At 72.4% G+C, this 55,536-nt stretch carries 56 protein-coding genes (2 of these 56 only partly in view); 19 read left to right on the forward strand and 37 right to left on the reverse strand.

What is annotated here, in order from left to right:
* Positions 1–281, reverse strand: the beginning of a protein-coding gene (locus OG753_RS10900; RefSeq protein ID WP_327261616.1) for a glycerophosphodiester phosphodiesterase. 895 nt of this gene lie to the left of the window's left edge; the window shows 281 of its 1,176 coding nt (coding positions 1–281); its start codon is at positions 279–281; its stop codon lies off the left edge, out of view.
* 234 nt (positions 282–515) lie between these two features.
* Here OG753_RS10900 and OG753_RS10905 point away from each other — a divergent pair, with 234 nt between their 5' ends.
* Positions 516–1,205, forward strand: a complete 690-nt coding sequence (locus OG753_RS10905; protein ID WP_405788259.1) for a lysophospholipid acyltransferase family protein — start codon at positions 516–518, stop codon at positions 1,203–1,205.
* Positions 1,206–1,215: 10 nt separating this feature from the next.
* Here the strand turns inward: OG753_RS10905 and OG753_RS10910 are convergent, their stop codons facing one another.
* The 3 genes from OG753_RS10910 to OG753_RS10920 form a co-directional block, all read right to left on the reverse strand.
* Entirely contained in the window at positions 1,216–2,691 is a 1,476-nt protein-coding gene (locus OG753_RS10910) for a membrane-associated oxidoreductase (protein WP_405788261.1), read from the reverse strand.
* A 70-nt stretch (positions 2,692–2,761) separates the two neighbouring features.
* Positions 2,762–4,306, reverse strand: coding sequence for an MFS transporter (locus OG753_RS10915; RefSeq protein WP_405788263.1), 1,545 nt, complete (start codon positions 4,304–4,306; stop codon positions 2,762–2,764).
* Positions 4,303–4,854, reverse strand: coding sequence for a helix-turn-helix domain-containing protein (locus tag OG753_RS10920; protein ID WP_327261620.1), 552 nt, complete (start codon positions 4,852–4,854; stop codon positions 4,303–4,305). Before OG753_RS10920 ends, OG753_RS10915 begins: the two co-directional genes overlap by 4 nt.
* A gap of 89 nt (positions 4,855–4,943) precedes the next feature.
* On the opposite strand from OG753_RS10920, the gene OG753_RS10925 reads away from it, so the two are divergent.
* Both OG753_RS10925 and OG753_RS10930 read left to right on the forward strand, forming a co-directional pair.
* Positions 4,944–5,477: an HAD domain-containing protein gene (locus OG753_RS10925; protein ID WP_405788265.1), complete on the forward strand. Its 534-nt coding sequence runs from the start codon at positions 4,944–4,946 to the stop codon at positions 5,475–5,477.
* A gap of 173 nt (positions 5,478–5,650) precedes the next feature.
* Positions 5,651–6,070, forward strand: a complete 420-nt coding sequence (locus OG753_RS10930) for a hypothetical protein (RefSeq protein ID WP_405788266.1) — start codon at positions 5,651–5,653, stop codon at positions 6,068–6,070.
* 65 nt (positions 6,071–6,135) lie between these two features.
* Here the strand turns inward: OG753_RS10930 and argH are convergent, their stop codons facing one another.
* Both argH and OG753_RS10940 read right to left on the reverse strand, forming a co-directional pair.
* A complete protein-coding gene (argH, locus tag OG753_RS10935) occupies positions 6,136–7,563 on the reverse strand; it encodes an argininosuccinate lyase (protein WP_327261623.1) in 1,428 nt (475 codons plus the stop codon).
* Between the two features lie 109 nt (positions 7,564–7,672).
* Complete coding sequence (locus tag OG753_RS10940; protein ID WP_030723509.1) at positions 7,673–8,866, reverse strand: argininosuccinate synthase; 1,194 nt, start codon at positions 8,864–8,866, stop codon at positions 7,673–7,675.
* A 185-nt stretch (positions 8,867–9,051) separates the two neighbouring features.
* Between OG753_RS10940 and OG753_RS10945 the strand changes: the two genes are divergently transcribed.
* From OG753_RS10945 to OG753_RS10955, 3 genes are read left to right on the forward strand one after another with little or no spacing between them, the layout of a single operon-like run.
* Positions 9,052–10,410 (forward strand): HEAT repeat domain-containing protein, encoded by a 1,359-nt coding sequence (locus tag OG753_RS10945; protein WP_405788267.1) that lies wholly within the window; start codon positions 9,052–9,054, stop codon positions 10,408–10,410.
* Positions 10,411–10,414: 4 nt separating this feature from the next.
* Positions 10,415–10,996 (forward strand): pyridoxamine 5'-phosphate oxidase family protein, encoded by a 582-nt coding sequence (locus OG753_RS10950; RefSeq protein ID WP_327261625.1) that lies wholly within the window; start codon positions 10,415–10,417, stop codon positions 10,994–10,996.
* Positions 10,997–11,002: 6 nt separating this feature from the next.
* The gene (locus OG753_RS10955; protein ID WP_405792600.1) at positions 11,003–11,689 is read left to right on the forward strand and encodes a L,D-transpeptidase; all 687 of its coding nucleotides are present in this window, start codon (positions 11,003–11,005) and stop codon (positions 11,687–11,689) included.
* Here the strand turns inward: OG753_RS10955 and OG753_RS10960 are convergent.
* The 8 genes from OG753_RS10960 to OG753_RS10995 all read right to left on the reverse strand — a co-directional run bounded on the left by OG753_RS10960 (position 11,676) and on the right by OG753_RS10995 (position 19,964).
* Positions 11,676–12,590: a hypothetical protein gene (locus OG753_RS10960; protein ID WP_405788269.1), complete on the reverse strand. Its 915-nt coding sequence runs from the start codon at positions 12,588–12,590 to the stop codon at positions 11,676–11,678. The genes OG753_RS10955 and OG753_RS10960 overlap by 14 nt on opposite strands.
* A 78-nt stretch (positions 12,591–12,668) precedes the next feature.
* Positions 12,669–13,205, reverse strand: coding sequence for an arginine repressor (locus tag OG753_RS10965; RefSeq protein WP_030010023.1), 537 nt, complete (start codon positions 13,203–13,205; stop codon positions 12,669–12,671).
* 7 nt (positions 13,206–13,212) lie between these two features.
* On the reverse strand, positions 13,213–14,418 hold the full coding sequence (locus OG753_RS10970) for an acetylornithine transaminase (RefSeq protein ID WP_405788271.1): 1,206 nt from the start codon (positions 14,416–14,418) through the stop codon (positions 13,213–13,215).
* Positions 14,415–15,362 carry an acetylglutamate kinase gene (gene argB / locus OG753_RS10975; RefSeq protein ID WP_327261628.1) on the reverse strand — a complete coding sequence of 316 codons (948 nt, stop codon included), beginning with the start codon at positions 15,360–15,362 and terminating at the stop codon, positions 14,415–14,417. The genes OG753_RS10970 and argB overlap by 4 nt, the downstream gene beginning before the upstream one ends.
* Positions 15,359–16,531 carry a bifunctional glutamate N-acetyltransferase/amino-acid acetyltransferase ArgJ gene (argJ, locus tag OG753_RS10980; protein WP_405788273.1) on the reverse strand — a complete coding sequence of 391 codons (1,173 nt, stop codon included), beginning with the start codon at positions 16,529–16,531 and terminating at the stop codon, positions 15,359–15,361. Before argJ ends, argB begins: the two co-directional genes overlap by 4 nt.
* Positions 16,528–17,556 (reverse strand): N-acetyl-gamma-glutamyl-phosphate reductase, encoded by a 1,029-nt coding sequence (argC, locus tag OG753_RS10985; protein ID WP_383200402.1) that lies wholly within the window; start codon positions 17,554–17,556, stop codon positions 16,528–16,530. The genes argJ and argC overlap by 4 nt, the downstream gene beginning before the upstream one ends.
* A 355-nt stretch (positions 17,557–17,911) precedes the next feature.
* Positions 17,912–18,487: a histidine phosphatase family protein gene (locus OG753_RS10990; protein ID WP_327261631.1), complete on the reverse strand. Its 576-nt coding sequence runs from the start codon at positions 18,485–18,487 to the stop codon at positions 17,912–17,914.
* Positions 18,488–18,518: 31 nt separating this feature from the next.
* On the reverse strand, positions 18,519–19,964 hold the full coding sequence (locus OG753_RS10995) for a PLP-dependent aminotransferase family protein (RefSeq protein ID WP_405788275.1): 1,446 nt from the start codon (positions 19,962–19,964) through the stop codon (positions 18,519–18,521).
* Here OG753_RS10995 and OG753_RS11000 point away from each other — a divergent pair.
* On the forward strand, positions 19,963–20,868 hold the full coding sequence (locus tag OG753_RS11000) for a DMT family transporter (protein ID WP_383200395.1): 906 nt from the start codon (positions 19,963–19,965) through the stop codon (positions 20,866–20,868). The two genes, OG753_RS10995 and OG753_RS11000, sit on opposite strands and share 2 nt — an antisense overlap.
* 57 nt (positions 20,869–20,925) lie before the next feature.
* Positions 20,926–21,123: a DUF1918 domain-containing protein gene (locus OG753_RS11005; RefSeq protein ID WP_266598499.1), complete on the forward strand. Its 198-nt coding sequence runs from the start codon at positions 20,926–20,928 to the stop codon at positions 21,121–21,123.
* 1 nt (position 21,124) lies between these two features.
* Here OG753_RS11005 and OG753_RS11010 read toward each other — a convergent pair whose 3' ends face one another.
* A complete protein-coding gene (locus OG753_RS11010) occupies positions 21,125–22,372 on the reverse strand; it encodes a glycoside hydrolase family 10 protein (protein WP_405788278.1) in 1,248 nt (415 codons plus the stop codon).
* 139 nt (positions 22,373–22,511) lie between these two features.
* Between OG753_RS11010 and OG753_RS11015 the strand changes: the two genes are divergently transcribed.
* The gene (locus OG753_RS11015; RefSeq protein ID WP_051782388.1) at positions 22,512–23,405 is read left to right on the forward strand and encodes a 3-hydroxybutyryl-CoA dehydrogenase; all 894 of its coding nucleotides are present in this window, start codon (positions 22,512–22,514) and stop codon (positions 23,403–23,405) included.
* Positions 23,406–23,434: 29 nt separating this feature from the next.
* Here the strand turns inward: OG753_RS11015 and OG753_RS11020 are convergent, their stop codons facing one another.
* From OG753_RS11020 to infC, 9 genes are all read right to left on the reverse strand, one after another.
* Positions 23,435–23,962 carry an NUDIX hydrolase gene (locus OG753_RS11020; protein WP_401284415.1) on the reverse strand — a complete coding sequence of 176 codons (528 nt, stop codon included), beginning with the start codon at positions 23,960–23,962 and terminating at the stop codon, positions 23,435–23,437.
* A 62-nt stretch (positions 23,963–24,024) separates the two neighbouring features.
* Complete coding sequence (locus OG753_RS11025; RefSeq protein ID WP_327261636.1) at positions 24,025–25,365, reverse strand: transcriptional regulator; 1,341 nt, start codon at positions 25,363–25,365, stop codon at positions 24,025–24,027.
* Positions 25,366–26,075: 710 nt separating this feature from the next.
* Positions 26,076–28,619, reverse strand: a complete 2,544-nt coding sequence (pheT, locus tag OG753_RS11030; RefSeq protein ID WP_327261637.1) for a phenylalanine--tRNA ligase subunit beta — start codon at positions 28,617–28,619, stop codon at positions 26,076–26,078.
* Positions 28,619–29,746 carry a phenylalanine--tRNA ligase subunit alpha gene (pheS, locus tag OG753_RS11035; protein WP_383204770.1) on the reverse strand — a complete coding sequence of 376 codons (1,128 nt, stop codon included), beginning with the start codon at positions 29,744–29,746 and terminating at the stop codon, positions 28,619–28,621. Before pheS ends, pheT begins: the two co-directional genes overlap by 1 nt.
* Positions 29,747–29,899: 153 nt before the next feature.
* A complete protein-coding gene (locus OG753_RS11040) occupies positions 29,900–31,183 on the reverse strand; it encodes a PAS domain-containing sensor histidine kinase (RefSeq protein WP_327261639.1) in 1,284 nt (427 codons plus the stop codon).
* Positions 31,184–31,238: 55 nt separating this feature from the next.
* On the reverse strand, positions 31,239–32,099 hold the full coding sequence (locus tag OG753_RS11045; protein ID WP_327261640.1) for an RNA methyltransferase: 861 nt from the start codon (positions 32,097–32,099) through the stop codon (positions 31,239–31,241).
* 153 nt (positions 32,100–32,252) lie between these two features.
* Positions 32,253–32,639, reverse strand: coding sequence for a 50S ribosomal protein L20 (gene rplT / locus OG753_RS11050; protein WP_007263143.1), 387 nt, complete (start codon positions 32,637–32,639; stop codon positions 32,253–32,255).
* 101 nt (positions 32,640–32,740) lie between these two features.
* Positions 32,741–32,935, reverse strand: a complete 195-nt coding sequence (gene rpmI / locus OG753_RS11055) for a 50S ribosomal protein L35 (RefSeq protein ID WP_030387121.1) — start codon at positions 32,933–32,935, stop codon at positions 32,741–32,743.
* 103 nt (positions 32,936–33,038) lie between these two features.
* Complete coding sequence (gene infC, locus OG753_RS11060) at positions 33,039–33,773, reverse strand: translation initiation factor IF-3 (protein WP_327261641.1); 735 nt, start codon at positions 33,771–33,773, stop codon at positions 33,039–33,041.
* A gap of 324 nt (positions 33,774–34,097) precedes the next feature.
* On the opposite strand from infC, the gene OG753_RS11065 reads away from it, so the two are divergent.
* Positions 34,098–34,475, forward strand: coding sequence for a DUF1844 domain-containing protein (locus tag OG753_RS11065; RefSeq protein WP_030387119.1), 378 nt, complete (start codon positions 34,098–34,100; stop codon positions 34,473–34,475).
* An 84-nt stretch (positions 34,476–34,559) separates the two neighbouring features.
* Here OG753_RS11065 and OG753_RS11070 read toward each other — a convergent pair whose 3' ends face one another.
* From OG753_RS11070 to OG753_RS11085, 4 genes are read right to left on the reverse strand one after another with little or no spacing between them, the layout of a single operon-like run.
* Entirely contained in the window at positions 34,560–34,907 is a 348-nt protein-coding gene (locus OG753_RS11070) for a hypothetical protein (RefSeq protein WP_405788282.1), read from the reverse strand.
* A 29-nt stretch (positions 34,908–34,936) separates the two neighbouring features.
* Positions 34,937–35,677 carry an SseB family protein gene (locus OG753_RS11075; protein ID WP_327261643.1) on the reverse strand — a complete coding sequence of 247 codons (741 nt, stop codon included), beginning with the start codon at positions 35,675–35,677 and terminating at the stop codon, positions 34,937–34,939.
* Positions 35,678–35,698: 21 nt separating this feature from the next.
* Entirely contained in the window at positions 35,699–36,904 is a 1,206-nt protein-coding gene (gene mycP, locus OG753_RS11080) for a type VII secretion-associated serine protease mycosin (protein WP_405788284.1), read from the reverse strand.
* Entirely contained in the window at positions 36,901–37,719 is an 819-nt protein-coding gene (locus OG753_RS11085) for a hypothetical protein (RefSeq protein ID WP_405788286.1), read from the reverse strand. Before OG753_RS11085 ends, mycP begins: the two co-directional genes overlap by 4 nt.
* A 249-nt stretch (positions 37,720–37,968) precedes the next feature.
* Between OG753_RS11085 and OG753_RS11090 the strand changes: the two genes are divergently transcribed.
* Positions 37,969–39,171, forward strand: coding sequence for an amino acid deaminase/aldolase (locus OG753_RS11090; protein WP_327261646.1), 1,203 nt, complete (start codon positions 37,969–37,971; stop codon positions 39,169–39,171).
* Here OG753_RS11090 and OG753_RS11095 read toward each other — a convergent pair.
* From OG753_RS11095 to OG753_RS11110, 4 genes are all read right to left on the reverse strand, one after another.
* On the reverse strand, positions 39,168–40,442 hold the full coding sequence (locus tag OG753_RS11095; protein ID WP_405788287.1) for a haloacid dehalogenase-like hydrolase: 1,275 nt from the start codon (positions 40,440–40,442) through the stop codon (positions 39,168–39,170). The genes OG753_RS11090 and OG753_RS11095 overlap by 4 nt on opposite strands.
* Before the next feature lie 92 nt (positions 40,443–40,534).
* On the reverse strand, positions 40,535–41,320 hold the full coding sequence (locus OG753_RS11100) for a 3-oxoacyl-ACP reductase (RefSeq protein WP_405788288.1): 786 nt from the start codon (positions 41,318–41,320) through the stop codon (positions 40,535–40,537).
* 5 nt (positions 41,321–41,325) lie between these two features.
* The gene (locus tag OG753_RS11105; RefSeq protein WP_405788290.1) at positions 41,326–42,705 is read right to left on the reverse strand and encodes an aldehyde dehydrogenase family protein; all 1,380 of its coding nucleotides are present in this window, start codon (positions 42,703–42,705) and stop codon (positions 41,326–41,328) included.
* Positions 42,706–42,742: 37 nt separating this feature from the next.
* A complete protein-coding gene (locus OG753_RS11110; RefSeq protein WP_405788291.1) occupies positions 42,743–44,107 on the reverse strand; it encodes a glutamine synthetase family protein in 1,365 nt (454 codons plus the stop codon).
* A 77-nt stretch (positions 44,108–44,184) separates the two neighbouring features.
* Here OG753_RS11110 and OG753_RS11115 point away from each other — a divergent pair, with 77 nt between their 5' ends.
* The 4 genes from OG753_RS11115 (at position 44,185) to OG753_RS11130 (ending at position 48,278) form a co-directional block, all read left to right on the forward strand.
* The gene (locus OG753_RS11115) at positions 44,185–44,931 is read left to right on the forward strand and encodes an FCD domain-containing protein (protein WP_327261651.1); all 747 of its coding nucleotides are present in this window, start codon (positions 44,185–44,187) and stop codon (positions 44,929–44,931) included.
* A 169-nt stretch (positions 44,932–45,100) separates the two neighbouring features.
* Positions 45,101–46,579 (forward strand): ethanolamine permease, encoded by a 1,479-nt coding sequence (eat, locus tag OG753_RS11120; protein ID WP_327261652.1) that lies wholly within the window; start codon positions 45,101–45,103, stop codon positions 46,577–46,579.
* Positions 46,580–46,624: 45 nt separating this feature from the next.
* A complete protein-coding gene (locus OG753_RS11125) occupies positions 46,625–47,332 on the forward strand; it encodes a gamma-glutamyl-gamma-aminobutyrate hydrolase family protein (RefSeq protein WP_327261653.1) in 708 nt (235 codons plus the stop codon).
* Positions 47,333–47,471: 139 nt separating this feature from the next.
* Positions 47,472–48,278: a hypothetical protein gene (locus OG753_RS11130; RefSeq protein ID WP_405788292.1), complete on the forward strand. Its 807-nt coding sequence runs from the start codon at positions 47,472–47,474 to the stop codon at positions 48,276–48,278.
* Between the two features lie 46 nt (positions 48,279–48,324).
* Here the strand turns inward: OG753_RS11130 and OG753_RS11135 are convergent, their stop codons facing one another.
* Complete coding sequence (locus OG753_RS11135) at positions 48,325–48,672, reverse strand: hypothetical protein (protein ID WP_327261655.1); 348 nt, start codon at positions 48,670–48,672, stop codon at positions 48,325–48,327.
* 228 nt (positions 48,673–48,900) lie between these two features.
* Here OG753_RS11135 and OG753_RS11140 point away from each other — a divergent pair, with 228 nt between their 5' ends.
* Entirely contained in the window at positions 48,901–49,701 is an 801-nt protein-coding gene (locus OG753_RS11140; protein WP_405788293.1) for a thioesterase family protein, read from the forward strand.
* A gap of 36 nt (positions 49,702–49,737) precedes the next feature.
* Here OG753_RS11140 and OG753_RS11145 read toward each other — a convergent pair whose 3' ends face one another.
* On the reverse strand, positions 49,738–50,676 hold the full coding sequence (locus OG753_RS11145) for a LysR family transcriptional regulator (protein WP_327261657.1): 939 nt from the start codon (positions 50,674–50,676) through the stop codon (positions 49,738–49,740).
* A gap of 70 nt (positions 50,677–50,746) precedes the next feature.
* On the opposite strand from OG753_RS11145, the gene OG753_RS11150 reads away from it, so the two are divergent.
* The gene (locus OG753_RS11150) at positions 50,747–51,901 is read left to right on the forward strand and encodes a TDT family transporter (protein WP_405788295.1); all 1,155 of its coding nucleotides are present in this window, start codon (positions 50,747–50,749) and stop codon (positions 51,899–51,901) included.
* On the opposite strand, the gene OG753_RS11155 is transcribed toward OG753_RS11150, so the two are convergent.
* The 3 genes from OG753_RS11155 to OG753_RS11165 all read right to left on the reverse strand — a co-directional run bounded on the left by OG753_RS11155 (position 51,898) and on the right by OG753_RS11165 (position 54,050).
* A complete protein-coding gene (locus OG753_RS11155; protein WP_405788296.1) occupies positions 51,898–52,539 on the reverse strand; it encodes a hypothetical protein in 642 nt (213 codons plus the stop codon). The genes OG753_RS11150 and OG753_RS11155 overlap by 4 nt on opposite strands.
* A gap of 237 nt (positions 52,540–52,776) precedes the next feature.
* On the reverse strand, positions 52,777–53,496 hold the full coding sequence (locus tag OG753_RS11160; RefSeq protein WP_405788298.1) for a helical backbone metal receptor: 720 nt from the start codon (positions 53,494–53,496) through the stop codon (positions 52,777–52,779).
* A 5-nt stretch (positions 53,497–53,501) separates the two neighbouring features.
* Positions 53,502–54,050, reverse strand: a complete 549-nt coding sequence (locus OG753_RS11165; RefSeq protein ID WP_327266697.1) for an XRE family transcriptional regulator — start codon at positions 54,048–54,050, stop codon at positions 53,502–53,504.
* 309 nt (positions 54,051–54,359) lie between these two features.
* On the opposite strand from OG753_RS11165, the gene OG753_RS11170 reads away from it, so the two are divergent.
* Positions 54,360–55,265: a 5'-3' exonuclease H3TH domain-containing protein gene (locus OG753_RS11170; RefSeq protein WP_405792603.1), complete on the forward strand. Its 906-nt coding sequence runs from the start codon at positions 54,360–54,362 to the stop codon at positions 55,263–55,265.
* A gap of 48 nt (positions 55,266–55,313) precedes the next feature.
* A protein-coding gene (locus tag OG753_RS11175) for a siderophore-interacting protein (RefSeq protein WP_405788300.1) crosses the window boundary here: on the forward strand, positions 55,314–55,536 show its beginning. It continues 617 nt past the right edge of the window; 223 of the gene's 840 nt are visible here — the first part of the coding sequence; the start codon lies at positions 55,314–55,316; its stop codon lies beyond the right edge, outside the window.

Here is a 55,536-nt window from a genome sequence, read left to right on the forward strand (position 1 = left end):
CCGTCCCTGGTCGGGACCAGGTCCTGCTCGACGACGTCGGCACCCAGGTCCAGGGCGAGCTGATAGGAGCCGATCGTGTGCTCCGGCCGGTAGCCGCTGGCTCCGCGATGGCCGATGACGGTCGGGTACGGGAGGTCCCGGTGGCCCCCGTCGCCGTGCCCGCCGCCCTGCGCGTCACCCGCGGCGGAGGCGGGTCCCGCCGTGAGTCCGGTGATGCCGGTCCCCGCCGCCAGGACGGCCGCTCCCAGGACCGTGCGCCGCGCTGCCCCACCCTGTGTCATGAGTGCCACTCCTCGTCGTGAACGCCGTGTCGCGGCCCGCGATCGGCGTGCCGATGGTAGGCAAAGGGGGGTGACTCAGGAGGGTGCGACAACGGCACATCCGGGGAACTTGGCGCAAACAAGCGTCAACAATGCGTATCCGACACGTGAACCCGATGTGCGCAGGAAGCCGACCCGCGAGTATCGTCCTCACCTGCGCTACCGCCGCCAGGTCGGTGCGCGAACCGCTTTTCGATGCCGGAGGGCCCCACGTTGTTCCGTACGAAGCTCATCAAAGCCACTGTCGGACCGGTCATGCGCATGATGTTCCGTACCCGCGTGGAGGGCATCGAGAACATCCCCGGCACGGGGCCGGTGATCCTCGCGGGCAACCACCTGACCTTCATCGACTCCATGATCCTGCCGCTGGTGTGCGACCGTACGGTCCACTTCATCGGCAAGGACGAGTACGTCACCGGCAAGGGGATCAAGGGCCGCGCCATGGCCTGGTTCTTCACCGGCTCCGGCATGATCCCCGTCGACCGTGACGGTGCGAACGGCGGTGTCGCGGCCCTGATGACCGGTCGCCGCATCCTCGAAGAGGGCAAGGTCTTCGGGATCTACCCCGAGGGCACCCGCTCCCCCGACGGCCGTCTCTACCGGGGCCGTACCGGCATCGCCCGCCTGACCCTGATGACCGGCGCCCCCGTGGTCCCGTTCGCGATGATCGGCACCGACAAGCTCCAGCCCGGCGGCGCCGGCATGCCGCGTCCGGGCCGCGTCACCGTCCGCTTCGGCGAGCCGATGGAGTTCTCCCGCTACGAGGGCATGGACCGCGACCGCTACGTCCTGCGCGCCGTCACCGACTCGGTGATGGCCGAGGTGATGCGTCTTTCGGGCCAGGAGTACGTCGACATGTACGCCACCAAGGCCAAGGCCGCGTAGCCCAGCCCGGCTACTGACGCTGGAGTGACCGGCTGACGCCCGCCGCCGTGGTGGTGGCGAGGATCCAGCCGGTCACGATCAGCAGGTACGAGAGCCACTGGTGCAGGCCGCCCGGCGCGAAGGCCGCTTCCTGGCCGAAACTGACGATCGGCACGAGCAGGTCGATCGTGTAGAACACCGCGTTGAAGTCCGGTGCCTCCCCCGCCTTCAGCGCGCGCGGCGGGTCGATCCCGTACGCGATCGACCCGGTCATCAGTAAGGCCAGCAGCCATCCCGCCGCGCGCAGGGGCCGGAAGCCGTAGCCGACGGTCCCGTCCTGCAGCAGTCCCCACACCCGGGCGGCCCGGGGCAGCGTGTGGCGGTGCCTGCGCAGCTTCGCGAGCTGGACGGTCCGGGCGCCCGCCTCGTCGCCCGCCGTACGGTAGGCCGATGCCAGCTGCTCGTAGGCGTACGGGAGGTAGCCGGACTCCTCCCGCTCCAGGGCGGGCAGCCGCTGCTCGGCGGGCAGATGCGGGGCGAGGGCGCGGTAGGTCAGGCCGTCGATGGCGATCCGCGCGGGCCAGGCCTCCGGATCGATGTGCAGCAGGTCGATGGTGGACCGGCGCAGGTTCACGTCGCCCCGGACCGTGTCGCACCGGCGCAGCCACAACTCGCCTATGGCGCAGCTGGAGGCGCGCAGGGCGGTCCCGTCCGGGTTGGCCAGGTCGGCGCGGGTGAGGTTGGCCTGCCCGGGTATGCGGGAGCCGGTGAGGTTGACCATGCCGCGGGCCTTCATCCGGTGCGCGCGCAGGTCGGTGCCGACGGTCAGGTTCTCGGCGTGCAGGGCGATCCCGCCGGGGGCGAGCAGCCGGGCACGGTCGAGCTGGACCTGGCCGCCGACGGTGGCGCCGTTGAGGCGGAGCTGGCCGTGCACGGTCAGGTCGTTCGCGATGATGTCGGTGTCGACCTCGATGTGGTTGAGCTGGAGCGGCGGCTCGTCCGCCTCCTCGCCGCTCGTGGGGCCGATCACGGCCCCCTGGAGGAAGAGCCCGCCGGCTATTTTGGCGCCCTGCAGCCGCACGGGGCCGGCGATCCGGCAGCAGGAGAGCCGCAGGACCACCTCGACGCGCACCGTGGAGGCGGTCAGGCCGGGGAGCGTGGAGTAGCCGAGGACCAGGGCGCGCAGCTGGGCCCCGTAGATCAGGGGCTTGCGCTCGAACCAGCAGTCGCGCAGCCGGATGGGGTGGTCGATGACGGCGTAGCGCAGGTCGAGCTTGCCCACGATCTTCGCGCCCTTGACCTTGAGTCCGGGGATCCGGCCCTGCACGGTGGGGCAGGCTCCCAGCAGGATGGCCCGCAGCACCTCGGCCCGCAGGGTGCGCTCGGGACCCCAGTCGGCTCCGTCGACGGAGCTGTCCTCGGGGGCGGCGCGGAAGTCGACCCCGTCGCCGCGCGGGAAGGCCTCCCAGACGCGGCGTTCCGCCGGGGTAAGATCGTTGATCTCCATCGCGGGGATGGTGTCCCGCAGTTCTGCGAACTGTCAACTCTGGCTGGAACACCACCCCTTCAGCGAGATCTCAGTGCTCGACGCCCTCCTGGAGCCGCTGGCCCTTCAGCAGGAACCAGGCGGCCACGGCGGTGGCCAGCAGCACGGCCGCGCCGACGCCGGAAGCGAGCCGCAGCCCGTCCACGAAGGCGTCCTGGGCGGCGCCGACCATCACCTGGGCGGTGTGCGGGTCGAGGGCCTTGGCGGCCTCGACGGCCCCGCCGAGGGATTCGTGCGCGGCGTCGGCCACCGGGCCCGCGACCGAGGCCGGGGCGGTGAAGCTCTGGTAGACGCCGGTGACGATGGAGCCGAGCAGGGCGATGCCGAGGGCGGCACCGAGTTCGTACGCCGTCTCGGAGACGGCGGAGGCCGAACCGGCCTGCTCCTTGGGCACGCTGGAGAGGATGACGTCGGCGGTGACGGTGAAGGAGAAGCCGGCGCCGAGGCCGACGACGAGCAGGGCGGCGCCGAGCAGCGGGTAGCCGCTCTCCTTGTGGATCACCGTCAGGACGGCGAGGGCCAGGCCGATGGCGCCGAGGCCGCCGGCCACGATGGACCGTACCGAGTACCGGCGGGCGTACCGGCCGGCGATCAGGCCGGTGACCACCGCGCCAATGGCGGCGGGCAGTTCGGCGAGCCCCGCCTCCAGCGGGTCGCGGCCCTGGACGAGCTGCAGGAACTGGGAGAGGAAGAAAACCAGTCCGGAGAGGCCGAAGACGGTCAGCAGGTCGGCGAGGACCGCGCCGGAGAAGCCGCGGTGCTTGAACAGCCGCATGTCGAGCAGCGGGGACGGCAGGCTGAACTGGCGGCGTACGAAGGCGTACAGCGCGCCGACGCCGAGCGTCGCGGTGGCCGCGACCTCCCAGGTGATGCCGTGCGTGGCGACTTCCTTGACGGCGTAGACCACGCTGATCACGCCGATGAGGGAGAGACCGACGCTGACGAGGTCCCAGGGACCGGCGACCGGGTTCCTGGATTCGGGAAGGAGCTTGATTCCGACCACGACCAGGGCGATCATCACAGGGAGGTTGATCAGGAAGACCGAGCCCCACCAGAAGTGCTGGAGCAGCGCTCCGCCGACGACCGGGCCGACGGCCGCGCCGGCCGAGGCGGTGGCGCCCCAGATGCCGATCGCGAGGCTGCGCTCCTTCGGGTCGTGGAAGATGTTGCGGATCAGCGCGAGGGTGGACGGCATCAGGGTCGCACCGGCCACGCCCAGCAGGGCCCGTGCGACGATCATCATCTCGGGGCTGGTCGCGTAGGCGTTGAGCACGGACACGGCACCGAACGCGGCGGCGCCGGTGAGCAGGAGCTTCTTGCGGCCTATTCGGTCGCCGAGGCTGCCCATGGAGACCAGGAGTCCGGCGATGACGAAGGAGTAGATGTCGCCGATCCAGAGCAGCTGGGTGCCGGACGGCTTGAGGTCCTCGGAGAGTGCGGGGGTGGCGAGGCCGAGGACGGTGGCGTCGACGGCGACCAGCAGCACGGCGAGCACCAGCACGCCCAGGGCGAGCCAGCGGCCGCGGCTCTTGGTCTCCGTCCCGATCGGGCTCTTCAGCTGCTGGGTCGCGCTCATTTCTCCACACTCCGTCGTGCGCCACCGAGCAACAGCTCGATGATCATGTACTGGAAGTCCTTGGCGGCGACCCGGCCGTCCATCACGGCCCAGGCGCAGGTGCCGACGAGGCCGTAGAGGGCCTCGGTGAGCCATGCCGGGGTCAGGTCGATCCGGATGTCGCCCTCTTCCTGGCCGCGCCGGAAGAGCGCGCCGACGCGGGCGTCGAGCCGGGCCCATCCCTCGTTGACCTCGTCGCCCTCGAACAGCTGGTTCTCGGTGACGAGGAAGGCCAGCAGCTGGGCATTGGGCTCGGCTTCGGCGACGAGTCGCTTCAGCGCCTCCACCGCCGTGCCCTCGTCGAGACGGGCGTTGTCGAACGCCACCTCGAACTCCCGGATGCCGAGTTCTTCGAGTGCCCGTACGAGGGCGTCGCGTCCGGCGAAGTGCCGGTGGAGGGTCGCGCGCCCGATGCCGGCGGCGCGGGCGACCTCGTCCATCGTGGCGGTCGACTTGCGGGAAAGCAGGGCGGCCGCATCGCGGAGCACCTGGTCACGATCCATGGCCATGAGACAAGCATACCCCGAATGAGACGTCCATGTCTCATTCCAAGCGAAAATGAGCTGCCCGAGGGCCGACGGAACGGAATCCTGCCGAGATGAAACCACTGCTGCTGATCGACGTCGACGGCCCGCTGAACCCCTACGCGGCCAAGGCCCAGCGCCGCCCCGAGGGGTACAGCACCCACCGGATGCGCCCGACGGGATGGACCGAGGCGGAGCAGGCCAGGCCGCTGCGGGTCTGGCTGAATCACGACCACGGCGCGGAGCTGCTCGCCCTCGCGGATGCCTATGAGCTGGTCTGGGCCACCACATGGAAGGACGAGGCGAACGACTGGATAGGGCCGCACCTGGGGCTGCCCAGACTGCCCTTCATCGACTGGCCGGCGATGCACGGCCGGGCGCCGCGCGGCACCTTCTGGAAGACCCAGTACATCCTCGAGTACGCGGGCGAGCGGCCCTTCGCGTGGATCGACGACGACATCACGGCCATGGACCGCGAGTACGTCGACCAGCGCCACCCGGCGCAGACCCTGCTGATGCGCATCGACGAACGGATCGGGCTGGTCCGCGCGGACTTCGACACTCTGGCCGCATGGGCCACACCGTCACCGAGCGACTACCGAAAGTGATTCGATCATCACTACCCGTGTTCACCGGGCTGATGCGGACTGTGATCATTTGGAGTGACTGCGCCCCAGGAGCCTTCCCCCGCCTGCCCCTGACCCGGGAGTCTGCTCTTCAGTGAGCCCTTACCCGGGGCGGGTTCACCTGCACGTATTCCGTCTTCGGCAGGGAGAGAACCATGAACGCATCACGGAAGCTGGTCATCGGGGCCGCTGCGCTGGCACTGACGGCCGGTGGCGTCGTCGCCGTGTCCTCGGCGTCGGCCGAGCCGAGGGAGGCCCGGCAGGCCGCGGCCGTCACCACGGCCTGGGCGAAGGTGGCCGCGAACGGACAGGTCCTCGGCGGGCAGGGCATCACCGGGCTCAACAAGTTCGGCATCGGCCGCTACAACATCACCACGTCGGGCAGCCTCAACGGGTGCGCCCTCCTCGGCACCATCAACACCAACGGCGGGAACGACCCCGGGCCGGGCAGCTCGTCCATCCTGGTCGGACAGGTGAACGGGAACACCCTCTTCATCCGCACGGCGACGCCGTCCCAGTCGGGCAGCGCCGCCGTGGACAGCGACCGGCCGTTCTCGGTCAACATCGTCTGCTGACAACCCGACATGCCGGAGGGGCGGTGGGGGCCGACGGGCTCCCACCGCCCCTCCGGGCGGACCTGCTACTGCTTGTGGGCCGCCCAGGCGTGCTGGATGACCAGATCGGCCTTCAGCTCGGTGAGCTGGACCGCGACCGCCGACGGGGCGGTGCCGCCGCGGCCGTTGCGCGAAGCCAGGGCGCCCTTGACGTTGAGGACGGTCCGGACCTCGGGGGTCAGGTGCTCCGAGATCTTGGCGAACTGTTCGTCCGTCAGCTGGTCGAGCTCGATGCCCTCGCCCTCGCAGACCTTGACGCACTCGCCGGCCACCTCGTGCGCCACCCGGAACGGCACACCCTGCTTGACCAGCCACTCCGCGATGTCGGTGGCGAGCGAGAAGCCCGCCGGGGCCAGCTCCTCCATCCGCTCCCGGTTGACCGTGAGCGTCGCCATCATGCCGGTGAAGGCCGGCAGCAGGACCTCGAGGGTGTCGCAGGAGTCGAAGACCGGCTCCTTGTCCTCCTGCAGGTCCCGGTTGTACGCCAGGGGCAGCGCCTTGAGGGTCGCGAGCAGGCCGGTCAGGTTGCCGATGAGGCGCCCCGACTTGCCGCGCGCCAGCTCCGCGATGTCGGGGTTCTTCTTCTGCGGCATGATCGACGACCCGGTCGAGAAGGCGTCGTGCAGCGTCACGAAGGAGAACTCCTTCGTGTTCCAGATGATGATCTCCTCCGCGATCCGGGACAGGTTGATCCCGATCATCGCGGTGATGAAGGCGAACTCGGCGACGAAGTCGCGCGAGGCCGTGCCGTCGATCGAGTTGCCGACCGAGCCCCGCTCGAAGCCCAGGTCGGCGGCGACCTGCTCCGGGTCCAGGCCCAGCGAGGAGCCGGCCAGGGCGCCCGAGCCGTACGGGGAGACCGCGGTCCGGGTGTCCCACTGGCGCAGCCGCTCGGCGTCCCGGGACAGGGACTGCACGTGGGCGAGGACGTGGTGGGCGAAGAGCACCGGCTGCGCGTGCTGGAGGTGGGTCCGGCCCGGCATCGCCACGTCGTGGTGGGTCTCGGCGAGGTGGACCAGCGCGTCCTGGAGGTCCGCGATCAGGCCGCCGATGACCCGGCCGTGGTCGCGCAGGTACATCCGGAAGAGGGTGGCCACCTGGTCGTTGCGGGACCGGCCGGCACGGAGCTTGCCGCCGAGGTCGGGGCCGAGCCGCTCCAGCAGACCGCGCTCCAGGGCGGTGTGCACGTCCTCGTCGGCGATCGTGCCGGTGAAGGAGCCGCTCGCCACGTCGGCCTCCAACTGGTCGAGCCCCGCGATCATGCGGTCGAGCTCTTCGGCCGTGAGCAGGCCGGCCTTGTGCAGTACGCGGGCGTGGGCGCGGGACCCCGCGATGTCGTACGGCGCGAGGCGCCAGTCGAAGTGGACCGACGCGGACAGCTTCGCGAGGGCCTCGGCGGGACCGTCGGCGAACCGGCCGCCCCAGAGCCGGACGTCACTCTTGTTGCTGCTCACAGCTACTGCTCCTCAAGACTGCATGGCTTTGACTGCCTGTAAGGCTTCGGATGTGCAACCGCCTCCCCGCCGCGGAGGTAACGGGGAGGCGGCCTGGACTGCTGGTCGGTCAGGCGAGGTCGCGGCGGGCCGCGATCTTCGAGGAGAGACCGAAGATCTCGATGAAGCCCTGGGCCTTGGACTGGTCGAAGGTGTCGCCCGAGTCGTAGGTCGCGAGGTTGAAGTCGTACAGCGACTCGTCCGACTTCCGGCCGGTGACGACGGCGCGGCCGCCGTGCAGGGTCATCCGGATGTCACCGGTGACGTGCTGGTTGGCCTCGTTGATGAAGCCGTCCAGGGCCCGCTTGAGCGGGGAGAACCACAGGCCGTCGTAGACCATCTCGCCCCAGCGCTGCTCGACCTGCCGCTTGTAGCGGGCCAGCTCGCGCTCGACGGTGACGTTCTCCAGCTCCTGGTGGGCGGTGATCAGCGCGATCGCACCCGGAGCCTCGTACACCTCGCGGGACTTGATGCCCACGAGACGGTCCTCGACGATGTCGATCCGGCCGATGCCCTGGGCGCCGGCCCGGTCGTTGAGCTGCTGGATGGCCTGCAGCACGCTGACGGGCTTGCCGTCGATGGCGACCGGGACGCCCTCCTTGAAGGAGATGACGACCTCGTCGGCCTCGCGCGGCAGGGCCGGGTTCGAGGTGTATTCGTAGATGTCCTCGATCGGCGCGTTCCAGATGTCCTCCAGGAAGCCCGTCTCGACGGCGCGCCCGAAGACGTTCTGGTCGATGGAGTACGGGGACTTCTTGGTGGTCGCGATCGGGAGCTGCTTCTCCTCGCAGAAGGCGATCGCCTTGTCCCGGGTCATCGCGTAGTCGCGGACCGGGGCGATGCACTTGAGGTCGGGGGCGAGGGCGACGATGCCCGCCTCGAAGCGGACCTGGTCGTTGCCCTTGCCCGTGCAGCCGTGGGCGACGGTGGTGGCGCCGTGCTTCTTGGCGGCGGCGACGAGGTGCTTGACGATCGCCGGCCGGGAGAGCGCCGAGACCAGCGGGTACCGGTCCATGTAGAGGGCGTTCGCCTTGATCGCCGGGAGGCAGTACTCATTGGCGAACTCGTCGGAGGCGTCGGCGACCTCGGCCTCGACCGCACCGCAGTCGAGCGCGCGCTTGCGGATGACGTCCAGGTCCTCGCCGCCCTGGCCGACGTCCACGGCAACGGCGATGACCTCGGCGCCCGTCTCCTCGGCGATCCAGCCGATGGCGACGGAGGTGTCCAGGCCGCCCGAGTAGGCGAGTACGACGCGCTCGGTCACGGGTTTCTCCTTACGGTGCATTCAACGACAGGCATAACTATGCACTACTCCGTATGTTTCGTCAATCGACCTCGCGGCCGATCCCTGCGGAACTCCACGAATCCAGCTTGACCTGCGGATATATAGGAGGCGAGCCGGCAGCCCGATTGCCTACGATCAGCCTCGACCACTACTGGGGAGGACACATGGACACGGACGCGGAGACACCGCTCCCCTCTCCGGGGAGCCCGGCGGCCGAGTGGATCGCCTTCGACCACGCGGTCCGGCAGGACCGCTCCTGGTCGTGCACGAGCCCCCTCGAAACACCGGAGGCCGTACGCCTGTGCCACGCCAGCGGCTGGATCCGCGAGGAGTCCCTCCGGGCGCCGATGCCGCCGCTGCTGGAGCTCGTCGCGATCCGGTGCGCGGACTGGGTGCCGGCCGTCCGGGAGCAGGCCCGGCGGGTCCTGGCCGCGGCACTCGCGGACGACCCCGCCGCAACCGTGCTGCGGCTGACGCCGCTCGTCATGCGGCTGGGCCGGCGCGAGCAGGGCGCGTGGGCGCTGGAACGCCTCGAGGCCGCGCTGGACAGCGACCACGATCTCCTCGGCGCACTGCGCGCGAGCGCGGACCCGCTGACCCGCCGGTTCGCGGCGCGGCTGACCCTCGGCGCCGGGCTGCTGGGCGTACGGGAACGGGCCCGGCTGGCGGCCCGCGAACCGGATGCGGTGGCGGGCCGGCTGTGGACGGACGCGACACTGGCCGCGCTGGCCGCCGACGGACCGGACGACGAGGCGATCGACACCCTGCTCGGCGGGCGCGGCCCGATGGTCCGCGCCGCCGGGGTCACCGCCCTGCGCGGGGCCGGCCGGACCGCCGAGGCCGCAGGCCACCTCGCCGACCGCTCCGGCATGGTCCGGGCCTGCGCCCGCTGGCTGGTCCGCCAGGGCGGCGGCGATCCGTACCCGCTGTGCCGCGAACTGCTGTCCGACCCCGCCCGCGTGACCCCGTACGCGGTGACCGGCTTCGCCGAGTGCGCCCGCCGCCAGGACGCGCCCCTGCTGCACGCGCTGCTGGAACACCCCGACGGCCGGGTACGGGCCGCGGCCGTCGGCGGGCTGCGCCTGCTGGACAGTACGGACATCGAGCTCCTGCGGCCGCTGCTGGACGACCCGTCACCCGCGGTGGCCCGCGAGGTCGCCCGGAGCCTCGGCGGCTCCGCGGGCCGGCTGCCCGTCGACTGGCTGACGGCCCGCATCGCGCCCGGACGGCCGCCGCACACCCGCCGGGCCGCCCACCGGCTGCTGTCCGCGCGGGGCGGGGTGGACTCACTGCGCGCCTCCGTGCAGCTGCTGACGGACGGGGACGCAGCCCTGCGGGCCGTCGCCGCGCAGCACGTCCGGAGCCTGTGGATCCCGTACCGGCAACCGGACCTGCCGGTCCGCGACCCGGAGGTCGGCGCCCTGCTGGACCGGTGCACGCACCTGTTCAGCGCCCCCGTCATGCGGCAGATGCGCGCCTCGCTCGGACTCCCGGCCGGGCGGGCCGCGGCGGACCGATACTGATCACATGGGAAAGCAACACGAACGAATAGACGGCCGGCTGCGCGCGTTCATCGAGGAGCAGCCGGTCTTCTTCACCGCGACCGCCCCGCTCTCGGGTGACGGTCACGTCAACCTGTCCCCCAAGGGACGCGCCGGAACCCTCGTCGTCATCGACGACCAGACCCTGGCCTACCTGGACTTCGGGGGCAGCGGCGCCGAGACCATCGCCCACGTCCGGGAGAACGGCCGGATCACGCTGATGTGGTGCGCGTTCTCCGGGCCGCCCAACATCGTGCGCATCCACGGCGAGGGCGAGGCGGTCTTCCGCGACGATCCCCGCTGGGGCGAACTGATCGCCCTGTTCGGCGAGGCCGACGGGCCGTCGGCGCGGGCGGTCATCCTGGTCCGCGCCCGCCGGATCTCCGATGTCTGCGGTTACGCCGTCCCCCTCATGGAGTACCAGGGCGAGCGGACTCTGCACGCGGAGTACTTCGGCCGCAAGAGCGACGAGGAGTTCGCCGCCTACTGCGAGAAGAAGGAATTCATCGGATCGAGCCTCGACGGCCTGCCTGCGCTGCCGCTGCCCCTTCCGCCGCGTACGGTCTGACATGTGCTGCGTACCGCTCTTGTCACCGGCTCACTGATCGTCACGGCCCTGCTCCCGCAGGGCCCCGCGCCCCTGCCCGACCGTCTCGCCGACACCGGCGGCGGCAGTCAGCTGATCACCGCCGTCGCACCCTCGCCCGGATCCACGACCGGCCGGGTGATCTGGTGGGAGCGGTGGGCCGGGCGCTGGCACCGGTCCGGGAGTGCGCCCGCCCGCTTCGGGTCGGGCGGGCTCACGGACGGCGCGACCCGGGTCCAGGGCACCGGCACCACGCCCACGGGGCTGTACGAACTGCCCTACGCCTTCGGGATCCGGCGGGCACCGGGCGGAACGGACCACGACTACCGGCAGGTGACCGCCGATTCGTGGTGGTGCCAGGACAACGCCTCCGCGCACTACAACCGGTGGGTGGAGCCGCTGCCGGCGGACTGCGCGCCGGGCGAGGCCGAACACCTGGTGACCTACGAGAAGCAGTACGCGCACGCGCTGGTCATCGGCTTCAACTACGACCGGCCCGTGCGCGGCCGGGGCGCCGGGATCTTCCTGCACGTCAACGGCAAGGGCGCGACCGCCGGTTGCGTGTCCGTGCCCGAGCGGGCCATGCGGGCGATCCTGCGCTGGGCGGACCCGCGCCGCCGTCCGCACATCGCGATCGGCACGGAGGAGGGGCCGCTCGCCGTCACCCGCTACTAGGCCGTCCCGGGGCCCGGGGCTCGTCCTCGTCGGCGGCCCGGTACTCGTACGCGTCCTCCCACCAGACCTTGTCGTCCAGCCACTCGTCGTCCTCGTCGTCCTCGTCCTCGTCGACGTCCTCTTCGACGACCCGGTCGGCGCCGCGCCACCTGCCGTGGTCTTCGATGCTCCGCAGGACGTGGGACCGCTGCTGTTCGTCCAGCGCCGCGAAGGCCGGGTGCGGCTCGGCGCGCATCAGGTCGCCCAGCGGGTCGCCGCACTCCGTACGCTCCCGGACCACCCTGCCGGCCTTCTCGGCCAGCAGCAGCGCCGAGAGACCGAGGGCGGCCACCACGGCGCAGGCCCATTCCCGCAGACCGTGCGGGCGACCGGTCACCAGCAGCGCGCTCGCGAGGAGCCAGAACAACATCACCAGGGCGATGCCCACACAAGTGCAGCAGGCCAGGAAGATGTTCCCCCGGCCGTCGGGCATCCGCGGCAGCTCGGGCAGCAGGGCCTCCCGTTCGCTCCGGTACGCGCTGCGACGCTGCAGGTACTCCTCGTCGCTCCAGTCGATCCAGCCGGTCGACACGGGCTCGGGATCGTGCCGGCGTACGGCGTCCAACAGGGCGGCGGGCAGCGGGTGGGCGGGGGCCCGGGCCGGGTCGCGGCCCTGCTCGGTCAGGAACGCGGCACCCTCTTCGTCGATCCGGAGGTACCCGGCGAGGACGAGTTCGGCGGCGGCCGCCTCGGTCGCCTCTCGCCGCAACAGGGCCATGTGGTACGGCTCCAGCTCGACGGCGGCGACGAGCCGGAGCGTCCGGCCGCGGACCCGCGCGCGGCGCCACCACAGCAGGGCGATGGGCCCGTAGACGGCGGCGGTCACGGCGGACACCAGTACGGCGAGGGCGAGTTGGCGCACGCCTGAGGCTACGCCGGCGAACGCCGCCGCGGCACCGGGATTTCCGCCGCCCCGGACCTCCCGGCCGACCCGTCCCGCTCAGCTCTCCTTCTGCGCCAGCCTCAGCAGGTGGTCGGCGAGGGCCTGGCCGCCCGCCGGGTCCCTGCTGATCAGCATCAGGGTGTCGTCGCCGGCGATCGTGCCGAGGATCGCGCGGAGCTCGGCCTGGTCGATCGCCGAGGCGAGGAACTGCGCCGCACCCGGCGGGGTGCGCAGGACCACGAGGTTCGCGGAGGCCTCCGCCGAGATCAGCAGCTCCCCGGAGAGGCGCCGCATGCGCTCCTCCTTCGCGGACTCGCCGAGCGGAGCCTGCGGGGTGCGGAAACCGCCCTCGCTGGGTACCGCGTAGATCAGCTCGCCGCCGGTGTTGCGGATCTTCACCGCGCCCAGCTCGTCGAGGTCGCGCGAGAGCGTCGCCTGGGTGACGCTCAGCCCGTCGTCGGCCAGCAGCTTGGCCAGCTGGCTCTGGGAGCGGACCGGCTGCCGGTTGAGGATGTCCACGATCCGGCGGTGACGCGCTGTGCGGGTCTGCGGGACGGCCTGGCCGCCCTGCTCGTTGTCCTGCGCCTGACTCATCGTCGTCTCATTCTCCGGATCCGTCCCCGCCTGCTGCGTCGAGGATGCCGGGCAGGGCCCGGACGAACGCGTCCGCCTCGGCCTCGGTGAGTACGTACGGGGGCATGAGCCGTACGACGTCGGGGGCGGGCGCGTTGACCAGGAAACCGGCATCCTGAGCCGCCTGCTGCACCTGGGCGGCGAGCGGCTCGGTCAGCACGATACCCAGCAGCAGACCCGAGCCCCGGACGTGGGAGACCAGGGCGTGGCCCGTGCCCTCGATCCCGGAGCGCAGGCGCTCGCCGCGGGCTTTGACCCGGTCGAGCAGCCCGCCCGAGGCGATGGTGTCGATGACGGCGAGCCCGGCGGCGCAGGCGACGGGGTTCCCGCCGAAGGTCGTGCCGTGCTGGCCCGGCTGGAGCAGGTCGGCCACGGGGCCGAAGGCGACGACAGCGCCGATGGGCAGCCCGCCGCCCAGCCCCTTGGCGAGGGTGACGATGTCGGGCTCGACGTCCTCGTGGGCCTGGTGCTCGAACCACTGGCCGCACCGGCCGATGCCGGTCTGGACCTCGTCGAGGACGAGCAGGGTGCCGGTGGCGCGGGTGATCTCGCGGGCGGCCGTCAGGTACCCGGCGGGGGGCACGACGACGCCGTTCTCGCCCTGGATGGGCTCGATGACCACGAGCGCGGTCTCCTCGGTGACGGCGGCCCGCAGGGCCTCGACGTCTCCGAACGGGACGTGCGTGACGTCGCCCGGCAGCGGCCGGAAGGGCTCCTGCTTCTTCGGCTGTCCGGTGAGTGCGAGGGCGCCCATGGTCCGGCCGTGGAAGCCGCCGTCGGTGGCGACCATGTGGGTCCGCCCGGTCAGCCGGCCGATCTTGAAGGCGGCCTCGATGGACTCGGCGCCGGAGTTGCAGAAGAAGACCTTGCCGGGGCGGCCGAAGAGCTGGAGCAGCCGCTCGCCGAGCGCGACGACCGGCTCGGAGATGAAGAGGTTGGAGACGTGGCCGAGCGTGGAGATCTGCTCGGTCACGGCCGCGACGATCGCCGGGTGGGCGTGCCCGAGGGCGTTGACCGCGATGCCGCCGACGAAGTCGGTGTACTGCTTGCCGTCGGCGTCCCAGACCTGGGCGCCGTCGCCGCGTACGAGCGCGACCGCGGGGGTGCCGTAGTTGTTGGCCAGCGCCCCCTGCCAGCGAGCGCCGTACTCCTGGTTGCCGGTGCCCTTCGTCATTCCGTTCCCCCTGACTGGTGGTCGGGCACGACCATCGTGCCGATGCCGGAGTCGGTGAAGATCTCCAGCAGGATCGAGTGCTGGACCCTGCCGTCGAGCACGCGGGCGGTGTTCACGCCGTTGCGGACGGCGTGCAGGCAGCCCTCCATCTTGGGCACCATGCCGCTGGAGAGCTCGGGCAGCAGCTTCTCCAGCTCGCTGACGGTGAGCTTGCTGATGACCTCGTCGCTGTGCGGCCAGTCGGCGTACAGGCCTTCGACGTCGGTGAGGACCATCAGCGTCTCGGCGCCCAGGGCGGCGGCGAGGGCCGCGGCCGCCGTGTCGGCGTTGACGTTGTAGACGTGGTGGTCGTCGGCGCTGCCCGCGATGGAGGAGATGACCGGGATCCGGCCGTCCGCCAGCAGGGCCTCGATCGCGCCGGTGTCGATGGAGGTGATCTCCCCGACCCGGCCGATGTCGATGCTCTCGCCGCCGATCTGCGGGCTGTGCTTGGTCGCGATGATGGTGCGGGCGTCCTCGCCGGTCATGCCGACGGCGAGCGGTCCGTGCTGGTTGAGCAGCCCGACCAGCTCGCGCTGGACATGGCCCGCCAGGACCATCCGTACGACGTCCATGGCCTCCGGGGTCGTGACGCGCAGCCCCGCCTTGAACTCGCTGACCAGGCCCTGCTTGTCGAGCTGGGCGTTGATCTGCGGGCCGCCGCCGTGCACGACGACCGGCTTGAGGCCGGCCTGGCGCAGGAAGACCACGTCCTGGGCGAAGGCTGCCTTGAGGTCCTCGTCGATCATGGCGTTGCCGCCGAACTTGATGACGACGATCTTGCCGTTGTGGCGGGTGAGCCACGGCAGGGCCTCGATGAGGATCTGCGCCTTGGGCAGGGCGGTGTGCTTGCGGGCGGTGGTACCGCCGGCGGTGCCGGGCTGGCCGGCCTTCTCGTCGCTCATGAGGAGTACGCGCTGTTCTCGTGGACGTAGTCGGCGGTCAGGTCGTTGGCCCAGATGACGGCCGATTCGCTGCCGTTGGACAGGTCGGCGGTGATGCGGACCTCGCGGTCCTTCATCGAGACCAGGTCGCGGTCCTCGCCGACGGAGCCGTTCCGGCAGACCCAGACCCCGTTGATGGCGACGTTCAGCCGGTCCGGGTCGAAGCCCGCCTTGGTGGTGCCGATCGCGGAGAGCACCCGGCCCCAGTTCGGGTCCTCGCCGTGGATGGCGCACTTGAGCAGGTTGTTGCGGGCGATGGAGCGGCCGACCTCGACCGCGTCGTCCTCGCTGGCCGCGCCGATGACCTCGATGCGAATGTCCTTGCTGGCGCCCTCGGCGTCGCCGATCAGCTGGCGGGCCAGGTCGTCGCAGACCTTGCGCACGGCCTCGGCGAAGTCCTCGTACGCCGGCACCTGGCCGGAGGCGCCGGAGGCGAGCAGCAGCACCGTGTCGTTGGTGGACATGCAGCCGTCGGAGTCGACCCGGTCGAAGGTGGTGCGGGTGGCGGCGCGCAGCGCCTTGTCGAGGGTGGCGCTGTCCAGGTCGGCGTCGGTGGTGATGACGACGAGCATGGTGGCAAGGCCCGGGGCGAGCATGCCCGCGCCCTTGGCCATGCCTCCGACGGTCCAGCCGCCCTGGGAGACGGTGGCCGTCTTGTGCACGGTGTCGGTGGTCTTGATGGCGATGGCGGCGGCCTCGCCACCGTCCGCGGAGAGGGCGGCGGCCGCGGTCTCGATGCCGGGGAGCAGCTTGTCCATGGGGAGCAGGACGCCGATCAGGCCGGTGGACGCGACGGCGATCTCGCCGGCGTTGAACTCGGATCCCGACGCGAGCCCGTTGAGGACGTCGGCGACCTTCTCCGCGGTGGCGTGGGTGTCCTGGAACCCCTTGGGGCCGGTGCAGGCGTTGGCGCCGCCGGAGTTGAGGACGACCGCGCTGACGGCGGCGCCGCGCAGGACCTGCTCGGACCAGTGCACGGGGGCGGCCTTGACGCGGTTGGAGGTGAAGACGCCCGCGGCGGCCAGACGCGGCCCGTTGTTGACCACCAGGGCCAGGTCGGGGTTGCCGTTGGCCTTGATCCCGGCGGCGATGCCGGCTGCCGTGAATCCCTGTGCTGCCGTGACGCTCACGGTGCGACTCCGATCGTCGAAAGACCCAGGCTCTCGTGAAGCCCCAGGGCGATGTTCATGCTCTGCACCGCGCCGCCGGCGGTGCCCTTGGTCAGGTTGTCGATGGCGCTGACGGCGATGATCCGCCGGGCGGACTCGTCGTAGGCCACCTGGACGTGGACGGCGTTGGAACCGTGGACGGATTTGGTGGACGGCATCCGGCCCTCGGGCAGCAGGTGGACGAAGGGCTCGTCCGCGTACGCCTTCTCGTAGGCGGCACGCAGCGATTCGGCGGTGGTGCCGGGGAGCGCCTTGGCCGAGCACGTGGCGAGGATGCCGCGTGCCATGGGCACGAGGGTGGGGGTGAAGGAGACGCTGACGCGCTCTCCCGCGAGCGGGCTCAGGTTCTGCACCATCTCGGGCGTGTGGCGGTGTCCGCCGCCCACGCCGTACGGGGTCACGGAGCCCATGACCTCGGCGCCGAGCAGGTGGGGCTTGAGTGCCTTGCCCGCGCCGGAGGTGCCGGTGGCGGCGACGATCACGGCCTCGGGCTCGGCGAAGCCGCCCTGGTAGGCGGGGAAGAGGGCGAGGGAGACGGCGGTGGGGAAGCAGCCGGGGACGGCGATGCGCCGGGTCCCGGTCAGTGCCTCGCGGGCGCCGGGCAGTTCGGGGAGGCCGTAGGGCCAGGTGCCGGCGTGCGGGGCGCCGTAGAAGGCGTCCCAGTCGGCGGAGTCCTTGAGCCGGTGGTCGGCGCCCATGTCGACGACGAGGACGTCCTCGCCGAGCTGGGCGGCGACGGCGGCGGACTGGCCGTGCGGGAGGGCGAGGAAGACGACGTCGTGGCCGGCGAGGACCTCGGGGGTGGTCGCCTCCAGGGTGCGTCCCGCGAGCGGCACGAGGTGGGGTTGGAGGGAGCCGAGGAGCTGTCCGGCGTTGGAGTTGCCGGTCAGGGCTCCGATCTCCACCTCGGGGTGCGAGAGCAGGAGGCGCAGGACTTCACCGCCCGCGTACCCGCTCGCTCCGGCCACCGCTGCACGTACCACCATCGGACCCTCCTCATCGATGGCATGACTATACGTACTTACGCACGTTTATGCAATGTCTTCGATTCCTGGGAGGGGGTCCCTCCGAAGTGCCCCGTGTCCGGTGCCTCCAGGAAGATGTCTAGCAGGAAAGGCCCGGCCGCGGCGGCGATTCCGCCGGTAGCGTCGGGCGCGGCCGGGCCGGTGGCGGGCCGGTCCCCGCGGGGCACGGTACGACCGCTCGGACGCCGCGTCCCGGGCCAGAGGGTGCCCGACCCATGCGTTCGGCTCCACATGGACCGCATAGCCCTGCTCCGGCGGCTCGGCCGCCATCCGCGGGTACATCCCCCCGGGAGGGTCCCCGACCCTCACCACCGGATCACGCAGGGGCCTGCAGGCAGAGGTGCCAGCGGCCGGACCAGCCCGTCAGGGTCATCGTGGACAGCGGTCGGACGTCGACGTTCCAGTAGGTCAGCGGGGGCGCCTTCAGCGCGTAGACCAGGGCCGCCCGGACCACCGAGGGCTCGGCAACCGCCACGATCGCGCCCCCGTCGTCGGCGGGCCTGGTGTCGAGCCAGTCGCCGATCCGGGAGATGAAGGCGAGCAGGGACTCACCGCCGTGCGGGGCGGAGCGCGGGTCACTGAGCCACAGGTCCACCGCCCCCGGCTCGTGGGCGGTCACCTCGGACAGGGTCAGGCCCCGCCAGCGGCCCATGTCGCACTCGCGCAGCGCGGGCTGCGCGAGGGGCGCGTACCCGAGGGCCTCGCCCGTGGCACGGCTGCGCGGGGTCGGCGAGCAGTAGCGCAGCCCGGCCGAGCCCAGGGGCACGAGGCCCTGCGCGGCGGACTCCACCGACCGCCAGCCGGCTCCGTCCAGCGGGCGGTCGTCGTCGAAGCGCTCGGCGAGCAGCGAGGAACTACGGGCTGCGGCGACAAGCGAAACCCGAACATGCATGCGGCGATGGTGATCCGCCTGCCGCGTGCGGTCAAGCGTCCGGACCGAGACCTTCGGCCGGACCGGTCCGCAGCCGCCGGACCGCCTCCACCAGTTCGCCGGGGCCGGCGACCCCGGCGAAGCTCAGCCGGACGTGCGGGCCCGGCGGTTCCGCGCAGAAGTACGGGCGGCCCGGAGCCACCGCCACCCCGGCGCGCAGGGCCGCCGCGGCGAAGGCCGCGTCGTCGCCGCCTCCGGCCGGCCGGACCCACAACTGGTATCCGCCGGAGGGCAGATGCGGCAGTTCCAGGGCGGGCAGTTCACGGCGCAGGGCGCCCGCGAGCACGTCGCGCCGGTGACGCAGCTCGGCGGCGACCGTCCGCAGGTGACGCGGCCAGGCGGGCGCGCCGACCAGTTCCAGGGCGGCCTCCTGGAGGGGCCGGGGGACGAAGAAGCTGTCCACGATCTGGATGGCGCGCAGGCGGTCGACCACCGGGCCGCGGGCGGCCAGGGCTCCGACCCGCAGGCTGGGCGAGGTGGATTTGGTCAGCGACCGGACGTGCACCACCACCCCGTCCGTGTCCTCGGCGGCCAGCGTCGCCGGCAGCGGACCGGCGTCCTCGTGGGCCAGGGCCCGGGCGTAGTCGTCCTCGACCACGAAGGCCCCGGCGGCCCGCGCGATGCGCAGCACCTCGGTCCGGCGCCCCGGAGCCAGTACCGCACCGGTCGGGTTCTGGAACAGCGGCTGGCATACGAAGACCCGCGCCCCGGTCGCCTCGAAGGCGGCGGCGAGCAGCTCCGGCCGGACCCCCTCGGCGTCCACCGGTACCGGCACGGGCCGGCAGCCGGAGGCCCGGGCAATGGCGAGCAGCCCGGGGTAGGTCGGGGACTCGACCAGGATCGGCGCACCGGGCGGGGCGAGCGCCCGCAGGGCGGTGGCCAGCGCGCTCTGACCGCCCGCGGTGACCAGCACGTCGGCGGCGACGAGCGAGCCGCCGATCTCCCGGGCGAACCAGTCGCGCAGCTCGGGCAGCCCCTCCAGGGGCGGCCGCCCCCAGGCGCCGGGCCGCCGCCCGGCCCGGGCCAGGGCGGCCGCCATGGCCCGCTCGGGCTGGAGGGAGGGGTGCAGGTAGCCGCCGTTGAGCTCGATCACCCCGGGCGGCGGGGCGGCCAGCGAGCCGAGCACTCCGGTGGCGTCGACGGAGCGCGGCACGATCTCCCCGGCCCCCTCGGCGCTGAGGGCGACCTCCTGCCAGGAGGTGTCCCCGGCCGCGGGGGCCGCCGTACGGGGCGCGGCACGGAAGACCCCCGCGCCGGGCCGGGTGACGACGAGGCCCTCGGCGGCGAGCTGGGCGAGGGCCCGGGAGACGGTGACGGGACTGACCCGGTAGCGCTCCACAAGGGCGCGACTCGACGGCAGCTTTCCACCTGTCGAGTAGCGGTTGAGCTCGGACCGCAGGGATTCAGCCAGCTCCGCCACACTGCTACGCTCATACATGACAGCACAGAATAGCGCTACTCTCCCGACCACGATAGCGGTCAAGAACCCGGTGCGCCGGGGGACCGCCCTCGCCATGCTCGGCGTCGTCGCCTTCTCGCTGACCTTCCCCGCCACCGCATGGGGACTGGAGAGCTTCGGCCCGTGGTCGCTCGTCGCGCTGCGCAGTGTCCTCGCCGCCGCCATAGCCGGCGTCTTCCTGCTGGCCCGCCGGGTCCCGCTGCCCGCCCGCGAGCACTGGGCGGGGCTCGCCGTCGTCGCCGCCGGGGTGGTCGTCGGCTTCCCGATGCTCACCACCCTCGCGTTGACCACCTCCACGACCTCGCACGCCGCCGTGGTCGTCGGCCTCCTGCCGCTCACCACCGCCGCGCTGTCCGCGCTGCGCACCGGGGCCCGCCCCTCGCGCGCCTTCTGGGCCGCGGCCCTCGCCGGGGCCGCGGTCGTGCTGGGCTTCACGCTCGCGCAGAGCGGCGGCGCCCTGTCCGCGGGCGACGCCTACCTGTTCGCCGCCCTGCTCGTGTGTGCCGCCGGGTACACCGAGGGCGGCCGCCTGGCCCGGATGCTGCCCGGCTGGCAGGTGATCGGCTGGGCACTGGTCCTGTGCCTGCCGCTCAGCCTGGCCGGTTCCGCGGCCGGGCTCGCGTACGAGCCGGTGCACCTGACCGGCCACGGGCTGGCCGGGCTGGTCTGGGCGGCGGCCGGCTCCACCTTCCTCGGCCTGTACGTCTGGTACCGGGGCATGGCCGAGATCGGGGCTCCGCGGGCCAGCCAGCTCCAGCTCGCCCAGCCGCTGCTCACCCTCGTCTGGTCGGTGGCCCTGCTGGGCGAGCACCTCTCCCCCGCCGCACCGGCCGCCGCCTGCGCGGTCCTCGTCTGCATCGCGGTGACCCAACGGGTCAAATAGCCGCACTCCGTCCTAAACTGCTAGCACCGGATCGGACCGCCACCGAGGAGGTCAGTTATGCGCGCGACCGAGGGCGACCAGCTGGTGCAGCACGGCAGGATCGTAGGACAGCACGACAAGGTGGGCGAGATCACCCAGGTCCTGGGCGAGAACGGAACCCCCCCGTACCGGGTCCGCTTCGAGGACGGACACGAGGCACTGATGGCTCCCGGACCCGACTGCACGGTCCGCCACCCCTCAGAGCCCACTCACTGAATCAGCGCCGGGACTCCGCCGACCGGTAGTGATCGGCGACCACCCGGGCCATCGCTCCGTTGGGGTCCGCGGCCACCTGCTTCGCCGAGAAGTACACGTGGCCGCGGACCTCCGGGAAATCGCGGGCGAACCGCACGTGCTTCGACAGCTCACCCGGATCGCGCCAGGCGGCGGTGGGGCTGTCCTCGTCGCAGCGGTAGAGGGCCTCCCCCACGTAGAGCCGGACGTTCGTCCCCGCGACGGTCCGCGCCCACCAGGGCACGATGTCGGCGTAGTCGGCGGTCGGATGCCCGATGTGCCAGTACGCCTGCGGCACGATGTAGTCGATCCAGCCCTCCCTGACCCACTTGCGGGTGTCCGCGTACAGGTCGTCGTAGGTCCCGAGGCCCGCACGCGTCGGTGAACCGGCCGGGTCCCGGTCGGAGTTGCGCCAGACGGCGAAGGGGCTGATCCCGAACCGGGGCGCCGGCTTCAGTGCCCGCAGCCGCGCGGACATCTCGCGGACCAGGGTGTCGGTGTTGTTGCGGCGCCAGGCGGCCCGTGACGCGAAGCCCGCTCCGTACTCCTCGAAGGCCTCGTCGTCGTCGAAGTACTCCCCCGCCACCGGGTACGGGTAGAAGTAGTCGTCCCAGTGGACCGCGTCGACCGGATAGCGGGAGACGGCGTCGAACATCGCGTCCTGGACGAAGCGCCGCACCTCGGGAAGACCGGGGTTGTAGTAGAGCTTGCCGCCGTACTCCACCGTCCAGCCGGGGTTGCGCCGCGCCGGGTGCGCGGCCACCAGACGGTCGATGTCGGTGTGGTTGGCCACGCGGTACGGGTTGAACCAGGCGTGCAGCTCCAGCCCGCGCGCGTGCGCCTCCTTCACCGCCGTGCCCAGCGGGTCCCAGCCCGGGTCCACGCCCTGCTTCCCGGTCAGCCACTGCGACCAGGGCTCCAGCTTCGAGGGCCAGAACGCGTCCGCCGCCGGCCGGACCTGGAGCACCACCGCTCCGAGCCGCCGCTCGACCGCGGCGTCGAGGAGGCCGAGCAGCTCGGCGCGCTGCCGCGCGGCGGAGAGTCCGCTCTCGGAGGGCCAGTCCACGTTCGCCACGGTGGCGATCCACATCCCGCGGAAGTCGGCCGCGCCGGCCCGCCCCCCGGGGATCCGCGCGGAGGGCCGCGGCGCCGCGGCCGCCGATCCGGCCGTGGCGGCGGCGATCACCCCCACGGCTCCGGCCAGCAGTACCCGTCGGCCGATATACGTCATGTGACAGCTCCATTTCACTGAGTGACATTGCACGGTGTTCGCTCAGCATGCCCGCCCCGGCCCGCCGCCCCGCGCAAGGTCGGGAGTAACGTCGGGGGGCGTGGCGGGCGCCGGAATCGTACGGGGGACCCGCCGACGGATGAGCTGCGAAAGGCACGAAGTGACTGACCTCCCTTCCGACATCACACGGGTCGGCGTAGTGGGCTGTGGCCAGATGGGCGCGGGTATCGCCGAGGTGTGCGCCCGCAGTGGCCTTGAGGTCAAGGTCGCCGAGACCACCGGCGAAGCCCTGGAGATCGGCCGTACCCGGCTGCACAACTCCCTGACCAAGGCCGCCGAACGCGGCAAGATCACCGAAGAGGAGCGGGACGCCACCCTGGCCCGCCTCACCTTCACCACCGACCTCGGCGAGTTCGCCGACCGTGACCTCGTCATCGAGGCGGTCGTCGAGAACGAGCAGGTCAAGACGGAGATCTTCCAGGTCCTCGACCAGGTGATCACCCGCCCGGACGCGATCCTGGCGTCCAACACCTCCTCGATCCCGCTGGTCAAGCTGGCCGTCGCGACCTCGCGGCCGGACCAGGTGATCGGCATCCACTTCTTCAACCCGGCCCCGGTGCAGAAGCTCGTCGAGCTGATCCCGGCGCTGACCACGGGCGAGGACACCGTCAAGCGGGCCGAGGCCCTGGTGCGGGACGTGCTGGGCAAGCACGCGGTCCGCGCCCAGGACCGGTCCGGGTTCGTCGTCAACGCACTCCTGGTCCCGTACCTGCTGTCCGCGATCCGGATGTTCGAGTCGGGCATCGCCAGCCGCGAGGACATCGACAACGGCATGGAGCTGGGCTGCGCCCACCCGATGGGCCCGCTCAAGCTGTCCGACCTGATCGGCCTGGACACCATCGCGTCGATCGCCGACTCGATGTACGCCGAGTACAAGGAGCCGCTGTACGCCGCTCCGCCGCTGCTCCAGCGCATGGTCGACGCCGGCCGTCTGGGCCGCAAGACGGGCGCGGGCTTCTACCCGTACGGCTGACCCGTACCGCTGAGCCGTACGGCCGGCCCCTACGGCCGGCCGAGCCGCAGGTGGTGCAGCAGGAGCAGCCCGGCCGCCATGTTGGCGGCCGGGATCTCTCCCCGGGCGATCATGTCCGGCACGAGCTTGAGGGGCACCCACTCCCGGCGCGAGGACTCGAAGTCGTCCTCGGGATGGCCGATGCGGGTGGCCCCGTCCGCCCAGTAGAGGTGGTGGCGGGCGTCGGTCAGTCCGTTGGACGGCTCGACGGTCATCAGGTGGTGGAGCGGACCGGGCCGCCAGCCCGACTCCTCCTCCATCTCGCGGGCCGCCGCGACCGCGATGTCCTCGCCGTCCTCGACCACCCCGGCGGGCAGTTCCCAGCCCCAGCTGTCGGTGATGAAGCGGTGCCGCCACAGCAGCAGCACCTCGTTGGCCTCGTTGACGGCCGTGGCGACGGCGACCGGACGCAGCCGGATCACGAAGTGGTCCAGGTGCCGGCCGTCGGGGAGTTCCACATCGGCGAGATTCACGTCGAACCAACGGTTCTTGTACACGGTCTGCTCACTCAGGTTCATCCACTGCACGGCAGTGCCACCTTCCTTTCGAGTAGGTGGCAAACATGGCAGCAGCTGACCGGTCACAGCGGAACGCGCAGCGCCCCGTCGATGAGCCTCGCGGTCTCCTCCGCGCCCGTACAACCGCTGGTCAGAAGCTGTTCGCGGACCGCCCGCAGCCGGTCGCGCAGCCGCAGCGACTCCATGCCCTTGGCCCGCTCGGCCATCTCGGCCGCGGAGGCCGCGGCCCGGTCCGCCTCCCCCTGACGCAGCTGGATCTCGCACAGCATCGCCAGCCGGTGCACCCGGCCGCGGTCGTGCGCGGGGGTGCCGACGGCGGCGGCCGCCTGCACCCGCGCGGCCTCCAGATCGCCCAGACTGAGCAGCGCCTCGGCGACCTGCACATTGACCAGCCCCGGCTGTACGTAGCCGGTCTCGTCGGGCTCGCTGCCCGGGCGGATCCGCGCGGCGGCCGCCTCCGCCCTGCGGATGCAGGCCAGTGCGGCCTGGGTGTCCCCGAGTTGGGCATAGGCCTTGGCCTGCATGGCGTAGAGGTCCGCGGCCAGCGCCGGGGTGGTGTGCCGCCCGGCCGCACGCAGCGCGGCCTCGGCGAAGGCGACGGCCTGGCGGTACTCCCGCAGGTGCAGGGACTGGTTGACGATCAGCGCGATCACGTACGCCCCGAGCCCGCGGTCCCCGCTCGCCTTGGCCAGGCGCAGGGCCTGGTGGAAGTAGCGCTGGGCCAGCCCGTGGGCGTCCGAGTCGTAGGCGCAGATCCCCGCCACCGCCACCAGCGATCCGGTGGCCCGGTGCAGCCTGCGGCCGAGGTCGTCGGAGTAGCTCCCGCGCAGCATGGGCGCGGTCTCGCTGCCCAGGAAGCGGACGATCCGGTCCCGCGTAGCCATGCCTCCGGCCCGGCGGTACATCAGCTCGTAGTGGGCGCGGGCCGACTTCAGGACCTCGATGTGCTCGGGACCGATCGGGTTCGGGCCCTCGCGGGAGACGTCGGCGTCCTCGGGCGGGTTCTCCCACTCCCACACCGGGATCACGGCGGGCGTCCCGGTGACCGCCTCCGCCGCGAGCAGCTGGGGCCGGGCCTGGCCGTCGGACCGCCACAGGGCGGCGGCCCGGTCCACGAACCCGCTGAGCGGCGAGGCGTGCAGCGGAACGGGCTGGTCCGCCGCGCCGAGCCCGATGTCGTCGAGCCCGAGGGGCCGCCTCAGCCGGCCGCCGAGCACCTCGCAGATCAGGTCGGGGACCTGACCCCGGGGCCGCTGGCCCTTCAACCACCGCGCCACGGCGGTGTGTTCGTAGCGCAGGGCGAGTCCGCGGGTGCGGCCTGCCTGGTTCACGTACGCGGCGAGTCCGGCGTGTGACATGCCCGCCTCGGCGAGGAGGGCATCGAGCAGGACATTGGGCTGCATGGGCCGCTCCAAGGGCTCGTCGGTCTCAGGCTAATGGGTGCGGGGTTCACACGGGGTGTGAACCGTGTACGCGCATAAATGCGATGCGCACTCTGCCGCGCGGACCCCCGGGGGCGCTTCACTGAAGAGCCTCGCCAAGAGGTAGCTCGGGTCGTCGGCTCCCCCTCGTACAGTGCGACGACCCGTCACCGCGCCGCCCGTTCTGCTGTCTGCCCGACACTCCATGGCAGGCGGGCGGCGCGTTCCGGTTCCGCCGGCGCCCGGTTGGTCGCCGCGCCCCGGTAGGGGCCGGGCCGGACGCGCGCCGGGCTCATCCACCGGGCCCGGCGCGCGTGGTCCAGGCCGGTCGTTGCGGAGCACCAGCAGGGCGACGTCGTCGGTGAGTCGCCCGCTGGTGTGCCGGAGCAGAACGGCGTGCACGCCCGCCACCAGCCGCGCGGGCGTGAGCGGCGCCCCGGCGAGGGCGCCGGCCCGGTCGCTGCCTCGCCTCTGCTTCTGCCTCCGCCTCTGCCGGTCTCGGCCTCTCCCGGTCGTCCCCTCACCCCAACCCACCCCGCCCTTCCCGGTACCGGGCATGCAGGGCTCCCCTCCGGCCGGATCGATTGTGTCGACCGACCGGCACCCGGGACCCGGGCCACCGGGGTTCTCACCCGAACGAGTGAGGGGCCCACCCGGCATCCGGATGGGCCCCTCACGCGCACAGGAAGCGGTTACGCGCCCCGGAGCACCGCCCCGGTCCGCTCGCCCGCCAGGGCCACCGCCGCGTCGCGCGCGGCCGTGGACTCCTCGGCGGTCAGCGTCCGGTCGGCCGCGCGGAAGCGCAGCGCGTAGGCCAGGGACTTCTTGCCCTCGCCGACCTGCTCACCGGTGAACACGTCGAACAGCCGCAGCGATTCGAGGAGTTCACCCGCGCCCTTGCGCAGCGCGGCCTCCACCGAGGACGCCGGGACCGACGCGTCGACGATCAGCGCCACGTCCTGGGTCGCCACCGGGAAGGAGGAGATCCGGGGTGCCTGGAGGGCCTCGCCACCGGCCGCCGCGAGGCGGTCGAGGTCGAGCTCCATCGCGCTGGTACGGGCCGGCAGGCCCATCGCCTTGACCACGCGCGGGTGCAGCTCACCGGCGTGGCCGATGACCTGCTCGACCCCGCCGATGGTGACGACGAGCTCGGCGCAGCGGCCCGGGTGCCACGGACCGTACTGGCCCTGGCGGACGACGAGCTCGGTGCCGGCCTCGACGGCGAGCGCGCGGGCGGCCTGGACCGCGTCCGCCCAGTCGGCCGGGCGGCCCTTGCCCCACCAGCCGGCCTGCTCGCGGGCACCGGCCAGCACGACCGCGGCGTACCGCGGCTGCGCGGGCAGGGCCGCGTTCAGGGTGGCGATCTCCTCGTCCGTGGGACGCCGGTCGACGGGCAGCCGTACGGCGACACCCGGCTGGGCGGCGGCCCGGAAGACCGAACCGGTCTCGAAGAGCGCGAGGTCGTGGCTGCCCCGGCTGTCGTTGCGCCGCAGCGCGCCGAGCAGACCCGGCAGCAGCGTGGTGCGCAGCGCCGGCTCCTCGTCGGAGATCGGGTTGACCAGCTTGACGACCTGGCGGGCGACGTCGTGCGCCGGGATCTGGAGCTGGTCGAAGACGCCCTCACCGAGGAACGGGTAGCTGAGCGCCTCGACGTAGCCCGAGCCGGCCAGCGCACGGCCGACCCGGCGGTGCAGCTGCTGCCGGGCGGTCAGACCACGGCCGGAGGGCACCTGCGGAAGGGTCGACGGGAGGTTCCCGTAGCCCTCCAGCCGGATGACCTCTTCGGCGAGGTCGTTGGGCTCGGCGAGGTCGGGCCGCCACGACGGGACCGTGACGACGAGCTCGTCCTGGCCGTAGACATCGCAGCCGATCTCCTGGAGGCGGCGCACGACGGTCTCGCGGCCGTACTCCATGCCCGCGACCCGGTCCGGGTGGTCCGCGCCCATCGCGATGGTGCGCGGCGCGCCCGGGGCGAGGAACTGGGTGACGCCCGCCTCGGCGGTGCCGCCGGCGAGGAGCACGAGCAGGTCGACGGTCCGCTGCGCGGCCGCGGCGGCGGCCTGCGGGTCGACGCCCCGCTCGAAGCGCTTGGACGCCTCGGAGGAGAGCTTCAGACGGCGGGCGGTGCGCGAGATCGACACGGAGTCGAAGTGCGCGGCCTCGATGACGACGTCCGTGGTCCCCGTGACCTCCGCGCTCGAGCCGGAGGGATCGAAGGGCGCGGAGACGGAGTCGGCGATCTCGGTGTTGGCGCCGCCCATGACACCGGCGAGACCGATCGGCCCGCTGTTGTCGGTGATCACCAGGTCCTCGGCGTCGAGCTTGCGCTTGACCCCGTCGAGGGTGATCAGCTCTTCGCCCTGCTCGGCCCGGCGCACACCGATGGTGCCCTCGATGCTGGAGCGGTCGTAGGCGTGCAGCGGCTGGCCGAGCTCGAGCATCACGTAGTTGGTGACGTCCACGGCGAGCGAGATCGGGCGCATGCCCGCCTTCTGCAGGCGGCGGGTGAGCCAGATCGGGGAGCGCGCGTCGGGGTCGAGTCCGGTCACCGTGCGGGCGGTGAAACGGTCGCAGCCGGCCGGGTCGTCGACCTTGACCGGGTAGCCGTACGAGTTCGGCTGGGGCACGTCGAGCAGCGCCGGGTCGCGCAGCGGCAGGCCGTAGGCGGTGGCCGCCTCGCGGGCGACACCGCGCAGGGACATGCAGTAGCCGCGGTCCGGGGTGATGTCGATGTCGAGGACCTCGTCGACGAGCTGGAGCAGCTCGATCGCGTCGGTGCCGACCTCGTGCTCGTGCGGCAGCACGATGATGCCGTGCGTGCCGTCGTCGCCCATGCCCAGCTCGTCGCCGGAGCAGATCATGCCGTGCGAGGTGCGGCCGTAGGTCTTGCGCGCGGCGATCGCGAAGTCGCCCGGCAGGACCGCGCCGGGCAGCACCACGACGACCTTGTCGCCGACGGCGAAGTTCCGGGCGCCGCAGACGATCTCCTGCGGCTCGCCGGTGCCGTTGGCCTGACCGACGTCGACCGTGCAGAAGCGGATCGGCTTGCGGAAGCCCTCGAGCTCCTCGATCGTCAGCACCTGGCCGACGACGAGCGGGCCCTTGAGGCCGCCGCCGAGCTGCTCGACGGTCTCGACCTCGAGGCCGGCGTCGACCAGCTTGGCCGCCACGTCACGGCCGGTTTCACCCGCGGGGAGATCGACGTACTCCCGCAGCCAGGAAAGCGGGACGCGCATCAGATCTCACTCCCGAACGGCCGGGTGAAGCGAACGTCACCCTCGACCATGTCTCGCATGTCTTCGACGTTGTGGCGGAACATCAGCATCCGTTCGATGCCGAACCCGAAGGCGAACCCGCTGTACTTCTCGGGGTCCACACCGCAGGCGATGAGCACCTTGGGGTTGACCATGCCGCAGCCGCCGAGCTCGATCCAGCCCTCGCTGGAGCAGGTACGGCACGGGCGGTCGGGGTTGCCCACCGACTCGCCGCGGCACACGTAGCACTGCATGTCCATCTCGGCGGACGGCTCGGTGAAGGGGAAGAAGTGCGGGCGCAGGCGCGTGGTGGTGCCCTCGCCGAACAGCTCCTGGACCATGTGGTCCATGGTGCCCTTGAGGTCCGCCATGGTCAGGCCCTCGTCCACGGCGAGCAGCTCGACCTGGTGGAAGACCGGGGTGTGCGTCGCGTCGAGCTCGTCGGTGCGGTACACCCGGCCCGGGCAGACGATGTAGACGGGCGGCTTGCGCTCCAGCAGCGAGCGCGCCTGCACCGGGGAGGTGTGGGTGCGCAGCACGACGCCGGACTCGTCGCCCTGGGTGCCCTCGGGCCCCTGGACGAAGAAGGTGTCCTGCATCTGGCGCGCCGGGTGGTCCGGCGTGAAGTTGAGGGCGTCGAAGTTGAACCACTCCGCCTCGACCTCAGGACCCTCGGCGACCTCGTACCCCATGGCCACGAAGATGTCCGCGATGCGGTCCATCAGCGTGGTCAGGGGGTGCCGGGCGCCGGCGGGGACGCGGTCGTAAGGCAGCGTGACGTCCACGGCCTCCTCGACCAGCACCCGCTCGTCGCGCTCCGCCTCGAGCTCGACCGTGCGGGCCCCGAAGGCCTTGTTCACGGCGCCCCGGGCCTGGCCCACGCGCTTGCCCGCCTCGGCCTTGGCCTGCGGGGGCAGCGCGCCGATCTCGCGGTTGGCGAGCGCGAGGGGCGAGCGGTCGCCCATGTGCGCGGTCTTCGCCTCCCGCAGCGCGTCGAGGTCGCCGGCGGACGCGAAGGCGGCGAGCGCCTCGTCCCGCATGCGCTCGATCTCTTCCGGTTTCAGTGCCTCGACCTCGACAGGGTCGTACGACTTGTTCGGTGCCGACATCTCTTCCCGTACTTCCGATGGCTGGCTGGATGGGTCCCCCGCGCGACGCGCAGGACGCGCTCGGCACAAGGACACAAAGGTGCCAAAGGACGAGTCTAAAGGTCGCTGGGGGTGAAGGAGCCCGTGGGCCGCCTGCCGGGACTCTCCGCAGGGCTACTGCGTGAGATACGCGGGGGCGCTCACGGGCAGGATAAATCGGAACTCGGCGCCGCCGCCGGGGCCGCGGCCGACCGTGATGGTCCCGCCGTGGGCCTCCACGATGCCCTTGACGATGTACAGGCCCAGGCCGGTGCCGCCGCGCTTGCTCCCCCGCCAGAAGCGGGTGAAGACGCGGCCCATCGACTCCTCGGGGATCCCGGGGCCTTCGTCGGACACGGTGACGGCGGTTCCCTTCTCATGTGGCGACACCCCGATGGTGACCGTTCCTTCTCCGTGGCGCACCGCATTTTCGAGGAGGTTGCCGAGGATCTGGTCGATCTTGTCCGGATCGGCCCACAGATCGGGGAGCGGGTGGCTGACGCTCACGAGGAAGCGCTCGGGGGCCTGCCCGTTCGCGGTGAGCGCCTGTACGTGCCGGCCGACGGCGGTGGCCATGTCGACGGGCTGCCGGCGCACCTCCAGACGGCCGGAGTCGATGCGGGAGATGTCGAGCAGCTCGGCGATGAGGCGGGTGACGCGGTTCGCGTCGGCGTCGACGGTCTCCAGCATCAGCCGCTTCTGGTCGTCCGTGAACCGCTCCCACTTGGCGAGCAGGGTGGCCGTGAACCCCTTGACCGAGGTCAGCGGGGAGCGCAGCTCGTGCGCGACCGTGGCGATCAGCTCGGCGTGACTGCGCTCGGTGCGGCGGCGGGCCTCGGTACCGCGCAGGGTGACCACGAGGCGGCGCAGCGGGCCGGTGGGGTGCGTACGGATGTAGCTGGCGGAGACCAGCACCTCGCGGCCGCCCGGGAGCAGCAGGTTCCGCTCGGGCTGTCCGCGGCGGGTGGCGAGGCCCCCGTACGGGTCGGTCAGCGCCCACCAGCGGCGGCCTTCGAGGTCCTCCAGCGGGAGTGCCCGGTCGATGCGCCTGCCGAGCGCCTGTGCGGGGTCGGTCGCCGTCATCCGGGCCGCGGCCCTGTTGAAGCAGATCACCCGCCCGGTGTCGTCTGCGACGACCAGCCCGTCGGGCAGGCTGTCGGGGTCGATCCCGAGGCCGAACCCCTCACCGGGGGCGTCGCCGCCGCCCGGGACGGCCCCGCGGGCCGCGGCCTGCGGCGGTACGGCGCTCAGCGCGCCGGAGGCGAGTGCGGGAGGTCCGGGGGGCGCCGGGAGCGCGCCGTCGCCGGAGTGGCCGGCGACGCCGTCGTCGGGCCCGCCCGTGCGGGCGCAGGGGCCACCGAGAACCGGCGTACCGGCCGTCGTTCCGGCCCCCGGTGAGCTGTTCGTACCGACGGTCATGTCCCCGTACCCCACATCTCCGAGTAGCGCAGTGGGCCCCCGGGCCGCCACATTACTAGCTGGGGGTCACAGAGCGGCACCCTCCGGGCGCCCGCTGTGCACGCGCGGACGCGTAGAGGCACACGGCGGCGGCCGTCGCGAGGTTCAGACTCTCCGCCCGGCCGTGGATCGGGACCCGTACGACGGCGTCCGCCAGGGCCCTGGTCTCCTCGGGCAGACCCCAGGCCTCGTTGCCGAAGACCCAGGCGGAAGGCCCGCCCATGGTGCCCGCGTCGAGCTCGGCGTCGAGGTCGTCCTCGCCCGCGCCGTCGGCCGCCAGGATCCGTACGCCGGCTGCCCGGAGCCCCTCGACGGCCTGCTCCACCGGAACGCCGACGGCGACCGGGAGGTGGAAGAGGGAGCCCACGGAGGCCCGTACGGACTTGGGGTTGTAGAGGTCCACGGAGGCGTCGGTCAGCACCACCGCGTCGGCGCCGGCGGCGTCCGCGCAGCGCAGCACCGTACCGGCGTTGCCGGGGTCGCGGACGTGCGCGAGGACGGCGACCAGCTTGGGCTCGGCCTTGAGGATCTCCTCGAACGGGGAGTCCAGGAAGTGGCAGACACCGACCAGGCCCTGCGGGGTGACGGTCTGCGAGACCTCGGCGAGCACCTCGTCGGAGGCGTAGTGCACGCGGGCGCCCGCGTCCAGGGCGGCCTCGATGATCCCGGAGTAGCGCTCGGCCGCCTCGACGGTGGCGAACAGCTCGATCAGCGTCGACGCTCCCGTGGGACCGCGGTGCTCCACGGCCTCGCGGACGGCCTGCGGGCCCTCGGCGATGAAGCGGCGCTCCTTGGTGCGGAAGTTGCGCCGCGCCAGTCGCCTGGCGGCGGCCACCCGCGGGGATCGGGGGGAGATCAGCTCGTCGGGGTGACCCATGGTGTGTGCGGTTCTCTCTCGGGGTTCCGGGCGGACGGGGCGGGGCGGCAGCGCAGCAGCGGGGCTGCGGCGGGGCGGAAAGCACACGGACCCGCAGGCGAATGCCTGCGGGTCCGTGGGGGCCGGCCCTGTACGAGCTGGGCCGGCTAGCCCTTAGGCAGCGGCCTTGGGGGCGTTGACGTCGGCCGGGAGCGCCTTCTGCGCGACCTCGACGAGCGCGGCGAACGCGTTGGCGTCGTTGACGGCCAGCTCCGCGAGGATCTTGCGGTCCACCTCGATGTTGGCGGCCTTCAGACCCTGGATGAGGCGGTTGTACGTCATGCCGTTCTGGCGGGCAGCGGCGTTGATGCGCTGGATCCACAGCTGACGGAAGTCGCCCTTGCGCTTCTTGCGGTCGTTGAAGTTGTAGACCAGCGAGTGGGTGACCTGCTCCTTGGCCTTGCGGTACAGGCGCGAACGCTGACCGCGGTAGCCGGAGGCCGCCTCGAGGATCGCCCGGCGCTTCTTGTGGGCGTTTACTGCCCGCTTGACGCGTGCCACTTTTTAACTCCTTGTAGCGGGGCCGTGGGTGTCTTCACACGGCCCGAATTCGATGGGGTCCCGGTCTTGACGTCCCGCTCCCGGACCGGGAGCGGAGGACGTCACTTGCCGAGAAGCTTCTTGATCTTCGCGGCGTCGCCGGGGGCCATCTCCGCGGTGCCGGTCAGGCGGCGGGTGACACGGGACGACTTGTGCTCGAGCAGGTGGCGCTTGCCGGCGCGCTCACGGAGCACCTTGCCGGAGCCGGTGATCTTGAAGCGCTTCTTGGAACCGCTGTGCGTCTTGTTCTTCGGCATAGCGCCGTTATCTCCTCGTCGGTGGCGCTCCCGCCGGTCCTGTGGGGACCGGCTGACGGGAGCGTCATGTTGTGTCGGTGATCCGAGACGGGCTGCCTCGGGATCAGGCCTCGGCGTTCGCCTCGTCGGCCGGCGCCTCTTCGGCAGCGGCCTCGGTGACCTCGGCAGAGGCGACCTCGGTGGTGTCATCGACCTCGACGGCGGCGTCCTCGGAAGGAGCCTCGTCTTCGGTGTGGGCGACACCCTGGCGCTCCGCCTTGCGGGCGGCCTGCGCCTCGCGGGCTTCGGCCATCGCCTCGGTCTTCTTCTTGTGCGGACCGAGGACCATGATCATGTTTCGGCCGTCCTGCTTCGGGTTCGACTCGATGAACCCGAGGTCCTCGACGTCCGAAGCGAGACGCTGCAGCAGTCGGTAGCCGAGTTCCGGCCGGGACTGCTCGCGACCACGGAACATGATCGTGATCTTGACCTTGTCGCCCTGCTTGAGGAACCGAACGACGTGACCCTTCTTGGTGTCATAGTCGTGCGGGTCGATCTTCGGCCGGAGCTTCATTTCCTTGATGACCGTGTGCGCCTGGTTCTTGCGCGCCTCACGGGCCTTCATGGCCGACTCGTACTTGAACTTGCCGTAGTCCATGAGCTTGCAGACCGGCGGGCGTGCGGACGCCGCGACCTCGACCAGGTCGAGGTCGTACTCCTGCGCGAGCTCAAGCGCCTTGGCAAGCGGCACGATGCCGACCTGCTCGCCGCTGGGACCGACAAGCCGTACCTCGGGAACGCGAATCCGGTCGTTGATGCGGGGCTCGGTGCTGATGGATCCTCCTCGGTAGCACCACACGGCTGCCTGGCAGACAGCCGCTGACGTGTATTTCCGTCAGACCGACCGCAGCGGGAGAATGAAAAAAGCCCCGCCGGGCACAGGCAGGGGCTCCAAAAACAACCGGAACACCGCCGCGTGCAACGCGGGGCGTAAAATCGGGCAGCTTTCCATCGTCCGTACGGAACGATGGATACCACCTGACCGGTGACCCGCCGCCCCGGAGGGCAGTCAGGTGGGAGAACGGAGCCTCCACTTGTGGGCCGGGCACAGAAGTGTCCGGCCGGTCGAAGTACATACTAGCACCCGTGCCGCAAGCCCGCCGCACCGCATATCGTGGGGCGCATGACTGACGCGACACCCCCCACCGACCCCGCTGCCGACGGCGCCCCCGACTACGACACCATGACCCGCGACATCGCGGACGTGCCCGCCGTCGAGGTGATCACCACGGTGGCCGTGCACCTGCTGAGCGCCGCGGCGGTCAACCTGGGCCTGGACAAGCCGGACTCCGAGCACAAGGACCTCGACGAGGCCCGCAAGCTGATCACGGCCCTGGCCGGCCTGGTCACCGCGAGCGCCACCGAGATCAGCTCCTTCCACGCCGCCCCGCTGCGCGACGGCCTGAAGTCGCTGCAGCTGGCCTTCCGCGAGGCTTCGATCGTGCCGGACGAGCCGGGCCAGGGCCCGGGCGAGAAGTTCACGGGTCCCGTCTTCGGCTGATCCCGTCCCGGAGTACCACCACCGACGACTGCGGCCGGTGCACCCCTCGGGGGTGCACCGGCCGCAGTCGTGCGCGGACCCGTCCTACGGTCGGACCCGCGGGTCGAGCAGGTCGGCTTGGCGCTCGAGCTCCGCCGCCTCCTCGTCCCAGTCGGGCCCGAAGGAGTAGAGGTCGACGGCGGCCTCGCGCAGCAGGGCCGCGTCGTCCGGGCGCTGCAGGCAGACCATCCGGTAGGCCAGGTTCCGGGCCCAGGGCGCCAGGCCCATCCAGTTCTCGGCGATCACCTGGCGCAGCACCGCGAGCAGCTCGTCCGGATCCGCGAAGGTCACCGCCTCCACGAAGTCGCGATCGGCCGCCATGATCTCCTGCGCGGTGCACCCCGGCCGGTTCTCGGGGACGGCCCCGCGCATCCGGGTCAGAAGATCGCTCACAGGGTTGCTCCTGGTCGGCGGGGCGGCGGTCAGCGGGTGAACAGGGGCTCGCCGGGCGGGGCCGGAGCGTCCGGCGGCAGCAGCGCCAGGTCCAGGCCGCGGACCAGCCGGGCCCGCAGGGTGGTGTCCGCCGCCAGCGCCTCGGCGACGCGCCGGGCCGCCGCGGGCGCCTGCGCACCCCCGGCCAGCACGATCGCCAGGGTGCCGTCGGAGTCCGGGCCGCCCGGGCCGAGGTGGGCGCGCAGCACGGCCGGCTCCGCGGCCACTGCGGCCCGTACGGCCTCCCGTACGGCGGGGTCGGCCAGCGGGCCCGCGTCGGTGCGGCCCTCGGCGAGGGCGAGCAGCGCGGAGCCGGTCAGCTGGTAGGTGACGGGGCCAGCCAGGTCCAGGACCACGGTGTCGGCCTTCTCGTGCGCGGCGGCGGCGAGCGCCTGGTGCAGCGGGACGGCCACCGGCCGGGCCTCGGGGTCCCAGAGCGCGAGCGAGGCGGTCGAGGTGAAGGCGGGCAGGGCCCGCCGGTCGCCCGCCCGCAGGGTCGGCACGGCCATGTCGCTGGTCTTCTCGCGCTTCAGGCCCGTCTCCGGGTCGGTCTCCACCTCGCCGAGTACCGCGACCACCGGGACGAGGAGGCGGGCGCCCTTCAGCGCGGCCAGCACCTCCGGCTCCTTCGCCCGGTCCTCGGACCAGGCGGCCAGGGCCGCGGTCAGCCGGGGGTCGGCCGAGCCGTCGTCGTCGGAGAAGCCCGGGTCGGGAATGTTCTTGTTCGCCATGTTCGCCACAGTTACCCGACCCTACTGTGCCGCGTACGGGTCCTTGCCGCGGCCCCGGGTGCCCCGGCGCGGACGCCGTGCCAGTACGGAGGCCAGTACGAGCAGCGCCGCCCCCGCGACCGCTGCCGCCGGGGCGCCCAGCCGGGCACCGCGCTCGGGTGGGCGGGCCGGTTCGGGGCCGGGACCGAAATACGTGCTCCCGGCCGCCGCGGGCGCGGGCACCGCGGCCTCCGGGCGCATCGTGTCGGCGGCCTGGAGGGCTGCGACGGGATCGACGAGGCCGTGTCCGCGGGCGTCGTCGCGGCCGCCGGCCGGGGAGTCTGCGGCGGTCGCCTCCAGCAGCTTCTTGATCTGGGCCGGGGACAGGTCCGGGTGCGCGGCCCGGACGAGGGCCACCGCGCCGGAGACGAAGGCCGCCGCCGCGCTGGTGCCCCAGCCCTCGTAGTAGGAGCGGTCGGGATCCGCGATGACGACGTCCACGCCGGGGGCGCTGACGGTGGCGTACCAGTTGCGGGTGGAGAACTTGGCCTTCTTGCCGCGGCGGTCCACCGCGGTCACGGCGATGACCCCCGGATAGGCCGCCGGGTAGGAGACCCGGTCGCCCGCCTCCCCGCCGTTGCCCGCCGAGGCCACGACGACCACGCCCTTCGCGAGGGCGTACTGGACGGCCTCGTCCTCGCCCGCCTCGTGGTGGGCGGAGTCGCTGTCGTCGCCGAGGGACAGGTTGATCACGTCGGCGCCGTGGTCCGCGGCCCACCGGATGCCCTCGGCGAGCGCGCCGCCCTTGCTGTCGCGGGCCTTGGCACGGCCCGGGTCGCCCTCTTCGAGGATCACCCGGATGGGCAGGATCCGTGCCTGCGGGGCGATGCCGAGGACGCCCTGGCCGCGGCTGGGGCCGTGGCCGTGCCCGGCGATGATGCTCGCCATGGCGGTGCCGTGGCGGGCCCAGGCGCGGTCGCCTCGGCCGGCTCCCATGCCGATGAGGTCGGTGCCCTCCAGGACCTGACCGGCGAGGTCGGGGTGCGCGTCGTCGACGCCGGTGTCGAGGACGGCGACCGTCACGCCGTCGCCCCGGGTGGTGCCCCAGGCCTCCTCGGCGCGCAGCGCGAGCAGGCCCCACTGGCGGTCGCGGATGTTGTCGGCGGCGGCGGGGGTCGCGGTGGCGGGCACGAGGAGGGTCGCGGCGAGCAGGGCGGTGGCCGCCTGCCCGAGGGCCCGGCGGATCATCGGGTGGACTCCGGGGTGGGCGCGGCTGTGGCGGTCGCCGCGGGTGTGGCGGGCGGGGCGGCGAGCAGGGCGACGGCGTGGCCGATGCGGTCGGCGACCGCCCGGGCCTCGTGGCCGAGGCCGGCCTGGGCTGCGGCGCCCGTGGCGTCCTTCTTCATCAGGTCCTCGGCGGGGCGGGGCGCGTCCTGGGGGCGGCCGTCGGCGAAGGCGGAGACGGTGTAGACGACGACGGGGGCCTCGGCGAGTACGGACGAGGCCCAGGCGGCGCGCTGCGCGTCGGCGAACCCGTAGGCCGGCGGGGCGGTGATCCGGCCCTTGAGGGCGGCCATCGCAGGGGCGTCGGCGGGGGTGAAGACCATGCCGACGGTGATGAGGGAGCTGCGGGTGGCGTCGGTGTAGGTGGCTCGGAGCACGCGGGTGCAGCCGGTGGCGGCCAGCAGGGGCTGCCAGTCGGCGGCGAGGGCGGCGGAACACTCGGCGTCGGGGGCGAGCGCTGTCCGGGTCCAGGTGCGGTCGGCTCCGCCGGGGCCGGCGGAGGGGCCGGTCAGGACGGGCGGGAGGAGGCTGTCGACGGGGGCGGCACGCCACAGCGACTCGGCCTTGCGGTAGGCGGCGTCGGCGGGCAGGGGGCGGCCCGCGGCGCGGTGCTCGGCCCAGGTGGTGAGTGCGGCTCCGCCGACGAGGCCGCCGCCGAGGAGGACGCAGAGCGCGGCGGCGAGGACCCGTCCGGGGCGGCGGGATCCGTGCGGGGGCCGGGGCGTCGGGGGCGGTTCGGGCTCGCCCAGGATCGAGGTCCGCGGTGTCGTCGTGGTCATCCGGCGGCTCCGCCCCCCGTTCCGTACGGCTGCCTGCCCGTACTCTACGGCGTCGGGCGCAGGGGGTGCGCGGGGCGGGTGCGCGGCGGGTTCCGGTGCCGGGCCGCTGCCGGTCCGAGGTGTCGGCCGACGCCTGTGGCCCCGTCGGCGATTGAGGCGCAGGGGTCCGGGGCAGTGCCCCGGGAAACGGGCAAAGGGCGGGCGGAGAAGCACTACCCACCGGTACAGACCTCTGGCAAGCTGCCACCCATGAACTCCCCCGCCACCGACCGCGCCCGGTACGACCGGGCGACCGCGCACCTGGACGCGCCGCTGGCCATCGTGGATCTCGACGCCTTCGACACCAATGCCGACGATCTCGTCCGCCGCGCCGCCGGCAAGCCGGTCCGGGTCGCGAGCAAGTCGGTCCGGTGCCGCGCGCTGCTGGAACGGGTGCTCGCCCGGCCCGGGTTCGCCGGGATCATGTCGTACACCCTCGCCGAGTCGCTCTGGCTGGCCCGGTCCGGTTTCGAGGACGTGCTCCTCGCCTATCCCTCCGCCGACCGCGCCGGGTTCGCCGAGCTGGCGGGCGACGCCAAGCTGGCCGGCGCCGTCACCGTGATGGTGGACGATCCGGCGCAGCTGGACCTGATCGACGCGGCCCGCGACGGCGGCGGCGAGGAGGTCAGGGTCTGTCTGGAGCTGGACACGGCCCTGCAGTTGCTCGGTGGCCGGGTCCGGATCGGGGCCCGCCGCTCGCCGCTGCGCGAGCCCGCCCAGCTGGCCGCCCTGGCTCGGGCCGTGACCGAGCGGCCCGGGTTCCGGGTCGTGGGGCTGATGGCGTACGAGGGCCATGTCGCCGGGGTCGGGGACGCGCTGGCCGGCCGCCCGCTGCGGTCCCGGGCGATCCGGCTGATGCAGGGCGCCGCCCGCAGGGAGCTGGCGGCGCGGCGGGCCGAGGTGGTGCGGGCCGTGCGGGCCGTCGTACCGGATCTGGAGTTCGTCAACGGCGGCGGGACCGGCAGCGTGCAGCAGACGGCCGCGGAGGACGCGGTGACCGAGATCGCGGCGGGTTCGGGCCTGTACGTGCCGCGGCTCTTCGACAACTACACGTCGTTCAGCGGGCGTCCGGCGGCCCTGTTCGCCCAGCCCGTGGTGCGCAGGCCCGGGGTGGGTGTGGTGACCGTGCTCGGGGGCGGCTACCCGGCGTCCGGTGCGGCGGGGGCGGACCGGCTCCCGGTGCCGTACCTGCCGCAGGGGCTGGCCTACGACCCCCAGGAGGGCGCGGGCGAGGTGCAGACCCCGTTGCTGGGGAGCCCGGCCGACGATCTGCTGATCGGCGACCGGGTCTGGTTCCGTCACGCCAAGGCGGGCGAACTGTGCGAGCGGTTCGACACCCTGCACCTGATCGAGGGCGACCGGGTCACCGAGAGCGTCCCGACCTACCGCGGCGAGGGTCGGACCTTCCTCTAGTAGACGGAGTCGGTCTGGTCGGGGACGACGCTGTGGTCGCCCCGCAGGACCGGGCCCCTGGTGCCGTCGTGGCCGACGTAGCCGGTCGTCGTGCACGGGTAGGGGTCGGTCTTCTGCTTCTTCGGTTCGATGAACATGGGGTTGACGATCCACCGGCCGTCGCTGTTGTCGTACGCCCGGCACATGAGCTCGTTCTTGTTGCGGTTGACGACGAGCCGCAGGGCGGTGGCGTCGCGCAGGAACGAGATGTCGGTGTCGGAGTCGCCGGCGGCGAACACGTGGCGGCGGGCGGCGGGCTGGACCTTCTCGGCGGCCGCGCCGCGGACGCCGAAGATCTCCTTGTTGATCCAGCAGCGCTTGCCGTCGATGTAGGTGATCATCGTGTCGGCGCCGTCCCGGACGGATCCGCAGCCCTGGAGGTGGGGGGTGAACTTGCCGCCGGTGGTGGTGGTGTTGCGGATGCCGATGACGCGGTCGGCCTTGATGCCGACGTCCTTCGCCCAGACCTCGACCACGGGCTGCGGGGACGCGGAGCTGATCCACACGTCGAAGCCGGCCCTCTGGAGGCCCTTGACCAGGTCCCGTTGCTGGTCGTAGTAGCGCACCCAGCCGGTGGCGGTGCCGCTGCCCACCTGCTGGGTGGCGCCGACGGGCGCGGCGAGGTTCTCGGTGCGGGCGGCGGCCGCGAAGCCGCGGATCTCGCGGGCGGTCCAGCCCTGCATCAGCTGGGCGAGCCAGGCGTACGAGGGGTCGGTGGTGCGGCGGTCCCAGCCGGCGAAGGCGGGGGCGCCGGCGCGGGTCGCGGCGTTTCCGTAGACGGAGTTGATCTCGTCGGCGCAGGCGGTTCCGGCGGCGGTCGCGGTGGGCAGGGGCGCGCCGGGGCGGGCGAGGGCGGCGCAGGCGTCGGCCAGGGCCCCGGTGGCGGCGGGGGTGAGGTGGCGGCTGGTGGTGGACCAGTCCCCGGCGGCGGGCTGGCGGATCCGGCCGTTGCGCAGGAGCCAGAACATGGTGGCGTCGCCGACGTCGTTCTTGACGACGGTGTTGTCCCAGTCGAAAACGGCGACGGGTCTGGCGCCGCCGGGACGGTACGGGTTGCAGCTGCCGTACTGGTCGAAGAGCTGCTGGAGCCGGGCCCGGTTGTCCCCGTACCAGCCGGGGCCGACCGTGACCCGGGGGCAGGGTGCGTGGCCCGCCTGGGCCGGCGGGGCGAGCAGGAGACCGGATCCGGTGACCGCCATCAGGGCGAGGGGGGCCGCCCACTTTCTCTGCATGCTGCTCCTTCGGGGGGATGGAACGGGCAACGGAACGGCCGGGCACCTTGCGGCGCCCGGCCGGCCGGGGCGGAGGGGTGGTGCGGGTCTGCCTACAGCGGGGTCACGTACGCGCCCGAGATGCCGCCGTCGACGAGGAAGTCGGTGGCGTTGATGAAGGAGGAGTCGTCGCTGGCGAGGAAGGCGACGGCGGCCGCGATCTCGGTGGGCTCGGCGAAGCGGCCCAGCGGGATGTGGACGAGGCGACGGGCGGCGCGCTCGGGGTCCTTGGCGAACAGTTCCTGCAGCAGGGGGGTGTTGACGGGCCCCGGGCACAGGGCGTTGACGCGGATGCCCTCGCGGGCGAACTGCACGCCCAGCTCGCGGGACATGGCGAGGACGCCGCCCTTGGACGCGGTGTAGGAGATCTGGGAGGTGGCGGCGCCCATGATCGCGACGAAGGAGGCGGTGTTGATGATGGAGCCGCGGCCCTGGCGCTGCATGTAGGGCAGGGCGGCCTTGCAGCACAGGTAGACGGAGGTGAGGTTGACGTCCTGGACGCGCTTCCAGGCCTCCAGGCCGGTGGTCAGGATGGAGTCGTCGTCCGGGGGCGAGATGCCCGCGTTGTTGAAGGCGATGTCGACCGAGCCGTAGGTGTCGAAGGCCGTCCTGAAGAGCGCCTCGACCTCCTCGGGGCTGGTGACGTCGACCTTGACGAACAGACCGCCGACCTCCTCGGCGGCGGCCTTGCCGGCCGTCTCGTCGATGTCCGCGCAGACCACGTTGGCGCCTTCGGAGGCCAGGCGGCGGGCGGTGGCGAGGCCGATGCCGCTGCCGGCTCCGGTGATGACGGCGGTGCGGCCGACCAGGCGGCGGCAGATGATCTCTTCGTTCGACATGTGGTTCAGGCCTCCGTGCTGATGAAGACGTTCTTGGTCTCGGTGAAAGCGGTGAGGGCGTCGGGTCCGAGCTCGCGGCCGAGTCCGGACTGCTTGTAGCCGCCGAAGGGGGTCCAGTAGCGGACGCTGCTGTGCGAGTTGACGGACAGGTTGCCGGCGGCGACGGCACGCGAGACGCGCAGCGCGCGGCCGATGTCGCGGGTCCAGAGGGAGCCGGAGAGGCCGTACTCGGTCGCGTTGGCCAGGCGTACGGCGTCCTCCTCGTCCTCGAAGGGCAGGACGACGGCGACCGGCCCGAAGACCTCCTCGGCGGCGACGGGCGCGGTGGGGGCGACGTCCGTGACGAGGGTGGGCGGGTACCAGAAGCCGGGGCCCTCGGGGGCGGTGCCCCGGATCGCGGTGAGGTCGTCCGTGACGAAGGACCGTACGCGCTCCAGCTGGGTCCGGGAGATCAGCGGGCCCATCTGCGTCTTCTCGTCGAGCGGGTCGCCGACGGTCACGGCCGCGATGCCGGGGGCGACGAGCTCCAGGAAGCGGTCGTAGACGGAGCGCTGTACGAGGATCCGGGTGCGGGCGCAGCAGTCCTGGCCGGTGTTGTCGAGGAAGGCCATGGGGGCGGCGGCGGCCGCGGCTTCGAGGTCGGCGTCGGCGAAGACGATGTTGGGGCTCTTGCCGCCGAGTTCGAGGGTGACGCGCTTCACCCGGTCGGCGCACTTGGCCATGATCTGCTTGCCGACGCGGGTGGACCCGGTGAAGACGATCTTCGCGACGCCGGGGTGTTCGACGAGTGCGTCGCCGGTGACGTCCCCTCGGCCGGGGAGCACCTGGAAGAGGTGCTCGGGGATCCCGGCCTCGAGGGCGAGTTCGGCGAGGCGCAGCGCGGTCAGGGGGGTGGTCTCGGCGGGCTTGAGGATGACGGCGTTGCCGGCGGCGAGGGCCGGGGCCAGGCCCCAGGCTGCGATCGGCATCGGGAAGTTCCACGGGGCGATCACGCCGATGACGCCGAGGGGTTCGAGGAAGGTGATGTCGATGCCGCCGGCGACGGGGATCTGGCGGCCCGAGAGCCGTTCCACTCCCCCGGCGGCGAAGTCCAGGAGGTCGCGTACGTTGCCGGCCTCCCAGCGGGCGTTGCCGATGGTGTGACCGGCTTCGCGGACCTCCAGCTGTGCCAGTTCCTCGATGTGGCCGTCGACGACCGCGGCGAAGCGGCGCAGCAGCCGGGCCCGGTCGGCGGGGGCGGCCGCCGCCCAGGCGCGCTGGGCAGCGGCGGCCCGGGCGACGGCGGCGTCGACATCGTCCCGTGTGGCGGCCGGGACGATGGCGACGGTTTCCTCGGTGGCCGGATTCAACACTCTTAGATTGAAGGGGGCCAGCGCATCGGACACGTGGTGCCTCACAGTTTCGTTCGGTGGTGTGCGGTGGCTACAGGCGTTCGAAGGAGCGGCGCAGCTCCCAGTCGGTCACCGCGGAGTCGTAGGCGTCGAGTTCCACGCGGGCCATGTTGCGGTAGTGCGCGACCACTTCGGGGCCGAAGGCGGCCTTGGCGATCTCGCTGTTCTCCCAGAGCTCGGCGGCCTCGCGCAGGGTGGCGGGGACGTGGGCGTAGTCGGCGGTGTACGCGTTCCCGGCGCAGGCCTCGGGGAGCTCCAAGCGGTTCTCGATGCCGTAGAGCCCGGCCGCGACCAGGCCGGCGACGGCGAGGTACGGGTTGACGTCGCCGCCGGGGAGGCGGTTCTCGAAGCGCATGGACCGGCCGTGGCCGACGACCCGCAGCGCGCAGGTCCGGTTGTCCACGCCCCAGGCGACGGCGGTCGGCGCGAAGGATCCCGGCCGGAAACGCTTGTACGAATTGATGTTGGGGGCGTAGAGAAGGGAGAAGTCGCGCAGCGCGGCCAGCTGGCCGGCCAGGAAGTGTCGCATCACCGGTGACATACCGCCCGGGCCGTCCCCGGCCATCGCGTTGCGTCCCTCGGTGTCGGCAAGCGAGAGGTGGATGTGACAGGAGTTGCCCTCGCGCTCGTCGAACTTCGCCATGAAGGTGAGCGAGACACCTTCCTGGGAGGCGATCTCCTTCGCTCCGGTCTTGTAGACGGAGTGCTGGTCGCAGGTGGTCAGCGCCTCGTCGTAGCGGAAGGCGATCTCGTGCTGGCCGAGGTTGCACTCCCCCTTGGCCGACTCGACGATCAGGCCCGCCGCCTGCATCTCGTTGCGGATCCGGCGCAGCAGGGGTTCGATGCGGCCGGTCCCGAGGACGGAGTAGTCGATGTTGTACTGGTTGGCGGGCGTCAGGCCGCGGTAGCCGGAGTTCCAGGCCTGCTCGTAGGTGTCCTGGAAGACCATGAACTCCAGCTCGGTGCCGACCATCGCGGTGTACCCGGCCTCGGCGAGGCGCTCCAGCTGGCGGCGCAGGATCTGCCGGGGGGCGGCGACGACGGGCGAGCCGTCGTTCCAGGCGAGGTCGGCGAGGAGGAAGGCGCTGCCCGGGTTCCAGGGGATGCGGCGCAAGGTGGCGAGGTCGGGGTGCATGGCGAAGTCGCCGTAGCCCCGGTCCCACGAGGACATCTCGAAGCCGTCGACGGTGTTCATGTCGGTATCGACGGCGAGGAGGTAGTTGCAGCCCTCGGTACCGTGCTCGAGGACCTCGTCGAGGAAGAACTGTGCGGCGAACCGCTTGCCCTGGAGCCGCCCCTGCATGTCGGGGAAGGCCAGGACGACTGTGTCGATCTCACCGCTGGCGACGAGGGAGCGGAGCTCCTCGGGCGCGAGCGGCGGCTTGCGGTCTACCACTGGAATCTCTCCTTCGGTGAGCCGAGGAGGCCTAAGGTATTGAATAGAACCATTGCTTGGGAAGGGGAGGGGCCGAGATGACCGATACGGCGAGCGAAGGCGACGCGGTCGCACGACTGAATCCCGTGCTGCGGCAGGTGCGGGCGGGCAACGGTTTCGAGGAGGCGCTGGAGCAGATCCTCCAGGTCGTCCGGCTGGGTCTGGTGCCGGGCGGCGAACGACTGCCGCCCGAGCGCGAACTGGCGGAACGGATGGGGATCAGCCGGGTCACCCTGCGCGAGGTGCTGAAGGTGCTGCAGGACCAGGGCCTGGTGGAGGCCCGGCGCGGACGGTACGGCGGAACGTTCGTGCTGCCCCGCCCCGACACCCCGGCCGGAGGCACCGAGGAGGAGCTGCGCCGGCGCGTGGCGGGGGTGGACATCGAGGACGCCCTGCGGTTCCGCGAGGTCCTGGAGGTGGGGGCGGCCGGACTGTGTGCCTCCCAGGGGCTGACCGAGGAGGGGTCGAAGCGGCTGCTCAGCGCCCTGGCGGCCACGCACGACGCCCCGCTCGCCGACTACCGCCGCCAGGACACCCTCTTCCACCTGACCCTGTCCGAACTGGCCGGTTCCGCGACGCTGACGGCCCAGTACGCGGCCGTCCGGGCCACCGTGAACGACCTGCTGGACTGCATCCCGCTGCTGGTGCGGAACCTGGAGCACTCCCAGCAGCAGCACAGCACGCTGGTGGAGGCCGTGCTGGCGGGCGATTCGGCCGGGGCCCGCGAGACCATGCGCGAGCACTGCTGCGGCACGGCGGCGCTGCTGCGCGGCTTCCTGGCCTGAGCGGCTCCGTGGCGGGCCGGGAGGCGACCCGGGAAGCGGCCCGGGAAGCGGCCCGGGAAGCGGCCCGGGAGGGATTCGTAACTTCTGTTTAACGCAGAGGTCTTGCGCACTCCGCCCCTCTAAGGCAAAGGTACGCCCCACAACCATTGCCCTGAGGCAGGAGCGCACGATGGCCGACGACATCGAGGCACGGCTCGCCGCCGTACCCGCACCCACCAAGTCCCCCGACGGCGGGGACGGCCCCGACGAGTACCTCGCGCGCCGGACGCTGCGCCGCGGCAGCGCCGGCTGGCTGCTCCTCACCGGCCTCGGCGTCGCCTACGTCGTCTCCGGGGACTTCTCCGGCTGGAACGTCGGCCTCGACAAGGGCGGCTTCGGCGGCCTCGCCATCGCCACCGTCCTGATGGGCGCGATGTACGCCTGTCTGGTCTTCTCGCTCGCCGAGCTGTCCACGATCCTGCCGACGGCGGGCGGCGGCTACGGATTCGCCCGCCGCGCGCTCGGCCCCTGGGGCGGCTTCCTCACCGGCACCGCCATCCTGATCGAGTACATCCTGGCCCCGGCCGCGATCGTCATCTTCATCGGCGACTACGTCGAGTCCCTCGGCCTCTTCGGTCTCACCTCGAGCTGGCCGGTCTACCTCGGCTGCTTCGTCATCTTCATCGGCGTCCACCTCTGGGGCGTCGGCGAGGCGCTGCGCTTCAGCCTCGTCGTGACCGCGATCGCCGTCGCCGCGCTGCTGATCTTCGCGGTGGGGGCCTTCACCGAGTTCGACGCCTCCGGCCTCAACGACATCCCCGTCGACGCGAACGCCTTCGGCTCCAACTCCTGGCTTCCGCTGGGCCTGCTGGGCATCTGGGCCGCCTTCCCCTTCGGCATGTGGTTCTTCCTCGGGGTGGAGGGCGTACCGCTGGCGGCCGAGGAGGCCAAGGACCCGGTTCGCTCCATGCCGAAGGCCCTGTCCATCTCCATGGGCATCCTCGCCCTCCTCGCCCTGATCACCTTCTTCGCCGCGACCGGCGCCCAGGGCGCCGACGCCGTCAAGGACGCCGGCAACCCGCTGGTGGTGGCCCTGGAAGGGGACGGCGGCCCGACCGCGCTGAGCCGCTTCGTGAACTACGCCGGCCTGGCCGGCCTGGTGGCCTCGTTCTTCTCGCTCATCTACGCGGGCTCGCGCCAGCTCTTCGCGCTCTCCCGGGCCGGCTACCTGCCCCGCTTCCTCTCGCTCACCTCGAAGCGCAAGGCCCCGTACCTGGGCCTCGTCATCCCCGGCGCGATCGGCTTCGCCCTGGCCGCGGCCACCGGCGACGGAGCCCGCATGCTCAACATCGCGGTGTTCGGCGCCACCATCTCCTACGCCCTGATGGCGCTGTCGCACATCGTGCTGCGCCGCCGGGAGCCGGACCTGGAGCGCCCGTACCGCACCCCGGGCGGAGTCCTGACCTCCTCGGTGGCCTTCGTACTCGCCCTGTCGGCCCTCGTCGCCACCTTCCTGGTGGACAAGGACGCCGCATTCATCGCGCTGGCCGTGTACGCCGTCGCCCTCGCCTACTTCGCGATCTACAGTCGGCACCACCTGGTGGCCTCGGCCCCGGAGGAGGAGTTCGCGGCTCTGGCGGAAGCCGAGGCGGAACTGAGCCGTGACTGAAACCCTGTTCCTGCCCTGCCCTGCCCCCTGCTGGAGGTAACGAACGTGCCCAGGCCGCTCATCGGCATCACCACCTACGTCGAGGATTCCACCCGCTACGGCGTGTGGGACCTCCCGACATCCCTCGTACCGACCGGGTACTACGAACTCGTCCAGGCGGCGGGCGGCGCGGCCGTGCTGCTCCCGCCGGACGAACCCGGGTCGGCGGCGGAGGTGCTGAGCCGGGTGGACGGCCTGGTCGTCGCGGGCGGTCCGGACCTGGACCCGGTGCACTACGGAGCCGCGCGCGACTCCCGTACGGGCGCCCCCGCCACGGTCCGCGACCACTGGGAGCTGGCGCTGATCGCCGCGGCGCTGGACGCGGACATGCCCGTGCTCGGCATCTGCCGGGGCATGCAGGCGCTGAACGTCGCCCTGGGCGGCACGCTGATCCAGCACATCGACGGTCACTTCGAGACCCCGGGCGCCACATCCTGGCACCCGGTCCGGCCGGTCGCGGGCACCCGGTACGCGGACCTGGTCCCCGAGGAGGCTCAGGTCCCGACCTACCACCACCAGGCGGTCGACCGGCTGGGCCGCGGCCTGGTCGTCTCGGCCCACGCGGTCGACGGCACGGTGGAGGCGATCGAACTGCCGGATGCGGAGCGGTGGGTGCTGGGTGTCCAGTGGCACCCGGAGCGGGACACGGACACGCGGGTGATGTCCGCCCTCGTCGAAGCGGCCTCGGTGCGTACCGCGGTACCGGTGGGCTGACGGACCGCCGGTCGCGCGGCCCCGGCGCCTTCCCCGGCGCCGCGGCCGCGCGGCCCCGCACCCCCGCCCCGCCCGAGCCCCGCGCCGGGCGCGGCTGCCACAAATGGCCCATCGACAGCCGGGCGCGCACGCTGGATGGGTGAGCACCGACGCGCACCGCACGGCGAAGGGGCCGGTGGCCGGTTTCCTGGATAACCCGGTCGTGGGCATGGCGCCGTGGATCATCTTCTCGCTGCTGGTCGGCCCCGGACGGTTCGAACTGGCCGTCGGACTGGCCCTCGCCACGGCGGTCGCCCTGATCGCAGTGGGCCACCTGGTCAACCGCGGCAGCTCCTGGAAGCTGCTGGAACTGGCCGACGTGGTCTTCTTCGCGTCGATGGCCGTCATCGGAGCCCTCGTCGACGACGGAACCCTGCGCTGGCTGGAGACGTACGCGGGCGAGGTGGCCAACATCGCGCTGGCGGTGATCGCCTTCGGCTCGATGGCGATCCGGATGCCGTTCACGATCCAGTACGCCCGCGAACAGGTCGATCCGTCCCTCTGGCACACGCGCGGCTTCCTGCACACCAATTACATGATCACCGGGGCCTGGGGCATCGCCTTCCTGGTGGCCGCCGCCGCGGGAGCGTACGGCGATCTGGTGCTGCACAACCCGAACAACATCTGGACCGGCTGGATCATCCAGATCCTGGCGATCGTCGCCGCCGTGAAGTTCACCGTCTGGTACCCGGACGTCGCCCACGCCCGGGCGGTCCGCGAAGCCTCCGGCCTGCCTGCCGAGCCCACGCGGTGGGCGGGTTTCCTGGTGCCGCTGGCGGGCCTGCTCGTACCGATCGGCATCGCCGTCCTGATCTTCGACAACATGTGGTGGCTGGGCGTCGCGCTGATCGTGGTGGGCTCGCTCCTGACGAAGCGCCTGCAGGCCCGGTCCCAAGCCCCGGGTTGACGCCGGCCGGGCCTGTGGCGTTGGCCCGGCGACGTCCCCGTAGGGCTCAGCTGAAGACGACCGACCGCAGGTGCAGACGGGCCGAGCCGTGGCCCGTGATCGGCCGCAGCGTGAAGAAGTCCCCTTCGCAGCCGGGTTCGGTGAAGACCGTCGCCGTGGAGGTGGTCCTGTTGCGCGGCGAGTGCGCCGGGGAACTGGCAGCGGGGTCGGCGACCTCGGGCAACGTGATGCACTCCCGGCTCTCGGGGTCTTCCAGGATCACCGGCAGGGGGCGGCCGTCGAGGCCCGTGACCGTGTACTGGAACTCTCCCGTGGCCGCCGAGGCCGAGGTCGGGACGGTCAGCAGGAGCGTGAAGGCGCCGAAAGCGGCGACCGCGGCATGGCGAAGACGCATCAGGGTTTCTCCTCATGGGGGACGCGTGCGGGAGTCACCTTTCCCGCGGCCCCGCCCGGGGTCACCCTCCGCACCGCGCCGAATCGATCCCTCCTCCCCCGAACGGACGCACGACCTCCGCCCGAGCGTCCGGCAGATCACAGTGACGGACGGAACGGCACCTCCTACGATGCGTGATCGATACACCCGTTCCCCGCGCGTTGTCCCCCTTCCGAGGAGACGGATCCCGTGACCACCGGCGCCGCCGCACCCGAGAGCTACTACGAACGGACGGGCGAGCACGGCTTCAAGCCAACTGCCCACGCGGGGGGTGCGTGGAACGCCGACGAGCAGCACTTCAGCCCGCTCGCCGGCCTCGTGGTGCACGCGATCGATCGCCACCTGGCCCGGCGGCCCGAACCGTTGGCGCTCGCGCGGATCAGCTACGACATCCTCGGCCGCATCGCCCTCGACGAGTGCGGGATCACCGTCGAGACCCTTCGGCCGGGCCGCACCATCGAGCTCCTCGAAGCGAGCGTGGTCATCGGCGGCCGTACCGTGGTCCGCGCCCGCGCCTGGCTGCTGGCCACCCTGGACTCCTCCTCCGTGGCCGACAGCCCCCACACGCGGCTGCCCGCCCCGGAGGAACTCGACGTCTGGGCGATGGACGAGGAGTGGAGCGGCGGCTACGTCTCCTCCATCGAGGTACGCCGGACACCCCCGTCCCGCCGCGGCCGGACGACCGCGGCCTGGGTGTCCTCACCCCTCACCCTGGTCGCGGGCGAGCCGGTCAGTGCCCTCGCCTCGTACATGGCGCTCGTGGACACGGCGAACGGCATCGCGGTCCAGCAGGACCCCACCGCGTGGATGTTCCCGAACCTCGACCTGACCGTCCACCTGCACCGTCCGCCCAGCGGCCCGTGGACCGGCCTGGACACCACCGTCACCTTCGGCCCGTCGGGTCAGGGACTCACCAGCAGCGTCCTGCACGACATCGACGGCCCGGTCGGCCACGCGGAACAGATCCTCACGGTCCGCCCGCTGTCCTAGGTCCTGTCGATCAGGGCGGGCTCGCGGCGCCCGGCGCTACTTCGCGGGCACGCCCTGGCCACCTCGGGTCAGGGACAGCAGGTCACGGGCCGGGCCCGCCGGGCGGGCGCCCGCGGGCCAGACCGCCCGGAGGGCCCGACCGAGCTCCGCTCCCGTCACCGGTACCTCCACCAGCCGGCGCGCCGCCAGTTCGTCCACCACGGCCAGCTCCGACAGCACGCACGGCCCGGCACCGCCCAGCGCCGCCGCCTTCACCGCCGTGGTCGACGCCAGTTCCAGCAGCGGCGCGGCCAGCCCGCCGGCCGAGGCCAGTGCGGCGTCGAGGACCTGCCGCGTCCCGGATCCGCGCTCGCGCAGGATCAGCGGGGTCGAGGCCAGTTCCGCCGCTTCCACCCCCCGCGTCCGCCGTGCCCACGAATGGCCCGGGGCCACCGCCACCACCAGCCGGTCCTGGGCGATCACCACAGAGTCCAGCCCCTCGGGCACGGTGAGCCCCTCGACGAAGCCGAGGTCGGCCTCGTGCGTGAGCACCCGCTCGGCGACCACCGCCGAGTTCCCGGCGTGCAGGGACACTGCCGTGTCCGGGCGCTGGCCGCGCAGGGCGATCAGCCAGCCCGGCAGCAGGTACTCCGCGATGGTCATGCTGGCGGCCACCCGCAGCCGCGAGTCCCGTCGGCCCCGCAGCGCCTGCGCGCCCGCGTCAAAGGCTTCCGCCGCCTCCACCACCCGCCGGGCCCAGTCCGTGACGAGCGCACCCTCGGCCGTCAGCGTCGACCCCCGCGGGGATCGGTCCACCAGGGCCACGCCGAGCCGGGTCTCCATCGCCCGGATCCGGCTGCTCGCCGCGGGCTGGGTGATGCCGAGGCGACGGGCCGCGCCGCTCAGGCTGCCGACCCGCGCGACCGCGAGCAGCAGCTCCAGCGCGCCCAGGTCCGGTACCCGGTGTGCCAGCGGAACCCACTCGTCGTTACCCATAACATCAGTTTATGGCCTCATAGGAAGATGGCCTCTGCCGCCCCGTCCGCCCCGCCGCGAGGCTGGATCCATGGCCACCACCCTCGTGCTATCCCCCGCCCGGACCTCCCGCGCGCTCCGGGCCCACAAGGCCCCCGCGCTGCGACACCTCGGCCCCAACTGGTACGCCTCCGTCATGGGCACGGCGATCGTCGCCAACGCCGGTGCGACCCTCCCGTACCAGCTCCCCGGCCAGCGCGTGGCCTGCCAGCTCGTCTGGGCGCTGTCCGCCGTCGTCCTCGCCGCCCTGCTCACGGCCCGCGCCGGGCACTGGCTCCACCACCGCGACCAGGCCCGCGCCCACCTCCTGGACCCGGCCGTCGCCCCCTTCTACGGCTGCCTCTCGATGGCGCTGCTGGCCGTCGGCGGCGGCACCCTCATCGTCGGCAAGGACCTCATCGGGACCGGCGCCGCCGTCGCCGTGGACGCCGTGCTCTTCACCGCCGGTACCGCGATCGGCCTGGTCATGGCCGTGGCCGTGCCCTACCTGATGGTCGTACGGCACAAGGTCGAGCCCGGGCAGGCCACTCCCGTCTGGCTGCTCCCCCTGGTCTCCCCGATGGTCTCCGCCGCCACGGGGCCGCTGCTGATACCCCACCTGCCCGCCGGCCAGCCGCGCGAGGCCCTGCTGCTCGCCTGCTACGCCATGTTCGGCATCAGTCTGCTCGCCACCCTGCTGATGCTCCCCCTGATCTTCGGGCGGCTGCTCGTGGGCGGCCCGCTGCCGCTGGTCCTGACCCCCACCCTGTTCCTGGTCCTCGGCCCCCTCGGCCAGTCCACCACCGCCGTCAACCAGCTCGCCGATGTCGCCCCCCAGTCGATCGACGGCGCCTACGCGGACGCGCTGGGTGCCTTCGCGGTCGTCTACGGGGTCCCCGTGATGGGCTTCGCCCTGCTGTGGCTGGCGCTGGCCGTGGCCATGCTGGTCCGGGCTGCCCGGGGTGGCATGGGCTTCGCGATGACCTGGTGGGCCCTGACCTTTCCCGTCGGCACCTGCGTCACCGGCGCCGCCGGCCTGGCCCGCCACACCGGCCTGACCGCCTTCGCCTGGCTCGCCGCCGTCCTCTTCCTGGCCCTGCTGACCGCCTGGCTCCTGGCCACCGCCCACACCCTCCGCGGCCTGCTCTCGGGCCGCCTCCTGGCCGGCCAGGGCATTCCTGTCCGCGGCGACAGCACCAGCTCCTAGCTCCGGTATCCCCAGCGGGCGTGCCCGTCCTTGCCCATGAAGCACTTCGCCGGGCGGCCGTCCACGGTGGTGGCGCTCGCCCCGACCGGCGAGCAGGAACGGCCGAACTGGACGCCGCCGGCGCCCCCGCCGCCGCTCGTACCGCTGCCTCCGCTGCCGCCCCCACCGTCCTCCGTACGCCTGGGCTCGGGTTTCGGCTTCGCCTCCGGCGTGGGAGCGGGGGGTGCGGCCGGAGCGGGCTCCGGGCGCAGCCGGGTCCCCTCCTTCTCCGGGCACTTCACGTCCGGCGCCGCCACCACCACACGCGTCTCACCGGCCTTGACGGCGACGCCCTCGTCCGGGCTCTGGAAGCACACCAGCCAAGCGGCAGGGTCGGCAGGCAGGTCCACATCCGTGTACGCGCTCGTGAGCTGGGGGGCGCCACCACCGGCAGCCTCGATCCGATGGGCCGCGTCCGCGTAGCTGACGCCGACGGCCTGCGGCATGAGCGCGGCCGACGGGGTGGGGCTGGGGGGCGGCGCCGCCTGCGCGGTGACCGTGACCGTGACGGTGACCGTCGGGGCCGGCACCGGCTCCGCCCCGGATCCCGGCGAGCACGCTGCGGCGATCAAGGCCAGCACGAAGGCGATCGCCAGCATCCCGCCACAGCCCAGGATCGTCTTCTGCCTCGCACCGAACCGGCTGGGGGCCGAGGGCTCCGGCGTCGAGGGCTCAGGCGTCGAAGGCTCCGGCGGAGGATGCATGGCATAGCCATGAGTAGGCAGCTTGGACACGGAGCTCCTCCGACGACCTGCTCGATTCCGGGGAGCCTACCGGCCCGCCGCGGCGTCCTGACCGGCCGGGAGCATCCCGGAGGACACCGCGGGCGGCATCCCTCAGCGCGCCGCGCGCAGGGCCTGCGCCAGTACCGCCGGAGCCTCGGCCAGCGAGGGGCCGTACCAGGTCAGGTGCCGGCCGTCGACCAGGGCGGCCGGCAGGCCCGGGAAGGCTTCCGGCCCGTCCTCGGCCGAGAAGCGGTACGGCTCGTCCGGGAGCACCACGAGATCGCAGCCGGCGGCCGCCAGTTCCTCCACCGGCACCCGGGGATACCGCTCCGGGTGCCCGGCGTACACGTTGCGGACCCCCAGCCGCGCGAGCAGGTCCCCCGCGAAGGTGTCCCGGCCCAGCACCATCCACGGCCGCCGCCACACCGGTACGAAGGCGGTGCGCGCCTTGCCCGGCTCCAGGCGGGCCCATGCGGCCTCCGCGTCCGTCAGCCACCCCGGCCGGGCCAGACCCAGCGCTCCCACCAGCACCCTGTCCAGCTCCCGCAGCGCCTGCGGCAGGTCCCGGACCTCGGTGACCAGCACCTGGATGCCGGCAGCGCGCAGCGCCGCCAGGTCGGGGGCCCGGTTCTCCTCCTCGTTGGCGATGACCAGGTCCGGCCGGAGCTCCACGATCCGCGGCACGTCGGGGTTCTTCGTCCCCCCGATCCGCACCGCCGCCCCGAGGTCCGCGGGGTGCGTGCACCAGTCCGTGACCCCGGTCAGCAGCCCCGGAGCGGTCACGGCGACCGCCTCGGTCAGCGACGGCACCAGCGATACGACCCGCCGCACGCCGCTCAATGTCCCGGCGACGGGGGCTCGGAGGTGGCGTGGATGTGCTCGCCCACCGCGACGACCAGGATCCGGGTGTCCTCGGTGACCGCCCGCCAGCGGTGGCGCACGCCTCCCGACAGGAACAGCGCGTCCCCGCTCTCCAGCCGGTACGCCCGCCCCTCCGCCTCGACCTGACAGGCACCCTCGACGACGTACATCAGTTCGTCGTTGCGGTGCTGGTACTCGCGTCCGGCGTCCTGGTCCCCGGTGAACTCCATCGCGTGCAGCTGATGGTGCCCGCGCACGAGGGGCCGTACGCCCGCGAGCGGGGTGAGCGCGGCGTCGTCACCGGCCCGTACGAGGTCCACCGTGCGCGCGGTGTCGGAGGCGGCCAGCAGCTCGACGGCGGTGGTCTCCAGCGCGTCCGCGACCCGCTCCAGGGACCGCATGCTGGGCCGGGCCCGCTCGTTCTCTATCTGGCTCAGAAAGGGCACCGACAAGCCACTGCGCGCCGAGACGGCGGCCAGCGTGAGGTGGAGCGCGCGACGCCGCTTGCGGACGGCCACGCCCACCCGCAGCGGCTCCTTGCCGTCCTTGTCCCTGCCCTTGTCGTCCTTGTCGTTCAGCTTGCCGCTCAGTCCGTCCGTGCCATCGGTGCCGTCGGTGCCGTCCCTGTCGTTCATGTCGGGGCTGCCCTCCCCATGTCTGTCGCACATCGGTGTGCTGTAAGCACCTTACGCAGCAACCGCCCCCCGTTTCGCGTGCACGGCCCTTCCCGTACACATGCGCTCACCGTCCGTCGCGGAGCGGGGTGTCCCGGCGGCCGGAACATCCCCGGGGCGGGTTGCGGCATCATCGACCCCGTGACGACACGACGCCTGATGCTCCTGGACACCGCCTCCCTCTACTACCGCGCGTACTTCGGTGTGCCGGACTCGGTGAAGGCCCCCGACGGCACCCCGGTCAACGCCGTGCGCGGCCTGCTCGACTTCATCGGCCGGCTCGTCCAGGACCACCGGCCGGACGATCTGGTGGCGTGCATGGACGCCGACTGGCGGCCGCACTGGCGGGTGGAGCTGATCCCCTCCTACAAGGCCCACCGGGTCGCCGTGGAGACCGAGACCGGCCCCGACGTCGAGGAGACCCCGGACACCCTCGCCCCCCAGGTCCCGATCATCGAGGCGGCGCTGGACGCCTTCGGCATCGCCCGGGTGGGCGTCGCCGGGTACGAGGCGGACGACGTGATCGGCACCCTAACGGCACGCGCTCGAGGCCCGGTGGACATCGTCACGGGCGACCGCGACCTCTACCAGCTGGTGGACGACGCCCGGCAGCGGAGGGTCCTGTACCCCCTCAAGGGCGTGGGCACCCTGCAGGTGACGGACGAGGAGTGGCTCCGCGAGAAGTACGGGGTGGACGGCCCCGGTTACGCCGACCTGGCACTGCTGCGCGGAGACCCGAGCGACGGCCTGCCGGGCGTCCCCGGCATCGGCGAGAAGACGGCCGCCAAACTCCTCGACGCCTACGGCAGCCTGGCCGGGATCATCGCGGCGGTGAACGACCCGAAGTCGAAACTGACCCCCACCCAGCGCAAGCGGCTGGACGAGTCCCGGCCGTATCTGGCGGTGGCCCCCAAGGTGGTCCAGGTGGCTTCGGACGTCCCGCTGCCGGCCTTCGATCCGGCCCTTCCCGCGGCCCCTGCGCAGCCCGAACTGGTGGATGCGCTAGCCCATCGGTGGGGTCTGGGTGGCGCAGTCGCTCGGCTGAGCAGCGTGCTGCGCCCATGAGGTGATAACTTAGGTAAGGCTAAGTTTCATGGAGTCAGGGGAGTCACCGTGGCAGAAGGACGCGCCCGCACTGTCGGCACCGCCGTCGTCGTACGCACCGAACGGCTTTCGCCGCACATGGTGCGGCTCGTACTGGGTGGTGAAGGCCTCCGGGATTTCGGCGTGGGCGACTACACCGACCATTACGTCAAGCTGCTGTTCGCGCCGGGCGGCGTGACCTACCCCGCTCCGTGGGACCTTGAACAGATCCGCGCCGATTTTCCGCGGGCGC

Origin of the sequence: Streptomyces sp. NBC_00029, from assembly GCF_045160505.1 — a bacterium.
In the GTDB taxonomy this organism is placed as follows: Bacteria; Actinomycetota; Actinomycetes; order Streptomycetales; family Streptomycetaceae; genus Streptomyces.

Excerpts from the sequence above, each read along its gene's own strand:
- OG753_RS10905 (WP_405788259.1), top strand. The coding sequence starts at position 516 with ATGCCGGAGGGCCCCACGTTGTTCCGTACGAAGCTCATCAAAGCCACT.
- OG753_RS10910 (WP_405788261.1), bottom strand. The coding sequence starts at position 2,691 with ATGGAGATCAACGATCTTACCCCGGCGGAACGCCGCGTCTGGGAGGCC.
- OG753_RS10915 (WP_405788263.1), bottom strand. The coding sequence starts at position 4,306 with ATGAGCGCGACCCAGCAGCTGAAGAGCCCGATCGGGACGGAGACCAAG.
- OG753_RS10920 (WP_327261620.1), bottom strand. The coding sequence starts at position 4,854 with ATGGCCATGGATCGTGACCAGGTGCTCCGCGATGCGGCCGCCCTGCTT.
- OG753_RS10925 (WP_405788265.1), top strand. The coding sequence starts at position 4,944 with ATGAAACCACTGCTGCTGATCGACGTCGACGGCCCGCTGAACCCCTAC.
- OG753_RS10930 (WP_405788266.1), top strand. The coding sequence starts at position 5,651 with ATGAACGCATCACGGAAGCTGGTCATCGGGGCCGCTGCGCTGGCACTG.
- OG753_RS10945 (WP_405788267.1), top strand. The coding sequence starts at position 9,052 with ATGGACACGGACGCGGAGACACCGCTCCCCTCTCCGGGGAGCCCGGCG.
- OG753_RS10950 (WP_327261625.1), top strand. The coding sequence starts at position 10,415 with ATGGGAAAGCAACACGAACGAATAGACGGCCGGCTGCGCGCGTTCATC.
- OG753_RS10965 (WP_030010023.1), bottom strand. The coding sequence starts at position 13,205 with ATGAGTCAGGCGCAGGACAACGAGCAGGGCGGCCAGGCCGTCCCGCAG.
- OG753_RS10970 (WP_405788271.1), bottom strand. The coding sequence starts at position 14,418 with ATGACGAAGGGCACCGGCAACCAGGAGTACGGCGCTCGCTGGCAGGGG.
- argB (WP_327261628.1), bottom strand. The coding sequence starts at position 15,362 with ATGAGCGACGAGAAGGCCGGCCAGCCCGGCACCGCCGGCGGTACCACC.
- argC (WP_383200402.1), bottom strand. The coding sequence starts at position 17,556 with ATGGTGGTACGTGCAGCGGTGGCCGGAGCGAGCGGGTACGCGGGCGGT.
- OG753_RS10990 (WP_327261631.1), bottom strand. The coding sequence starts at position 18,487 with ATGCATGTTCGGGTTTCGCTTGTCGCCGCAGCCCGTAGTTCCTCGCTG.
- OG753_RS11000 (WP_383200395.1), top strand. The coding sequence starts at position 19,963 with ATGACAGCACAGAATAGCGCTACTCTCCCGACCACGATAGCGGTCAAG.
- OG753_RS10995 (WP_405788275.1), bottom strand. The coding sequence starts at position 19,964 with ATGTATGAGCGTAGCAGTGTGGCGGAGCTGGCTGAATCCCTGCGGTCC.
- OG753_RS11005 (WP_266598499.1), top strand. The coding sequence starts at position 20,926 with ATGCGCGCGACCGAGGGCGACCAGCTGGTGCAGCACGGCAGGATCGTA.
- OG753_RS11010 (WP_405788278.1), bottom strand. The coding sequence starts at position 22,372 with ATGACGTATATCGGCCGACGGGTACTGCTGGCCGGAGCCGTGGGGGTG.
- OG753_RS11015 (WP_051782388.1), top strand. The coding sequence starts at position 22,512 with ATGAGCTGCGAAAGGCACGAAGTGACTGACCTCCCTTCCGACATCACA.
- OG753_RS11020 (WP_401284415.1), bottom strand. The coding sequence starts at position 23,962 with ATGAACCTGAGTGAGCAGACCGTGTACAAGAACCGTTGGTTCGACGTG.
- OG753_RS11025 (WP_327261636.1), bottom strand. The coding sequence starts at position 25,365 with ATGCAGCCCAATGTCCTGCTCGATGCCCTCCTCGCCGAGGCGGGCATG.
- pheT (WP_327261637.1), bottom strand. The coding sequence starts at position 28,619 with ATGCGCGTCCCGCTTTCCTGGCTGCGGGAGTACGTCGATCTCCCCGCG.
- pheS (WP_383204770.1), bottom strand. The coding sequence starts at position 29,746 with ATGTCGGCACCGAACAAGTCGTACGACCCTGTCGAGGTCGAGGCACTG.
- OG753_RS11040 (WP_327261639.1), bottom strand. The coding sequence starts at position 31,183 with ATGACCGTCGGTACGAACAGCTCACCGGGGGCCGGAACGACGGCCGGT.
- OG753_RS11045 (WP_327261640.1), bottom strand. The coding sequence starts at position 32,099 with ATGGGTCACCCCGACGAGCTGATCTCCCCCCGATCCCCGCGGGTGGCC.
- rpmI (WP_030387121.1), bottom strand. The coding sequence starts at position 32,935 with ATGCCGAAGAACAAGACGCACAGCGGTTCCAAGAAGCGCTTCAAGATC.
- OG753_RS11065 (WP_030387119.1), top strand. The coding sequence starts at position 34,098 with ATGACTGACGCGACACCCCCCACCGACCCCGCTGCCGACGGCGCCCCC.
- OG753_RS11075 (WP_327261643.1), bottom strand. The coding sequence starts at position 35,677 with ATGGCGAACAAGAACATTCCCGACCCGGGCTTCTCCGACGACGACGGC.
- mycP (WP_405788284.1), bottom strand. The coding sequence starts at position 36,904 with ATGATCCGCCGGGCCCTCGGGCAGGCGGCCACCGCCCTGCTCGCCGCG.
- OG753_RS11085 (WP_405788286.1), bottom strand. The coding sequence starts at position 37,719 with ATGACCACGACGACACCGCGGACCTCGATCCTGGGCGAGCCCGAACCG.
- OG753_RS11090 (WP_327261646.1), top strand. The coding sequence starts at position 37,969 with ATGAACTCCCCCGCCACCGACCGCGCCCGGTACGACCGGGCGACCGCG.
- OG753_RS11095 (WP_405788287.1), bottom strand. The coding sequence starts at position 40,442 with ATGCAGAGAAAGTGGGCGGCCCCCCTCGCCCTGATGGCGGTCACCGGA.
- OG753_RS11100 (WP_405788288.1), bottom strand. The coding sequence starts at position 41,320 with ATGTCGAACGAAGAGATCATCTGCCGCCGCCTGGTCGGCCGCACCGCC.
- OG753_RS11115 (WP_327261651.1), top strand. The coding sequence starts at position 44,185 with ATGACCGATACGGCGAGCGAAGGCGACGCGGTCGCACGACTGAATCCC.
- eat (WP_327261652.1), top strand. The coding sequence starts at position 45,101 with ATGGCCGACGACATCGAGGCACGGCTCGCCGCCGTACCCGCACCCACC.
- OG753_RS11135 (WP_327261655.1), bottom strand. The coding sequence starts at position 48,672 with ATGCGTCTTCGCCATGCCGCGGTCGCCGCTTTCGGCGCCTTCACGCTC.
- OG753_RS11145 (WP_327261657.1), bottom strand. The coding sequence starts at position 50,676 with ATGGGTAACGACGAGTGGGTTCCGCTGGCACACCGGGTACCGGACCTG.
- OG753_RS11150 (WP_405788295.1), top strand. The coding sequence starts at position 50,747 with ATGGCCACCACCCTCGTGCTATCCCCCGCCCGGACCTCCCGCGCGCTC.
- OG753_RS11155 (WP_405788296.1), bottom strand. The coding sequence starts at position 52,539 with ATGCTGGCGATCGCCTTCGTGCTGGCCTTGATCGCCGCAGCGTGCTCG.
- OG753_RS11170 (WP_405792603.1), top strand. The coding sequence starts at position 54,360 with ATGCTCCTGGACACCGCCTCCCTCTACTACCGCGCGTACTTCGGTGTG.